This window comes from Streptomyces sp. NPDC050423 (assembly GCF_040655445.1).
GTDB lineage: Bacteria > Actinomycetota > Actinomycetes > Streptomycetales > Streptomycetaceae > Streptomyces.
Genome location: NZ_JBFAJY010000001.1, coordinates 230,687 through 286,694, shown reverse-complemented (window position 1 = coordinate 286,694; position 56,008 = coordinate 230,687). Strand labels below are relative to the sequence as shown.

Sequence of the window (56,008 nt, the reverse complement as noted above, 5' to 3'; positions counted from 1 at the left end):
GGGCGGGCTTCGTGCACGTGCCCCGGGCGGGGCATTCGAGGACGCGCCCCTGGCGGCTACTTCATGCGGTCGTGGATCCGCGCCCGCATGGAGGCCATCGTGAAGCCGCGCGGGTCCACCTTGCCCGGTTGCCACTCCAGGTGTCCGATGACCGACTTGGAGGTCCAGCCGTGATGGCGGCAGACCGCGGCCGCGGCCTTCTCGATGGCTTCGAGCTGGACGTCGGGCCACGGGTCCTTGCCGTCGCCGAGGTTCTCGCACTCGAAGCCGTAGAAGTGCCGGTTTCCGTCGGTGTTGGCCTCGTTGACCGCCGGCAGGCCCTTCTCCGCGATGACGGCGCGCAGGACGTCGTCGTCGCCGAGACCGGCGTGATTGGCCCGGCCGTAGCCGACCAGGTGGACGCGGCCGTCCTTGGCGATGACGCCGTGGCACAGCGGCCCCGGGAGGTCGCTGTGGCCGTCACGGCAGAGCCGGACGGTGGCGTCGGTGCCCTTGGTGACGGTGTGGTGGATCATCACGCCGTTGACCGGGCCCCAGGAGCCCTTGTGGTTGCGGTTGTGGGTACGCCAGTCGTCCAGCTGGACGACGGTGAGGCCCTCGTTCTTCAGGGCGGCGAGGAAGGTGCTCGCGGACATGGGTGAGGACATGGCCGACTCCTTTTGCGCGTGGGGAGTATGTCCGTACAGCGCTTGTACCCGGCAAACAGGGCCGCGAGCCAGTTATGGGCTGTTCGTGGGGATCTGTTCGGGCGGTGTACGAGCCGATCCGGCCAATTCCGCGAGCACCGGGCCCGATTCAGCCCTTGGCGAGCCACAGGTCGGGGCCGAACACCTCGTAGTGGATGTCGGTCGCGGCGACGCCCTTGGCGAGCAGCTGGGTGCGTACGGACCGCATGAAGGGCAGCGGGCCGCAGAGGTAGGCGTGGGTGCCGGACGGGATGATCAGACCCGTCAGGTCGACCAGGCCCGTGCGGTTCGCGGGGTGTCCCGGCTCGGGGATCTCGTACCAGAAGTGCGCCGCGGCGTCGGGGAGTTTGCCGGTGAGGGCCGCGTGGTCGGTGCGCATGGCGTGGTCGTCGGGGGAGCGGTCGCCGTGCACGACGGTGACCGGGGTGCGGTGGCCGTCGTCCGCGAGGTGCTCGAGCATCGAGAGTATCGGCGTGCATCCGATGCCCGCGGAGGCGAGCAGGAGCGGGGCGTCGGCGGACTTCAGTACGAGGTCGCCGTACGGGGCCGACACCCGGAGCCGGTCGCCCGCCCGGACCCGGTCGTGCAGTTGCCGCGAGACCTCGCCGTCGGGGGCGCCGCCGCCGTGCACCCGCTTGACGGTGATGGAGCGGAGCGGGGAGCCGGGGGCCGAGGAGAGGCTGTACTGGCGTATCTGGTGTGCCCCGTCCGGGAGTTCGCACTGAACCGAGACGTACTGGCCGGGGTGGAAGCCGGGGGTGGGCGAACCGTCGGCGGGGCGGAGCCGGAAGGTGGCGACGTCCACGGTCTCCTCGGTACGGGAAACCACCTCCCAGTCGCGCCAGACGTCACCGGCGAGCACGCCCTGCTGCGCGTACAGCCGCTCCTCGATGGCTATGAGGGCGTTGGCCATCAGCCAGTAGACCTCGTCCCAGGCGGCGGCGACCTCCGGGGTCACGGCGTCGCCGAGCACCTCGGCGATGGCGGCGAACAGGTGGGTGTGCACGACGTCGTACTGGGCGGCGGTGATGCCGAGCGAGGCGTGCTTGTGCGCGATGCGGCCGAGCATGACGTCGGGGCGGGTGTCCGGGTGCTCGACCAGCTGGGTCGCGAACGCGGCTATGGAGCCGGCGAGTGCCTGGCGCTGGGCGCCGGAGGCCTGGTTGCCGCGGTTGAAGAGGTCGCGCAACAGCTCCGGGTGGGCGTCGAACAGCTTGCGGTAGAAGAGATCCGCGATGTCCCCGATGGCCGCGCCGACGGCGGGGAGGGTGGCGCGGACAGTGGCGGTCGACGGCTCGGAGAGCATCGTGACTCCTCAGGTTTGAATTGGTATTTGAGATGCGTATTTACGGCCGGGGCGGGCGACCGGCGTGAAGGGCCGGCGCGGAAACCGGGCCGGGCCCCTGTGGTGCTGGTGTGAGTGCGCTTCAGCTGCCGGGCGGCCGTCCGCTGCTGATGCTGATCAGGAGCGGTCCCGTGGGAGAGGCGACGAGGTCGTTGACGGTGAGTGGGTCGAGCGTGGCGTAGAAGGCCTCTGTCGCCTCGCGCAGGGCGCCGCGCAGCCGGCACGCCGACCGCAGCGGGCACGGGGTGGTGCCCTCGCACTCGACGACGTCGCCGGCGCCCTCCAGCTCGCGGACGAGCCGGCCGACCGAGGCGGACCGGGCGCCCGCGGCGAGGGTGAGCCCGCCGCCTCGGCCCCGCCGCGCCTCGACCAGGCCGAGGTGCTGGAGCCGGGCGACGACCTTCGCGACGTGGGAGTAGGGCACTTCCATGGTCGCCGCCACCGCGCGGGTGGTCGGCGGATCCTCGTTCTCCGCGACGGCGAGGCGCATCAGTACGCGCAGCGCCACGTCGGTGAATCTCGTCAGCCGCATGAACCTCACCGTAGATAATTGGTATTCAAGATGCAAGTTAACCGTTCCGTGGACATAGCGCAGCGTTGTGCCCAACCCAAAGCCCGACTAGTCACACTCTTTTGTGTAATGGCGCGCCGAGTCATGTGCTGAAAGGCTTCTTCCGCAGGTCCGCCGTTGATCGAGAGGACGTCAGATGTCCGTTGGTGAAGAGGTTCAGAACGCGCAGGTGCCGCCGCAGCAGAGTCTTGGCACGGCAGCCGCGCGGAACCTCGCGACGACCACCAAGTCCGCTCCGCAGATGCAGGAGATCACCTCACGGTGGCTGCTGAAGATGCTCCCTTGGGTCCAGGTGCAGGGCGGCACATACCGGGTGAACCGCAGGCTGAGCTACTCGGTCGGCGACGGCCGGGTGACCTTCGTACAGACCGGGGACCGGGTGGCGGTCATCCCCGCCGAGCTCGGCGAACTCCCGGCGCTGAGGGACTTCGGGGACGAGGAGGCGCTCGCCGAGCTGGCCCGGAGGTGTGAGCAGCGTGACATCCCCGCCGGACAGCTCCTGGCCACGGCCGGTGACGCGGCGGACCGGGTCTTCCTGCTGGCGCACGGAAGGGTCGAGAAGATCGGCACCGGTCCCTACGGGGACGAGACGGTGCTCGGAGTGCACGCCGACGGCGCCTACTTCGGCGACCACTCGCTCATCGAGGGCGGCGCCCTCTGGGAGTACACGGCCCGCGCCGTCACCGACTGCACCGTCCTCACGCTGCAGCGGGCGGATGTGCTCAACCTCGCCGAGCGGTCCGAATCGCTGCGCGAGCATCTCGCGGGGCTGCTGGCCATCCCGCAGCAGCGCACGAACAAGTACGGCGAGGCGGAGATCGACCTGTCCGCGGGGCATGTCGGCGAGGCCGTCGTCCCGCACACGTACGTCGACTACGACTCCGCGCCGCGCGAGTACGAACTGAGCGTCGCGCAGACCGTGCTGAAGGTCCACAGCCGCGTCGCCGACCTCTACAACCAGCCGATGAACCAGACCGAGCAGCAGTTGCGGCTCACGGTCGAGGCGCTGCGCGAGCGCCAGGAGCACGAGCTGATCAACAACCGCGAGTTCGGCCTGCTCAACAACTGCGACTACGGCCAGCGGATCCAGCCCCACGACGGGGTGCCCGGCCCCGACGACATGGACGAGCTGCTCTCGCGCCGCCGCGGATCGAAGCTCTTCCTGGCCCACCCTCGGGCCATCGCCGCCTTCGGCCGGGAGTGCAGCAAGCGCGGTCTGGTCCCGGAGAGCGTGGATGTCGGCGGGCACCGCATGGCGTCCTGGCGCGGGGTGCCGATCTTCCCGTGCAACAAGATCCCGGTCACCGACGCCCGCACCACATCGATCATCTGCATGAGGACCGGCGAGGCCGAACAGGGCGTCATCGGACTCCAGCAGACGGGCATCCCCGACGAGATCGAGCCCAGCCTCTCGGTCCGCTTCATGGGGATCGACGAGCAGGCGATCATCTCCTACCTCGTGACGGCCTACTACTCGGCGGCTGTACTGGTACCGGACGCCCTCGGCGTCCTGGAGAACGTCGAGGTCAGCCGCTGGCGTTAGGCCGGGCGGTCCAGGCGCCACGGGACCAGGCGGGATTCGGAGAGGCACGCCCCAGGCCCGTGGGCCCGGACCGGGGCCCGCCCACGGCCCACGGGCCGCGGTCCGCAGTACCCACAGCAACCACCCACGTCCCCGGCCCGGGGCGACAGCGACCGGGCCGGGGACGGCAACGACCGGGGTGACCGATTGACCATGACCCATGCAGCTGCCGCGACCGAGGGCAACGAGGCCGCAGCTCTTCTGGAGCACACCCGATCCCTCGTCGACCCCCACCTGCGGGCGGCGGTCGCCTCGCTGCCCGGATCGATCCGGCGCGTCGCCATGTACCACTTCGGCTGGCAGCACGCCGACGGGAGCCCGGCCGCGGGCGGTGCGGGCAAGGCGATCAGACCCGCGCTCGTGCTGGCCGCCACCAGGGCGCTCGGAGGCGATCCCCGGGACGCCGTGCGGGCGGCCGTCGCCGTCGAGCTGGCCCACAACTTCACCCTGCTGCACGACGACGTCATCGACGAGGACCGGACCCGTCGCCACCGCGCCACGGCCTGGACGGTCTTCGGGATCCCGGACGCCGTCATCGCGGGTGACGCCATGCTGGCCCTCGCGCAGCGGCTGCTCGCCGAGGACGCGCGAGCGGTGTCGTCGAGGGCCTCGGCCCGGCTCTCGACCTGTGTCATCGAGCTGTGCGCGGGTCAGCAGGCCGACTGCGCCTTCGAGGAACGCGGCCCGGACGAGGTCTCGTTGGACGAGTGCCTCGCCATGGCCACGGCCAAGACGGGCGCGCTGCTGGGCTGCGCCTGCGCGCTGGGCGCGCTCTACGGGGGCGCGGACGAGCGTGGCGTCGGGGCGATGGACGGATTCGGCCGGGAGGCGGGGCTCGCCTTCCAGCTCATCGACGACCTCATCGGTATCTGGGGTGACCCGGCCCAGACCGGGAAGCCGGTCGGGGCCGATCTCACCGCCCACAAGAAGTCGTTGCCCGTGGTCGCCGCACTCACCTCCGGCACCCCGGCGGCCAAGGAGCTCGCCGCGCTCTACCGCGGTCCCATGAACACGGCCGGCGAGGTGAGCCGTGCGTCCGACGCCGTCGACCGGGCCGGAGGCCGCGACTGGGCGCAGATCTGCGCAGCCGACCGGATGGCCCGCGCCGTGCACCATCTGTCCCGCGCCGTGCCCGATCTGGCCGCGGCGGGCGATCTCCTGGCCCTGGCGGAGTTCGTCACCCGCCGGACGCACTGAACGACTGAACGAGGGGGCACGGCGGAGGGACTTGGCGCGAAGGGGGTGCGGAGCGAAGTGGCGTGGAGCGAAAGGAGGTGGAGCGAAAGGACGTGATGCGGTGCGGTGAGTCGAGTGGGCGGGTGAGCGGGGCCGGCGGGCGGGTCGATGATCGGCCGAGGTCACAGGGCCCGCGCGGGGAAGTGGAGGGCGGCAGGGGGAGTGTCGGAGGCACGGGCTACAGTCCGTGCCCATGACAGATGAGTCGTGGGCAGGGTGGTACCGGGACCGGCAGGGATCCGATGCCGTCATCCTCACCACCGACGGACAGCAACTCCGCCTCCGTACCCGGGGAGTCGACTTCGAGGGCGAAAGCTTCGACGGTCTGCGCCCCGCGGCGGGCACGCCGGACCAGGGTGAGACGTTCACCCTGGCGGACGGCGTGCTCAACGATTGCGTCCTGGAATGGGACCTGCCGTTCCCGGTCACCGCGGACGGGGTGGCCCAACAGGCGAGGCTGAGCTGCCTGCTGTCCCTGCGCAGGCCGGACCCGTACCTCTACCTGGAGCTGCAGTTCGGCGGTGCGGGCTTCCGGTCCCATCGGGCCGAGAGCGACTTCGGCTCCGCGCTCGCCACCATCCAGCGGGTTCTGCCGCCCGGGGTCCGGCTCCAGACGTGTATCGCCTGCGCCTTCTCGGACTACTTCCCGGCGCCCGGCCGCGGCCTCTCCGGCGGTCTCGCCTGCTTCCGGGGTGCCAAGGAGGCCTACCGCGGCGCGGACGGCCAGGGCGACGTCCTCGATCTCTGGGACCGGCGCAGCGGCTTCGTCCAGGAGACCTGGAGCTGCCCGGAGTTCGAGCCCAGGCCGGCGGCGGGCGCGGGCACCGGCCACCGCGGCGCATTCCCCCTCGAACTGGCCTGACCGCCTGACCACTCCTGTCGGCCCGCCACTTACGCCGATCCGCCCCTCACACCGATCCGCCCCTCACACCGATCCGCCCCTCACACCGACCCGCCACCGAGCCCGCCTGACAGCGCGTCATCGTCAGGCGGGCTCCGCATTGCCTCACCTTCATTGTTCTACTAGCATGCAAACAATGGAGGTTTCGATGAATCGTAGGAATGCCGGCCGTGTGGCCCTTGCCGCGCTGCCGTTCGTGCTCGCTCCCGCCGCCGACCTCATCCTTTTCGCCACCCGCCGCGACCGGCTTCCCGCGCAGCTGGCCAGCCACTTCGTGGGTGACGGACAAGTGGACGACCATGCGAGCCAGGGTTCGTACATCGCGATCGTCGCCGTCCTGTTCCTCGGGATCGGCGCCCTGTGGACGCTGATGGCGGTCGCGGGGAAGTTCACCGGACGCGCGTACCAGAGGCTCGTCGCCAGTGGCTATGCCCTCGCCGGAGGCCTCGGCTACCTGATGGCGGTCGTCATGCTCATCAACGTGGATGCCGCCGAGGACGCGCAGGGCCGCGCGCAGGGTGTCTCGTTCCCGCTGTGGCACATGGCCGTGGCCCTGGGGGTCGCCGCGGTCGCCTTCGGGCTCGGTCTGCTGCTCGCCGCCCTCCTCCCCGTGGAGGAGGCGCCGGCCGGTGACGGGCCGGCCGGTGGCGGTGAACGGATCGCGCTGGCGCACGGGGAGGTCGCGGGGTGGGCGCGCAGCGCCGGGACCTGGTGGCTGCCTCCGGTCGCGCTCGTCGCGCTCGGAGGCGGGATCGCCCTGCTGTTCACCGCCGGCTGGGCGCCGGCGCTTCCGGCTCTCCTCGTGGGTGTGCTCCTCGTGTGCTTCGCCCGTCCGTACGTCACAGTGGACCGGCGCGGCATCACGGTCTCCGGGCTGCTGCCGTGGCCGCGCATACGAGTCCCGCTCGACAGGATCGAGGAGGCGAGCAGCCGTGACATCCAGGCCCTGGCCGAGTACGGGGGCTGGGGCTACCGGCTCACCCCCGGCCGTACCGGAGTCATGATCCGTTCCGGTGAGGGAATCGTGGTACGGCTCTCCGGCGGACGGGACTTCGCGGTGACCGTCGACGACTCGGCGACCGCTGCCGCGCTTCTCAACACGCTGATCGATCAGCGTCGAACGGAAGGATGACCGTGCTCTTCCGGGTCGACCCCACCTCCACCGTGCCGCTCGGTGACCAGATCGCGGCCTGCGTACGCCGTGCTGTCGCGGACGGGGCGGTGGAGCCGGGCGAGCGGCTGCCCGCCGCCCGGGTCCTCGCCGAATCGCTGGGCGTCAATGTGCACACGGCGCTGCGCGGCTACCAGCGGCTGCGCGAGGAAGGGCTGATCGAACTGCGCCGGGGGCGCGGTGCGATGGTCGCCGCGGGCGCCTCACCGCACCGCGCCAGGCTGCTGGAGCGGGTACGCGAGATGGTCGGCGACGCCCGTGAACTCGGGATGACGGAGGACGAGTTGCTGGCTCTCGTTCGTACGGAACTGAACAGCTGACAGGGCTGAGTAAACGCGAGAAGGACTGAGCAACCCGAGAAGGACTGAGTAGAGGCGAGTAACGCTGACCGGACGCGCGAAGGGCTGACCAAAGCGCGAGTACGGCTGACCGGACGCGCGAAGGGCTGACCGGACGTGCGAAGGGCCACCTCGTCCTGCGAGGTGGCCCCGGTCGGCAGGGAGGTCAGGAACCGCTGCGGGCGAGCGCGGCCGCGAAGCCGTTCTGCCAGAGCGAGTTCACCCGGCTGCGCTCGTTGGCGTCCGGATACGGGTTGGTGCACGACGGGCCGGGGCCGCCGCCCGACATCAGCTCGCTGCACGGTCCCGAGTAGTGGTCCGGCAGACCGAGCACGTGCCCGGTCTCGTGGGTCGTGACACGGGTCGAGTCGTACTGCTGGTTCTGCGCGTAGTCGAGGAAGATGTAGCCGTTGCCGTGCATGTCGGTGCTGGCGTACGAGCCGCTCGGGTCGTTGCCCTCGTAGTAGGTGAAGTCCGCGTTGGACCCCTCCTGCAGCCGGACGTTGGAGACCGAGCTGTTCCAGATCTGCGCGCTGTTGGATATCTGCGTGCGGAAGCTGGGGGCGTTGGTGGTGCTGTAGACGATGGTGACCGACTTGATGCCCGGGTGCGCGGCACGCTTCTCGGCCACCGACTTGGTGACCGCGTCGAAGAACGCCTGGTTGGCGGCGGCGCTCTCGTGCGATCCGGAGTGGGCGGCGTAAGCGACGTGGGGGGCCGGGGCGGAAGAGGCAGGTGCCGGGGCGGCGGTGGCGAGCGCGGGTGCGGTTCCCAGCGCGGCGGCGAGGCCGAAGCCGAGGCCGACCACGGCCGACATGACGGTCCTGGGGTGTCTCATGGGGGGTCTCCTACCAGTTACCTGTCCGAGGAACCCGTCCGATGATCGGACTCGGACGGGGGCGGTACGGAGAGAGTGTCGGTGAAGCGGAGCCCCGGCGGATGATGCCAACCGGCGATAGCACTGCCCTATCACCCCGCTGTCGCTCAGGGGCGGGTACGGGACGAGACGTGAGGGCACAAGCGGTGGCCGGCATTCCGACGAACGCTGAATTGCAGGCGTTTGATGGGGTTGGGGCGTCTGGTGCGGCACGGTCCGCCGCCCTACTCTCAGCGGTATGGAGCTTGAGGTGAGGCACCTGAGGGCGCTGTGCGCCATCGCCGACACCGGCAGCCTGCACCGGGCGGCCCGCAGGCTGGGCGTGAGTCAGCCCTCGCTCACCACGCAGCTGCGCCGCATCGAGAACTCCCTGGGCGCCGAGCTGTTCAGCCGGGGGCGCACCGGCTGCCGCCCCACCCTCGTCGGTCACGCCGTACTGAGCCGGGCCCGCCCGCTCGTGGACGGTATGCGGGCCCTCGTCACCGACGCGAAGGCGGAGGCGGAGGCGTCCCGGGCCGGCGGCCCCCGGCTGCGGATCGGCTGCACCGCCAGCCGGGTCATAGGCGGCTGGCTGCGCAGGCTGCGCATCCGGCTGCCCGGCACGGACATCTCGCTGCGGGTCGACGTGTCGGCCCACGCGCTGCTGCGCGCGGTCGAGGCGGGCCGGCTCGACGTCGCCTTCGTGCACGAGGTGGAGGGCTGTCCGCTGTACGTGCCGGACGGCCTGGTGCAGCGGGTGCTCCTGGACCGCGAACCGCAGTTCGTCTCGATGGCCCGCGACCACCCGGCCGCCGCCCTGCCCGTCGTCGACCTGAGCGACCTGGCCGCCGACCGGTGGATGGTCGACCCCACGGTGGACGGCGAATGGGACGGCCTGCGCCGCGTGTTCGGCGCGGCCGGTGTCGCGCCGACCGTGCTGCACGGCGACTATCTCACCGCCGCCTCCCTCGTCGTCCTGGGTGAGGCGGTCGCCCCCTGCCAGCCGACCTCGGGCCCGCGCGACGACATGGCGATCCGCCCGCTGCGCGACGACCCGCTCGCCGTACGTCTGCTGCTGGTCTCCCGTCCGGGCGCCGACATGGTGGCGGTGTACGGGGCGCTGGAGGACGCGTACCGGGAGGCGGCCCGGCAGGCAGACGGCTACCACCAGTGGCTGCTGCGCAACCGGAGTCCGCTCGCCCGTTCCTCCTGAGCGCGGACCGGGCCGGGCTCGATTCTGCCCGGAACGACGGCAGTCCGGCCCGGGACGTGGCCGGTTCGCCCCGGAACGAGGCCGGTTCAGCTCACAGCGAGGCGGGTTCAGCCCAGAGCGAGGCGGGTTCAGCCCGGAGCGAGGTCGGTTCCGGTTCGGGGCGCGGGGAGGCAGAGTCGACGTCATGAGGCTTCTGATGCTGGGTGGTACCGAATTCGTCGGCCGGGCGGTCACCGAGGACGCCCTGGCGCGCGGCTGGGAGGTCACGGTGTTCCACCGCGGCCACCACGCTCCGCCGCCCGGCGCGGCCGAACTGCTGGGCGACCGCACCGCCGAGGGCGGTCTGGCCGCCCTGGAAGCCGCCGGGGAGCCGGGGGACGGCACGTACACCTGGGACCTGGTCGTCGACACCTGGAGCGGCGCCCCCTCGGCCGTACGGGACGCGGCCCGGCTGCTGTCGGGCCGCGCCCGGCGGTACGCGTACGTCTCCAGCCGTTCCGTCTACGCGTACCCGGCCCCGGCCGGTCTGTCCGAGGACGGCCCGCTGGTGGACGGTGCCTCGCCGGACGCCGGTGGCGACGTCTCGTACGCCCTGGCCAAACGCGGTGGTGAGCTGGCCGCGCTGGAGGCCTTCGGTGACCGGGCGCTGCTCGTCCGCGCGGGACTGATCATCGGACCCTGGGAGAACATCGGCCGGCTGCCCTGGTGGCTGACGCGGATCGCCCGCGGCGGGCCCGTGCTGGCCCCCGGGACACCCGGTCTGCCCCTTCAGTACATCGATGCCCGCGACCTCGCCGGATGGCTGCTCGACGCCGCCGGGAGCGGACTGCACGGACCGTACAACCTGGTCAGCCGACCGGGGCACGCCACGATGGGGGAACTGCTCGACGCCTGCGTGCGTGCCACCGGTTCCGATGCCGAGCTGCGCTGGACCGACACCGGGACGATTCTCGCGGCGGGTGTGGAGCCCTGGACCGATCTGCCGGTCTGGCTGCCGCCGGGGGAGCTGTACGACAGCCTGCACCAGGGCGATGTGAGCCGGGCGTACGCCACGGGGCTGCGCTGCCGCCCGGTCCGGGAGACGGTCGCCGACACCTGGGCGTGGCTGTGCGAACTGGGCGGCGGCGCACCGCAGCGGCCCGACCGGCCCGCGGTCGGCCTCGATCCGCAGACCGAGGCGAAGCTGCTGGCGGGCTGACGGGGGCCGCTGTACGAGCATTCCCCGGCCCGCCACCCGATACGCACTGCCTTCCAGGGACTGGCTCGAACGGCCGACCGGTCGGCGGAAGCGGGCCGTCCGCCCGGCGTGGCACAACTGATGAGTACTCAATAAACCTGCATATTGCGCTGTATGGGAACAAAAGCGCGTAGAAGCGGTAAATATCACCGCGTGGCGGTGACGGTGGCCGCAGCGGCGGCCATGGTGGGGGCCATCGCGCCCGCCGCGGCCGCCGACCCGCTGCCCGGCGGTCTCGGTCCGTGCCTCGGGGACGACTGCCCTGCGGTCTGGCAGGACCCGAACAACATGCCCGTCACCCATCACGACAGCAACATCAACATCTATGTCGGTGGCGACTACCTGGTCAGGGAGGCCGCCGCGGAGGCGGAGGGGAAGATCGTCACCCTCGGCCGGTTCGACATGAGCAAGCGGGCGGGCGCCTCGCGGATCTACAACGTCGGCGTTGCCGGAGTGGGGTCACGGGTGCCGCCCCCCGACGGCTCCGACTACCTGACGGTGGGCGGCGATCTGAGCATCGCCGCCGGGGAGCGGCTGCTCGCCGAGGAAGGGCTCAACCACGGCGTGGTGCGCCACGCCCGGAGCCTCACCGGGACCGTGATCCCGTCCGCGGTCCACGAGGCCGGTGCGACCGCCCCGTACACCGCCCTGCGCGACCAGCTGACGGCGGCCAGCCACTGCTACGCGTACGACGACGAGGACCACCGCCGCCCGGCGACCGGCACGGTGGAGAGGGACGGCTCCGAGACCTTCTTCACCGGCGACGGCACCTCCGCCCTCCAGGTCTTCGCGCTGGACGCCGATCTGGCCACGGACGCGGGAGGCCAGCAGGGCATCGTCTTCCGCGGTGTCCCGGACGGTGCGACCGTGCTGGTCAACGTCTACGGAAGCACCCGCGACATCAATACGTACATGGGCTCGCTGCCCCAGTCCGGGCTCCGCGAGCGGCTGATGTGGAACTTCCCGGACGCCACCGCGATCGGGCTGAAGGGCACCGGCCAGTTCCAGGGCAGTGTGCTCATCGGGCAGCGGTCCAGCGTGGCGAACCTGACGATGAGCGGCACCAACGGCCGTTTCTACACCGCCGGTTCGCTGACCCACTCGTCGGAGGGCGAATCGGGCGGCCAGGAGATGCACGCCTACCCGTTCGACGGCCGTCTGCCGGGCTGCGGCGAGGAGCCGTCCCCGACCCCGACGCCCACGGACTCACCCACCCCGACTCCCACGGACACCGCCACTCCCACTCCCACCCCGACGGACACGCCGGGACCGTCACCGTCGGAGACGACCCCCGGCCCCGAGCCCACCCCCACCCACTCCCGGCCGCACCGGCCCCACCCGGGAGGCGAGCTCCCGAACACGGGTTCGCGCGGCGGTGAATGGGTGATCGGCGGGATCGCGGCAGCGCTCCTGGTCGCCGGATCGGCGGCCACGCTGATGGCCCGGAGGACGCGTCGGCGCGGCTAGTTTTGGCTCATGGCCGAACTGCTGCACCTCACCGAAGGCCCGCTGTGGGAGGCGGCCCGCGGGATCGGGACATACGAGATGTCCACCCGCGGCCGCACCCTGCACGAAGAGGGCTTCATCCACTGCTCGCTGTCCCACCAGCTCCCCGGTGTGGCCGAGATGCTGTACGGCGCCGGGAGCCGGGCCGGAGCCGGTGACCAGGACCTGGTGGTGCTCGTCATCGACACCGAGCGGCTCCCCGCGCCCGTGCGGTACGAGTCGGTCACACCCGGCGGCGAGGAATTCCCGCACATCTACGGACCGGTTCCGGTCGAAGCGGTCGTGGAGGTGCGCCCCTGGCAGCACAAGGAAGGCGACTCCGTATGACCCCCTCGGACGACACGCACGGACCCGAAGACCTCACGAGCGGCCCCCTCACCGCGGTCACCGGCGCGAGCGGCGCGCTCGGCGGCCGCGTCGCGAAGCGGCTGACCCGGGCCGGTGTTCCCGTCCGGCTGCTGGGCCGCGACCCGTCCCGGCTGCCCGAACTGCCCGGCGCCGACACCGCGCCCGCCGCGCCCTACGGCGACGGGGAGGCGATGCGCCGTGCGCTGGCCGGGGCGCACACCCTGTTCCTCGTCTCGGCGCACGAGAGCCCGGACCGGGTGCGTGAGCACATGACCGCGGTGGACGCGGCGACGGCGGCGGGCGTCGAACGGATCGTGTACGTCTCCTTCCTCGGCGCGGCACCCGACGCGACGTTCACCTTCGCCCGGGACCACTGGGAGACCGAGGCGCACATCCGCGTCTCCGGCGTCCGCCACACCTTCCTGCGCGACAGCTGGTACCTCGCCGGCATCCCGGCGATGACCGGCACCGATGGCGTGCTGCGCGGCCCGGCCGGGGACGGCCGGGTGGCGGCGGTGGCCCACGAGGACATCGCCGACGCCGCGACCGCGGTCCTGCTGCCCGCCGGCGGCCCCGAGGGCGACACCGCGCACGACGGCCAGACGTACGACCTGACCGGCCCCGAGGCGTTCACCCTCGCCGAAGCGGCCGGCGAACTGAGCCGGGCCACCGGGCGGACCATCACCTACGTGCCGGAGACGCGGGAGGAGGCCTACGCCTCAAGGTCCCGGTACGGCGCGCAGGACTGGGAGGTGGCCGGCTGGGTGACGTCGTACGAGGCCATCGCGGCGGGCGAGATGGCCGCCGTCTCGGACGCCGTGCCGCGGCTCACCGGCCGGCCCGCCAAGGACCTGGCCACCTACCTCATGGAGCACCCGGACAGCTACCGGCACCTCCTCGGAAGCTGATGCGTACGGAAACCCCCTGGGGCCCCTGGGACCCCATGTCCCTCGCCGAAGCCGTCCGCCTGCTCGCCCCGCTGCGCAGCCCGTGGTGGATCGCGGGCGGGTACGCGGTCGAACTGGCCGTCGGCCGCGCCTACCGCGAGCACGGTGACATCGATGTGCTCCTGCTGCGCCGCGACCAGCTCGCCGTCCAGCGGATGCTGCCGGGCTGGGAGTGGTGGGCCGCCGATCCGCCCGGCACGCTGCGGCCCTGGAACCCCGGCGAGATCCTGCCGGCGCAGGTCCACGACATCTGGTGCCGGCCGGGCCCGGCCGAGCCGTGGCGCGTCCAGTTCATGCTCGACGACGTGGCGGGCGACGACTGGGTGTTCCGGCGCGACCCCAGGATCAGGCTCGCGCTGGACCGGCTGGGCACGGTCTCCGCGGACGGCGTCCCCCATCTCGTGCCGCAGGTGCAGCTGCTGTACAAGTCCCGGTCCCGACGCCCCAAGGACGAGCAGGACTTCGGGGCCGTACTGCCCGTCCTCGGCGACGACCAGCGCGCCTGGCTGACCGAGACGATCACCCTGGCCGAGGGCGCGGACCACCCCTGGGCGGCCCGGCTGCGGACGGGCTGAGCTCAGCTCACGTACGTACCCGCCCTCGCGGCCGCCGCGGCGGCGTCGGCCGCGCGGTCGGCGGCCGCCGTGTCGAGCGGGTCGCCGCTGGCCAGCAGGCGGTAGTAGAGCGGCGCCGACACGGCACGGATCACCTCGTCCGGATCCGTGCCCGCGGGGAGCTCCCCGCGCTCGACGGCCTCGGTGACGCAGCCGGACCACTCCTTGATCCGGATCGCGTAGAAGCGGTGCAGGGCCCGAGCCGTGCGCTCGTCGCAGGCCGCCGCCGCGATCACGGAGCGGAACAGGGCGCCCTGGCGCGGGTCGGTGAGGGTCTTGAGCACGAGCCGGGCGTTGGCCCTGAGGTCCTCGGCCAGTGAGCCGGCCGCCGTGCGCGGGGACGACTGCTCGGCCATGTCGTCGAGCAGATCCGCGATCAGCCCGGTCGGGCTGGACCAGCGGCGGTAGACGGTCGTCTTGCCGACCTCCGCGCGGCGCGCGACATCGGCGAGATCGAGGCGGTCGAAGCCGTGCTCGGCCAGCGCGTCGCCTGCCGCGCGCAGGACGGCCTCCCGGACGCGGGCGGTGCGGCCGCCGGGCCGGACCGTTCCGGGTTCCACACCCTCAGCACCCTCAGACGTCATAACGGGTCTCCAGTTCCATTACTGCGCTCTCCTCTGCTACCGTCGCTCCATCTTAACGGAACTACAGAACCGTTAAAGCCTCCGTCCGAGGAAGGGCGACCATGTCCGCACCCAACCAGACCCCGTCACGCGCCACCGGAAGCGACCCGGCCGCCGGAAGCGACGGCCCGGCCACCCGCCGTGCCCCGGCCATCCGCAGTGCCCAGGTCACCACCGCTCCGCCGGTGACCGCACCCCGTATGACCGGCCGGCAGAAGGTCGTCCTCGCGCTCCTCCTCGGCGCCCAGTTCATGATCGCGGTGGACTTCTCGATCCTGAACGTCGCGCTGCCAGTCGTCGGCGAGGGGCTCGGCTTCGCCCTCCCGGACCTCCAGTGGATCGCCACCGCGTTCGCCCTGGCGGCGGCCGGGTTCACGCTCCTCTTCGGCCGCGTCGCGGACCTCGTGGGGCGCAAGCGCGTCTTCGTGGGCGGCATGGTCGTCCTCGGCCTCTCCTCGGCGCTGGGCGGCCTGGCGACCTCCCCCGAGGTGCTGCTCACCGCCCGCGTCCTCCAGGGCCTCGCCACCGCGGCCGTCACCCCGGCCGGACTCGCCCTGCTGACCACGGCGTTCAAGGAGGGCCCGCTGCGCGAACGCGCCCTGGGCCTCAACGGGGCCCTGATGTCCGCCGGGTTCACGGCGGGCGCGATCCTCGGCGGGATGCTCACCGATCTGCTCTCCTGGCGCTGGGCCTTCTTCGTCAACGTGCCCGTCGCCGCCCTCGTCGTCGCCCTGGCCCCGTCCGTCATCACCGACTCACGCCCGGCCGTACGGCCCCGGCTCGACGTGCCCGGAGCCGCGACCGTCACCGGTGGACTGCTGCTCCTGGTCTACGGACTCACGCAGGCCGGCGCGAGCGGCTGGACCACGCCCACCACCCTGGCCGCACTGCTCGCCGGTGCCGCGCTGCTCATCGGCTTCTGGTTCGTCGAGAAGCGGACCGCCGCGCCGCTCGTCCCCGTACACATCCTCAAGCGCCGCAGCGTCATCTGGGGCAACGCCACCGGCCTGATCGCCTTCGTCACCGAGACCTCGCTGGTCTTCCTGCTGACGCTCTACCTCCAGGAAGTGCTCGGCTACTCGCCCCTCGCCACCGGCCTCGCGTTCGGCGTCCTCGGCATCGGCACGGTCATCGGCGGCACCCTCGGAGGCCGTACGGTCGGCCGCTTCGGCAACCGGACGGCCATCGTCGCCGGCGGCATCGTCCAGGCCGCCGCCACCCTCTCCCTGGTCGCGCTCGGCACCTCCGGGGCGTGGATCTGGCTGCTGCTGGCGGCCACGTTCATCGGTGGCATCGGCAACATGCTGATGATCGTCGGCTTCATGGTCACCGCGACCTCCGGACTCCCCGACGAGGAACAGGGCCTGGCCACCGGCCTCGCCACCATGACGCAGCAGGTCGGCATCACGCTGGGCATCCCGGTGATGAGCGCCGTCGTCACCGCCCGGATGTCCGGCCTGGGCGCCAACGGCCCGCAGGCCGTGCTGTCGGGCGTCTCGCTCGCGATCCTGGTCAACTCCGCACTGGTCCTGGCCGGGACCCTGCTGGCGGGTGCCTTCCTGGGGCCCCGGCGCAAGGGGGCGGCGCGTGAGGCGTGAGGTGCAGCGTGCGCCGGGGCGGGGCACCGGTCCGGCGCACGCCGGAGGACGGCTCAGGCGTGCGTGTCGGTCGGGTACGTGGCCTCGTACGCCGCCCGGAAGAGGGCGGTGACGTCCTGGCCGCTGAGACCTTCGGCGTGCGCCTGGCGCATCCACTCCGACAGCGCGTTGCGCAAGGGGGACTCGGGTCCTGCCAGCGGCTGAACGAGGGAGCGGGTGATGAAGGTGCCGGCTCCCTGGCGGACCTCGGCCAGGCCCGCGCGCTCCAGCTCGCGGTAGGCCTTGAGCGTCGTGTTCGGGTTGACCTTGGTCGTCGCGGCGACCTGCGCGGCCGTGGGCAGCCGGTCGCCCTCCTCCAGCGCGCCCATCCGCAGCGCCTGTTCGACCTGGTGGACGATCTGAAGATACGTCGCGACTCCGCTGCGCCGGTCGATGCGGAAAACGACCACGGACTTCATCCCTTCCGCTCGATGCCGACACTTTACGTAGGACGGGGCCCCGTTCCCTAAAGGGGGCGCCGGGAGACCCGCCACAGGGTGAACGCCGTCAGCAGGGCCGTACCGGCGAGCAGGATGCCCGCGCCGGTCCACTGCATGGCCGCCATCTGGTCGTAGCCGAGGTACTCCATCACGTTGTTGACGATGCCCTTCTCCTTGAGGCACGCGGCCGTGGCCTTCTCGGTGGCCTCTGCGCAGGAGCCCCAGCCGTAGAGGTGTCCGTCGGCGCTGCCGACCCAGCGGTCCAGCTCGTACGACTCGGAGAGCCGGGCCGGGATGTCCTGGTCGAGGGGGTAGGAGACCATTCGGGACGCGGCCAGGTGCTCGCGGAGCTCGCCCCAGGCGACCTGTACGACGACGGAGAAGACGAAGGTCACCACCATGGAGGCCAGCAGGCGGCGCACCAGGACGCCGATGGTGATGCCCGCGGCGGTGAGGAAGACACAGAGCGCCGGCAGCATGGGGCCGGTGTTGTCGAAGACGCTGCCTTCCAGCCAGGGCGCATCGAACACCGAGCGGTAGGGCTTCCACCAGATGGTGAAGCACAGTGAGAGCACCGCCCCGGCCAGCAGAGCGACCGAGAGGCCCCAGGCGCACTTCGCGGCGAGCCAGCGCCCGCGCGTCACGGACTGGGTGGTGGCCAGCTGGGCGGTGCCGTTCTCCTGGTCGGCAGCGATCAGCGGGGCGCCCAGGAAGACGGCGAGGACGACCGGAATCGCGTTCAGCAGGGTGGAGAGATAGTCGTACTGCCGCCCCAGGGGCTGTTGTGGTGCTTCCTTCTCCGGCCAGCCCACCGCGTCGAGCGTCCGGGCCAGGTCGGCGCGCTGGTACAGGATCCAGGCGGAGGCGAGCACCACCAGGGCGAGGACGCCGAGCAGCGTGGCGCGGTGCTGGCGCACGAAGAGCCAGTTCAGCCCGCGCAGTATCCGGGGCCTGGACGATCGTCCGGTGCGGGGTTCGGTCAGCGTGGTGCTCATGCGGTCCTGGTCCCTTCGGCCTCTGTACGGGCGCCGGGTGTGTACAGCGCGGGTGCGTCCGGCGAGCGGAGATGGGCGAGCAGCACTTCTTCCAGGCTGGGTTCGGTGACCTGCCAGTCACCGCCCAGCGGGCCGTTCGGCCGCACCATCGCGTGGAACTGACGGCCCTGGATCCGGGCCTCGATCAGCGTGTGCGGAGCGAGCGCCGCGGGCAGTGCCCCCTCCTCGGTCACACCCGTGACCAGGGTGTGGGCCGGAACGAGCGCGTCGGCGTCACCTGCCATCCTGATCCGCCCTTCGGCGACGACCAGGAGGTAGTCGCACATGTCCTCCAGCTCGGTGAGCATGTGTGAGGACATCACCACGGTGGTGCCGCGCTCGACGGCCTCCGCCATCAGCAGCGTGCTCATCTCGTGGCGGGCCAGCGGGTCGAGATCCGACATCGGCTCGTCGAGCAGCAGCAGATCGGGCCGCTTGCCGAAGGCGAGCGCGAAGGCCACGCGGGTGCGCTGACCGCCGGAGAGCGTGCCGACCCGGGCGTGCATGGGCACGTTGCCCGAGCGGACGATCCGCTCGGCGGCCGCCATGTCCCAGCCGGGGTTGAGCTCGCTGCCCATGCGCAGCGTCTCCGCCACGGTGAACCGCTTGAACAGGGGCTTGTCCTGTCCGAGGAAGGCGAACCTGGGCATCACCGCGGGGTCGTTCACGGGTACGCCGAAGACGTGGAGTTCCCCCTCGGTCGGCTCCACCTGCCTGGTGGCCATGCCGAGCAGGGTGCTCTTGCCCGCACCGTTGGGTCCGACGAGACCGCAGATCCTTCCGGCCGGCAGCCGGAAGGAGCAGTCCCGCAGGGCCCAGCCGCGCCGGTACCGCTTGCTCAGGCCGCGGGCTTCCAGCGCCCACGCGCCCGAAGTCCCGCTCGGGGTGCTCGTGTGTGCCACGCGCCTCGCCTCGATTCCATTAGTCAACTAATGGAATCATGGTATCCTGGTCGAGTGAGTGTCAAGCGGAGCGGCCTGAACGGCCTGTGAGCGAACGACAGAGAGGCCCGACCGCTCGAAGCGGTCGGGCCTCTCTGGTTCCTGCTCTGACCTGCTGTCCAGCCCGGGGCTGAACGGCGGGCCGATCAAGCCTTCTTGGTCTCCCAGAAGATCTTGTCGATCTCGGCGATCAGGTCGAGCGCCTTCTGGCCCGTCGCCGGGTCCGTGGAGCCCTTCGCGGCCGACAGCGCCTTGAGGGCGTCGTTGACCAGCTGGTGCAGCTCCGGGTACTTCTCGAAGTGCGGGGGCTTGAAGTAATCGCTCCACAGCACCGAGACGTGGTGCTTGGCGAGCTCGGCGCGCTGCTCCTTGATGACCACCGCGCGGGCCCGGAAGTGCGGGTCCTCGTTGGCCTGGTACTTCTCCTGGACGGCCTTGACGGACTCCGCCTCGATGCGGGCCTGGGCCGGGTCGTATACGCCGCAGGGGAGGTCGCAGTGGGCGCTGACCTTCACCTTGGGGGCAAACAGGCGGGAAAGCATGGGGCTGTCCTTCCTCGTGATCGTCTTCTCAGGTGGGACATTACTCCGTGAGAGGCGCGAAATAGTGGGTGCCCCCATGGGCTTAGGCCAAAAGTCCGGGGTGAGGATGGGCCCAGTGGCCGAATGTACGGAACGCTGCTGTGGACGGTGTACTGGACGGACGGGGAGGTGCCGGAGAGATGCGGGAGGTGCCGGAGATGCCGGAGCTGACCGATGAACAGCCCGGACGCGGGCTGGCGGCGCGGGTGCCGTTCCAGGTGGTGGAGGTGACGGGGCCCTCGATGGTGCCCACGCTCCACCACGGGGACTGGCTGCTCGTGCAGTACGGGGCGCCGGTGCGCGCCGGTGACGTGGTGATTCTGAGACATCCGTTCCAGCAGGATCTGCTGGTGGTCAAACGGGCCGTGGAGCGGCGGACCGGCGGCTGGTGGGTGCTCGGTGACAACCGGTTCGCGGGCGGCGACAGCACGGACTACGGGACCGTGCCCGAGGAGCTCGTGCTGGCCAGGGTCCGGGCGCGCTACCGGCCGCTGACGAAGGATCAGCGTTCGCTGCGAGGCGTGGCGGGCTGGGCGGTCTCCGCGCTGCGGCCGGTCTCGGCGGCGCGCTCGGTCTCCAGGCGCTTGCGGGCCCGGTAGGCGGCGACGTTGGCGCGGGTCGCGCAGCGGTCCGAGCAGTAGCGGCGGGAACGGTTGGTCGAGGTGTCGAGGTAGGCGTTGCGGCACGGCGCCGCCTCGCACAGGCCGAGCCGGTCCACGCCGTACGAGGTGAGGTGGAAGGCGAGGCCCATCGCCGCGGTCGCGGCGTAGCCCGCCGTGGCGTTGGACGGGTGGTCGGCCAGGTGCATGTGCCAGTCCGGCTTTCCGTCCGCGTCCCGGATGTCGTGGCCGGAGATCTGCGGGCTGACCGGGAACTCCAGCAGCAGCGAGTTGAGCAGGTCCACGGCCAGCGTCTCGTCCCCGCCGTCGGCCGCCTCGAAGACCGAGCGCAGCCGGGCCCGGACGGACCGGAAGCGGGTCACGTCGGCATCGGTCGCCCGGCGGGCGGCCTGCCCGTTGACGCCGAAGAGCTCGCGCACCGCGTCGACCGAGGTGAGGGCGTCCTTGTTGCGGGCCGGCTCCTCGGTGTTGACCAGGCGCACGGCGTAGTCCGAGTAATAGGCCAGTTCCACTTGTAGTCCTTACGGCGTCGGTCTAAAGTCGGTGCGACGATGATGTAATGGGCTTCCCTGGGTCCAGGGTATTACATAGGAGGCTTTCGAGTGACGGACGCAGCACGGGGTACCGACTGGCGGGCCTGGCAGGAGAGCTGGGACTGGCAGCAGGAGTGGTACATGCCCGACCGCGAGGAACGCTTCCGCGTGATGCTCGACATGGTCGAGGCCCTGGTGGGCCCCGAACCGCGGGTGCTCGACCTCGCGTGCGGTACGGGAAGTATTACGGACCGGCTGCTCCGGCGGTTCCCGAAGGCCACCAGCACCGGGGTCGACCTCGATCCCGCACTGCTCGCCATCGCCCGCGGCTCCTTCGCGGATGACGCGCGCGTCACCTTCGTGACCGCGGACCTCAAGGACCCCCGGTGGGCGGAGCGGCTGCCCCACGACTCGTACGACGCGGTCCTCACCGCCACGGCCCTGCACTGGCTGCACAGCGAGCCGCTCGCCGTTCTCTACGGGCAGCTCGGCGGCCTCGTCCGCGACGGCGGGGTCTTCATGAACGCCGACCACATGACCGACCCGGACACTCCCCGGATCAACGCGGCCGAACGCGCCCATCGGCACGCCGTCATGGACGGGGCCAAGGCCGACGGCGCCCTGGACTGGGCGGACTGGTGGGCGCTGGCCGCGAAGGACCCGGTACTCGCCGGGCCGACCGCCGAGCGGTTCAGGATCTACGGCGAGCACGCCGACGGCGACACGCCGTCCGTCCGGTGGCACGCGGACACCCTGCGCGCGGCCGGCTTCGGTGAGGCGCGCGCCGTGTGGGCCTCGCCCTCGGACAGCCTGGTGCTCGCGGTGAAGTAACGGCGGACGCGGCGGGAGGGCGGTACCGGCTCACCGAGCCGGTACCGCCCTCCCGCGGACACGGCCTACAGGACCTTGGAAAGGAACGACTTCGTCCGGTCGTGCTGCGGGTTGGTCAGCACGTCACGCGGGTGGCCCGACTCGACCACCACGCCGTCGTCCATGAAGACCAGCGCGTCCCCGACCTCACGGGCGAAGCCCATCTCGTGGGTCACGACGATCATCGTCATGCCGTCCTCGGCGAGACCGCGCATGACGTCCAGGACGTCGCCCACCAGCTCCGGGTCGAGCGCCGATGTGGGCTCGTCGAAGAGCATCAGCTTCGGCTCCATGGCCAGTGCGCGGGCGATGGCCACCCGCTGCTGCTGTCCGCCGGAGAGCTGCGAGGGGTAGCTGTCCGCCTTGTCGGACAGGCCGACCCGGTCCAGCAACCGGCTCGCCCGTGCGCGGGCGACGGTCTTGGACTCGCGCTTGACCTGGACCGGAGCCTCCATGACGTTCTCGATCGCCGTCATGTGGGGGAACAGGTTGAAGCGCTGGAAGACCATGCCGATGTCCCGGCGCTTCAGGGCGACTTCGCTGTCCTTGAGCTCGTAGAGCTTGTCGCCCTTCTGGCGGTAGCCCACCAGCTCGCCGTCGACGGACAGCCGGCCGGCGCTGATTTGCTCCAGGTGGTTGATGCACCGCAGGAAGGTCGACTTGCCGGAACCGGACGGGCCGATCAGACAGAAGACCTCACGCGGGGCGACCTCCAGGTCGATGCCCTTGAGGATGTGCGCGGCGCCGAAGGACTTGTGGACGCCCTCGGCCTTCACCATGGCGGTCATGCCATGCCTCCCTTCGGGCGGCCGAGTGACAGCAGGTTGGTCCGGATCTTCTGCAGCGGGGTGGGCGGCAGGCTGCGGCTGGAGCCCCGCGCGTAGTACCGCTCCAGGTAGTACTGCCCGACGCTCAGCACCGAGGTCATGATCAGGTACCAGGCCGCGGCGAGGAAGTACATCTCCACCGGGGCGCCGGACGCCTGCCCGATGTCCTGGGCGTACTTGAAGAGTTCGTAGAACTGCACCGCGGCCACCAGCGAGGTCGTCTTGAGCATGTTGATGACCTCGTTGCCCGTCGGCGGCACGATCACCCGCATGGCCTGCGGGATCACGACGCGTCGCAGGGTCTTGCCGTGGCTCATGCCCAGCGCGTGGGACGCCTCCGTCTGGCCCTCGTCGACCGAGAGCAGACCGGCCCGGCAGATCTCCGCCATGTACGCGGCCTCGTTGAGGCCGAGCCCGAGCAACGCCGTCAGCAGCGGCGTCATGAAGCTCGACCAGTAGTCCTTGTAGATCGGACCGAGGTTGATGTACTGGAAGACCAGGCCCAGGTTGAACCAGACGAACAGCTGGACCAGGACCGGCGTACCGCGGAAGAACCAGATGTAGGACCACGCGATCGACGAGGTCACCGGGTTCTTCGACAGGCGCATGACGGCCAGCAGGATGCCGCCGACCACGCCGATCACCATCGACAGGGAAGTCAGCAGCAGGGTCTGGCCGACCCCTTTGACGATGCGGTCGTCGAAGAAGTAGTCCGGGACCGCACCCCAGTTGATCCTGCCCTGGCTGAAGGCGTAGATGATCGCGACGAGTGCGGCGATGGCGACGACCGCCGAGACGTACCGGCCGTAGTGCCGGACCGGGATGGCCTTGATCGCCTCGGGTCCGGCCGCCGGGACGGGCGGTGCGGGCGGCTGGTCGGCCGGGCCCGGCTTGTCGGTGTCAATCACGGCTGATGCCTCTCAGTGCCGGGGTCCGGTCACGATCCGCCGTTCAGCTTGGCCTCGGTGACCGCTCCGGCCTCCACGCCCCACTTGGCGATGATCTTCTCGTACTCGCCGCTCTTGATGATCGCGTCCATGGCCGCCTTGACGGCCTTGGTGAGCTGGTCGTTGCCCTTGGCGACGGCGATGCCGTACGGGGCCGCCTCGACCTGGTCGCCGACGATCTGGAAGTCCTTGCCGCCGCCCGAGGTCTTCACCGCGTACGCGGCCACCGGGAAGTCGGAGGAGCCGGCGTCGGCCCCGCCGGAGCGCAGCCGGGTCTGTGCCTCCAGGTCGTTGTCGTACGGCTCGATGGCGATCTTCTTGCCGCCGGCGCACTTCTTGGACTCGGCCTTGGCCAGGTCGTGCGAGACCGTGTTGCGCTGGAGGGCGATCTTCTTGCCGCAGAGGTCGGACCAGGTCTTGATCCCCTGGTCGTCCCCCTTCTTGGTGTAGATCGAGACACCGGCGGTGAAGTAGTCGATGAAGTCGACGCCCTCGCCGACCTTCTTCTTGGTCTCGGGGTCGATGCCCTCCTGGCGGTCCTTCGTGTCGGTCATCGCCGACATGGCCAGGTCGTAGCGCTTGGAGCGCAGCCCCGTGACCAGCGTGTCGAAGGTGCCGTTCTCGAACTGGAACTCCACGCCCAGCACCTTGCCCAGCGCGGCGGCGAGGTCCGGGTCGATGCCGACCGTCTTGCCGGACTTGTCCTTGAACTCGACCGGCGGGTACGCGATGTCCGAGCCGACCTTGATGATGCCCTTGGACTTGATCTCCGCGGGGAGGAGATCGGCGGGGGAGTTGCCGGCCGTGGTCTTCGCCGTGTCCGAGCCGCTCTTGGTCTGGTCGCCACAGGCGGTCAGCAGCATGGTGCCGGCGACCGCGATGGCGCAGACCGCTGCAATCCGGGACTTCGCGGTCGTACGACGGTTCGTGCGTGCGGTCATGATCGGGTTCCTCCGGCAGATGAGGGTGGTGTTGCCAGGCGGTTTGGCACACGACGTCGGGTGTCGCCGCCATGTGCGATTACGGCATCTTGCCATTCGGACCAGCGCATTCAGGGGGCCGGTCATGTCAAAATCGGGTAACGGGCGATCCCCGATCCTCATGTGGCCGGTACACCGGGGCCGGACCATCTATGGGGTTTCTTTCCCACGACCGCAGAATCTGCGGCGCGTCTCGACCGGTGGACACCCATCTGCGCGTGGCTGACTTGTCCAGATATTCGGCTATGAGTCACGTCACCGAGTGGGTATGGACTCGTCCATGACCCGGTCCGTCCGGTATGAAAGACGTTTACACCCCTCATCCGGGGCTCAGGGCGCGTGTGCGGCGCGCCCGCGCGTACGTACCTCACCCCCTGCCGGGGCGGGCCAACCGCCCGGCGCAGGGCATGTACGCGGTGCCCGCCCACCCCTCCTCAACCAGGAGTGGCCACCCTCAAACGATGAAGACTTAAGGGGTCAACACCATGGCAGCGGAGATCGTCAATCCTCGCAGCGACAGCAGCACAGACAGCACGGGCAGCACGACGGACGAGCCGTTCGATCCGGCCTTCGCGCTCCACCGCGGCGGGAAGATGGCCGTGCAGGCCACCGTCCCGATCCGGGACAGGGACGACCTGTCCCTCGCGTACACGCCCGGGGTGGCGAAGGTGTGCAGCGCGATCGCCGAGAATCCGGAACTCGTCCACGACTACACCTGGAAGTCGCAGGTCGTCGCCGTCGTGACGGACGGCACCGCGGTGCTGGGGCTCGGCGACATCGGACCCGAGGCCTCCCTCCCCGTGATGGAGGGCAAGGCGATCCTGTTCAAGCAGTTCGGCGGCGTCGACGCGGTGCCGATCGCATTGGCGACCACCGACGCGGACGAGATCGTGGAAACCGTCGTCAGGCTCGCACCGTCCTTCGGCGGCGTGAACCTGGAGGACATCTCGGCCCCGCGCTGCTTCGAGATCGAGCGCAAGCTCCAGGAGCGGCTCGACATCCCGGTCTTCCACGACGACCAGCACGGCACCGCCGTGGTCACCCTCGCGGCTCTGCGCAACGCCGCGAAGCTGTCCGGGCGCAGCCTCGGCGAGCTGCGCGCCGTCATCTCGGGCGCCGGCGCGGCCGGGGTGGCCATCGCCAAGTTCCTGCTGGCGGCGGGGCTGGGCGATGTCGCGGTCGCCGACCGCAAGGGCATCGTCAGCCGGGACCGCGAGGACCTGACGGACGTCAAGCGGGAGCTGGCCGAGCTCACGAACAAGGCGGGCATCTCCGGGCCGCTGGACACCGCGCTGGCCGGCGCCGACGTCTTCATCGGCGTCTCGGGCGGTACGGTCCCGGAGCCGGCCGTCGCCTCGATGGCGCCCGGTGCGTTCGTCTTCGCCATGGCGAACCCGAACCCCGAGGTGCACCCCGACGTCGCGCACAAGTACGCGGCCGTCGTGGCGACCGGGCGGTCGGACTACCCGAACCAGATCAACAACGTGCTGGCGTTCCCCGGAATCTTCGCGGGCGCGCTCCAGGTGCGGGCGTCCCGGATCACCGAGGGCATGAAGCTCGCCGCGGCGAACGCGCTGGCGGACGTGGTGGGCGACGAGCTGGCCGCGGACTACGTGATCCCGTCGCCGTTCGACGAGCGGGTGGCCCCGGCGGTCACCGCGGCCGTCGCGGCGGCGGCGCGGGCGGAGGGCGTGGCCCGGCGCTGAGTGCGGTGAGGCGGGGGTTCGGGGCGGCGTCTCTTCGGGGGCGCCGCCCCGAACCCCCGCTCCTCGATCGCCGGAGGGGCTGGATTTCGCGCGGTGCGCGTCACACGCGTGGCCGGTTACGCCGGACCGCCGCCCCGCCTATCGTCGGCCCCATGTTCGCCGCCTACGCATCCCGCCTCGACCGCGACCACCCCCTCAACGGCCTTGAGCTGGGCGAACGCCCGGCTCCCGGCACACGTCCCGGATGGACCACCGTCAACGTCCGGGCCGCCTCCCTCAACCACCACGACCTCTGGTCGCTCCGCGGTGTCGGCCTCGCCGAGGACAAGCTGCCGATGATCCTCGGCTGCGACGCCGCCGGGACCGACCAGGACGGCAACGAGGTCGTCCTGCACTCCGTCATCGGCCAGACCGGACACGGGGTCGGCCCGGACGAGCCCCGCTCCATCCTCACCGAGCGCCATCAGGGCACCTTCGCCGAACAGGTCACCGTCCCCAGCTGGAACGTACTGCCCAAACCGAAGGAGCTCACCTTCGAGCAGGCGGCCTGCCTGCCCACCGCCTGGCTGACCGCCTACCGCATGCTCTTCACCAACGCCGGGGTGCGGCCCGGCGACTCCGTGCTCGTCCAGGGCGCCGGCGGCGGGGTCGCGACCGCCGCGATCGTCCTCGGCCGGGCCGCCGGACTGCGGGTCTACGCCACCAGCCGGGATGAGGCGAGGCGCGAGCGGGCCGTCGGACTCGGAGCCGTCGAGGCGTACGAGCCCGGCGCACGGCTGCCCCACCGGGTCGACGCCGTCATCGAGACGGTCGGCGCCGCCACCTGGTCGCACTCCGTCAAGTCCCTGCGCCCCGGCGGCACGCTGGTCATCTCGGGTGCCACGAGCGGGGACCGCCCCTCGCACGCCGAGCTGACCCGGATCTTCTTCCTGGAGCTGAGGATCATCGGCTCCACCATGGGGTCCAAGGACGAGCTGGAGGATCTGCTGGCGTTCTGCGCGACCACCGGGGTGCGCCCCGTCATCGACGAGGTGCTGCCGCTGGACCGGGCTCGTGAGGGCTTCGAACGGCTGGCTTCGGGCGACCAGTTCGGGAAGATCGTGCTGACTGTCAACCAGGGTTGACGCTTGATGGGTGTCAACGTAAGTTGACATCCATGACCGAAGCAACGGATCTCGCCGCTCGCGCCGGCGACCACGACCCCCGAGTGGGGCTGCGGTCGGTTGCCGCGCTGCGAAAGCTGCTGGAACAGCTCGAAGCCGTACAAGTCAGAAGCGCCCGGGTTCAGGGCTGGTCGTGGCAGGAGATCGCGGCCGAACTGGGCGTCAGCCGGCAGGCCGTGCACAAGAAGTACGGGAGGCATTGATGTTCGAGCGATTCACCAAGGGCGCCCGCGCCACCGTGACCGGAGCGGCGGGCCATGCCGAACGGGCCGACGCCGGTGCGGTCAGCGAGGAGCACCTGCTGCTCGCACTGCTGGACCAGGAGGGCAGCCGGGCGTCGTTCGCCACGGCGGCGCTCGGTCTCGCGGACCGCAAGGCGTCGCTCGCGGCCGCGCTGGCCGACGCCCGCAGGCGCGGCGGCATGACCAGGGCCGACGCCGACGCGCTCGCCGGCATCGGCATCGACCTCACCGCGATCGTCGACCGCATCGAGGATGCGCACGGCGAGGGTGCGCTGGACGGCGGGCGCAGGGCCCGGCGCCGGTGGTCGGGCCACCGCATGTTCACCCGGGAGGCCGAGGGGATCCTGGCGAAGTCCCTGCGGATCGCGCTGGGCCGGGGTGACCGGTTCATCGGCGAGGAACACCTTCTGCTGGCTCTCACCGCCAACCCCGGCGTCGTCGCCGACGTCCTGGCCGAGCACGGCGCGACGTACGAGACGGTCAGCCGCGCGCTGTACGGGGACGGCGGCGCGCAGCAGGACCGGAAGGCGGGCTGAACGCCGGGCGGCCCGGGGGTTCCCCGGGCCGCCCGGCGCCACGTCCGGAACGCCCCCTACGTCGCGCTGCCGTCGGTGTCCTGTCGCAGCAGCGCCCCGATGTGGGCCGCCGCCGTCGACAGGTGCCGGCGGGCCTCCGACAGCTGGTCCTCCGTGACGCCCCGGTCCCGGGCCGCGTCGCGGATGTCGTCGCGGAAGCGGTCCAGCAGGCGGTCCAGATCGCGGGCCGGGTCACCCGTGCCGCCCGCGTCCTTGCCCCACTCGGGGTCGGCGGCGGGTTGCGGCTTGACGTACGGGGGCCGGCCGCCGGTACGGGCGAAGCCGCCCAGCTGGCCGGTGATCTCCGCCAGCCCTTCCCGTACGCCCGCGGGCCAGTCGCCGCGGGCGAAGTGCTCCTGGACCTGGCGGGCGGCGTTCTGCATCTGCTCGCGCGCGCGGTCCTGGGCCTCCTTGGCCTGGCGGCGGGCCTGCTGGGCGTCCTCGCGGGCGCGGCGGGACTCGTCCTTCGCGCGGCGGGCCTGCTCCTTCCACTCCTGCTTGGCCTTGCGCAGCTCCTCCTTCGCGGTGCGCCACGTCTCCTTGTCCCCGAAGTCGCCGAGGTCCCCGAAGCCGCCGAAGGGCGACTCCTTGCCTCCCTTGGCGCTCTCCTCGGCGCCGGAGCGGGTGGTGCCGTGGCGGGACTCGTCCGCCGCGGCGCGCATCTCGCTGCGCAGCTTGCCCGCGGCCCCGCGGACGTCGTCGCGGATCTCGGCGGCCAGTTCGGAGACCGAATCGCGGATCTCCAGCTCCAGATCGGCCAGCTCGCCGGTGCGGCCCGCGAGTTCGGCGCGGCCGGCGTCGGTGATGGAGTAGACCTTGCGGCCGCCCTCGGTGGCGTGGGTGACCAGGCCCTCGGCCTCCAGCTTGGCCAGCCGCGGATAGACCGTGCCGGCCGAGGGCGCGTACAGCCCCTGGAATCGCTCCTCCAGCAGCCGGATCACCTCGTAGCCGTGGCGGGGCGCCTCGTCGAGCAGCTTCAGCAGGTAGAGGCGCAGGCGGCCATGGGCGAATACGGGGGGCATGTCAGAGCACCTTTCCGGTCGGCTCGGCTTCGTGCGCGTCGTCCTCGGCCGGTGGGCGGCGGAGCAGGGCGATCGACCCCGAGACCGTTGTCGCCTTCAGTGTCCCGGTCCCGGAGCCGAGCGTGCCGGTGATCCGCTTCGCCCCCCACTGGCCGTTGACCCGCAGGTCCTCGAAGCCGTTGGAGACGGAGCCGCTCGCGGTGTTCGCCTCCACCTTCGCGTCCGCCGGGTGCGGCAGCCGGATGGCGACCTCGCCGGAGACGGTGGTGAGCCGGATGTCGGTGGGCTTCCCGGTCGGGTCCAGGTCGAGCACCATGTTGCCGCTGACCGATTCGGCCCGTACGGACACACCGGCGCCCTCGATGACCGTCAGATCGCCCGAGACCGAGTGGAAGTGCAGGTCGCCGGTGACCGCCTGGGCCTCCAGGTTGCCGGACACGGTCTCCGCGCCGACCGGCCCGGCGAGTCCGACGAGGGTGGTGTCGCCGGTGACGCCGCGCACGTCCGTACGGCCGCGGATTCCGGAGACGAAGGCCCCGGCGCCGACCACGCCCACCTCCACGGCCGATCCGGCCGGAACCGCGAGGGAGACGGCCGCGTGGCGGTGCCAGCCCTTGCGGTCGAACCACTTGAGGAGACCCTGCCAGGACAGGTCCTCGTAGGTGACGGTGAGGACGCCGTCCTGCTGGGTCACGATCAGCGGCGGTCCCTCGATGCCGGTGACCTCCAGCCTGGCGGTCGGTTCCTCGGTGCCGACGACGTTGACCGTGCCGTTGACGATGCGCACGCTGAGCGCCGTCACGGGTTCGTCGAAGGTGAGCTTCTGAGGCTCGGCGATGGCCCACGTCGACACAGGCATGGATCTGACCTCCTGGGGAGCGCGGATGACGCAACATATCGCGTCTCTTGCAGAACACGATATATCGCGGTTGAGGGAAGTCAAGGCGGGTTGCGGTGGACGGTGGGGTGAGGTTGATGGGGCAAATCGCCTTAAGCGGTGATGAATGGTGCGAAATTGTCTTACGGTGTGAGACATGGACGCGACATCACCTGTGGGCGCACTGCTGCTGTGCCGGGCCGAACCCGAGACCGTGCGGCCGGTCGCCCACCTGCTGCGCGAACGGATGCTGCTCGCACCCGCCGGAGACGGGTGGAGCGTCCTCGTACCCGAGGGAACGCCCTGGCAGGGCGGACGCCCGCAGGACCGGCGGGAACCGGAGGCGGGGGAGGCGGCCGAGCCCGTCGACCGGGTGCTGGGCGGCTGGGCCACCGCACTCGCGGTCGGCTCCACCTGGCCGGTCCTCGCGCTCTGGTGGGACGGCGACCGGGCCGGGTACACCCTGGCCGCGGGCTTCCGCCGGCCGGTCGGCTACGTCTGGCTCGCCGACGGGACCCCGGCGGGTGAGGACGAGGCGATGCGTACGTTCGCCGAGCGGCTCGGCCTCGATCCCGTACTGGACGTCCAGGCGCTCGAAGCCCTGACCCGCCCCGATCCGGAGGCGGACGCCCGCGCCCGGCTGCGCGGGCTGCTCGCCGTCCTCACCCGTATCGGGCTGACGCTCCCGGCCGGCCTCGACCCCGGCGCGTCCTCAGCCGCGCTGACCGCCGGAGCCGGTGCGGGCCCCGCGGTCGAACGGATCGCGTGGACCGGCTGGCGCGACGCGGTCAGGGTGGAACTCGAAGCAGTCGAGAACAGCCGTGTCGGGCCCTGGATGCGCGGGCCCAGGGCCCGCGCCCTGGCAGGCGCCCAGCTGGCCGCGGGACTCCCGCTCGCCCTCTGGGGAGCCGGCCGGCGCAGCGGCGGGTGGGTCTTCGCCGGGGCGCTGCTGATGGTGCACGGCGCGCTCGGTCTCGCGTACGACCGGATCCGGGACGACGGGCCGGACGAGGCGGGCGGCGGGCCCGCCTGACAGGCCGGCGGGGGCGGAGGCGGCCGGGTGGTGACTACTCGTCCTCGTCCTCGTCCAGCCGGGCCAGCCAGGTGGCGAGGCGCTCGACCGGCACCTCGAAGTCGGGATTCAGATCGACGAACGTACGCAGCTGCTCGGCGAGCCACTCGAAGGTGACCTCCTCCTCGCCCCGTCGCTTCTCCAGCTCCTCGATACCGCGGTCGGTGAAGTACATGCCGGGAAGTTTAATGCCTGGTGACGACCCGCGAAGGCCGCGGGACCCGGTCCTCGGACGCCGTGGGATCCGGTCCGCACCGGCCGTGCGGGGGGCCGGCGAACCGATCCGCCACGCCCCCGCGTCCTGGTCCATGTGCCTCGCATCGGCCGACTACGGCCGTTAACCTGCGGGTAGTTGGGGAACGGGGGGTGTCATGGGTGACAGCGCGGCGCGTATCACGCGCATTGAGATGCCGGACGGCACGCCGGTCTGGGCCCGGATCTCGGGAGCCGAGGAGCTGGACCTTCCGGCGCCCGGTGCCGGTCCGACGTACACGGACACCGGGTTCGGTGACATCGCCGACCAGGTGCAGGCCCGGGTCGAGAGCCTGCAGGGCGTGGTGACCAGTGTCGCGCGCTCGCTCGCCGTGCCGCTGCGCGCCGTGCGGCCGGACGAGGTCAGCGTCGAGTTCGGGATCGAGCTCACCGCCAAGTCCGGCAGGATCGTCGGGCTTCTCGCGGACGGCGAGGCCAAGGGAGCCATCAAGGTCACACTCACCTGGAACGGCGGCGGACCACCCGTCGATCCACCCCCGCCGGCCCCCGCACCCGTGCCCGCGCAGGCCCCCGGGCCTCCGGTGCCGCCCGCGTTCGTGCCACCCGTTCCGTTCGCGCCCCCCGGAGCCCAGCCCACCGCACCGGAGCCCGCGCCCCCCGGCCCGCCCGCCGGTGCACCCCCCGGCGCCCCGGCGCATCCCGGCGGGGCGGACGACACCGACGGCGGCGGGACATGAGCCCGGAGGGCGACGGGGGCGCAGAGGGGGGCCCGGGACAGCCGCAGGCTGCACTCATGGGCCTCGTCCACGACGCCACCGTGCGCATCCATCGTCCGGGGTCCGGGTATGCCCATGACGGACCCGGCGGGGACTTCCTGGGGAGCGGCTTCTTCATCGCCCCGAGCTGGATCCTCACGTGTGCGCATGTGGCGATGCGGGGGGAGGGGGGCGGGGTGAACGTGTGGTTCAAGGAGGACCGCTACAGCACCGAGCTGACCGAGGTGCCGGGCAAGGTCGTCGCCGCGATGCCCGGCGCCCGTCCGCGGGGAGCCGCCGGCTGGCCGGCCCCCGACCTCGCGCTCATCAAGCTCCAGCGGCCCGTCGAGCACACCTGTGTGTACGTCACCGAGCGCTCGGAGGCCATGCTCCGCAGCCGGGAGATCCACTGCGTGGGCTGGGCGCCCTCGCAGGGCGGGGGGCTGCTGAAGCGCAGCGGCGTCTGTGTGGTGAAAGGGGCCTACGGCGCGTCGGACGACGCCGAACAGGTCGTCCGGCTCGACGGGGACTGGCTGGAGCCCGGCATGTCCGGCGGTCCCGTGGTGGACCTCGCCCGGGGGGAGGTGGTCGGGGTGATCAAGTCGCGGCTCGACAACCACCAGGGCGGCACGGCTGTGGGGATCGAGCGGCTGCGCACCCTGAAGGTGCCGTCCGAGCCCGTCGAGACCGAGGGCGACGACACCTACCAGTCCGTCTTCCACGCCCACGACCGCTACCACGCGGACCGGCACAACAGCCCGGCCAGCACCGAGCGGACCTGGGCCGACGTACAGAGCGAGCTGGCGGCCCCGCCCGGTGGCGTCCTCGGCCCCAAGCGGCGGGCGGATTTGCTGGGGCGGCTCGCCGAGTTCCCGCCCCCGGTCAGCACCCGCGGCCTGCTCCTCCTCCTCGACGCCCTGCCCGGCGTCCACTCCCGTGACCACCGCCCGGCCCCGCGCGGCTGGCGGGACGGTCTGGGGGCGCTGTACGACACCCGCGCCCGCGACCACGACGCCCCGCTCGAACTGGTCCTGCGCTACTGCATGGGCGTGCTCGCCGCCGACCGGCCCTTCGACGTGCCGTCCACCGGGACCGCGGCCAAGTCGCTGTGGGAGTGGGTGAAGCGGATCGCGGAGGAGGAGCTGTCCCGGGACTTCCGCCGGCAGCTCGCCATGGAGTGGGCGGCCGTCCGGCTGCGCCTGGAGGAGAACCGCCGCCGGGCCGTCGCACCGCTGAGCGAACCCGTCCGCTACGGCGAGCGCGCCTGCGTCCTGCTGGAACTCGAACCCCAGGGCTGGGCCCGGGACCGCTACGACTGGCGGATCGGGGTCGCCCGCCACACCGGCGAGATGCTGCCCGTCGACGAGGACAGCCAGGGCACCGCGCTCGACACCCTGCCGGACCGGCTCGCCGCCGCACTGACCGAGGCGTTCCGGCAGTGCGACGAGCCGGGCAGCCCCGCCCTGCTCCAGGTCTCCGTCACCCCCGCGCTGTTCGGCCTCGAGGTCGACCGCTGGGAGCTCCCCTCGGACGGGCTGCCGCTCGGCGTCGTACGGCCGGTGGTCCTGCGCAGCTCCTACCGCGGGCCCGACGACGAGCGGCTGGCACGCTGGAACGCCACGCAGGACGGGATGCGGGCCGAAGTCGTCGACTGCGAGAACGAATTGCGGGTACGAGTACCCGAGGTCGCCCAGCTGCGCACCCTGGCCCGTGAGAGCGTGCCGGTGCTCTGCCGTTACGGCAACCCGGACTCCGGGATCACGGCCGGGGCGGTGCGGGTGCTCGACACCGGCTTCGCAGTGGCCCTGCTGCAACGGCGGCCGACGGAGACCGACACGGTCTGCCGGGAATTCCACCGGCGGGTGGCCGAGGCCGTCTTTGACGCCCGCACCCGTGACGGACTTCCGCTGAAGCTGCACGAGCTGAGAAAAGGAGTGAGCGCGGAACGTACGGAGACGTACTGGTCCGACGGGGTCGCCCTGTTCTACGACGATCCACACCACCCGCTGCCCGGCTCGGGCGAGTTCCTGGAGGCGCCGTGACGAGCCGCGCCCGTCATCATCCGGAGGACCGTGCCGGCCCGCCCCTTACGGGGGGTACGCCGGATCGCTACGGTAAGGCACGTTCGACAGCTGCTGTCCCTGGCGGACGAGTGACAACGAGGACCACGCTATGAGTGAACCCAGCGAGTGGCTCATCTACCGCGGCATCGGCGAACCGCACGACGGCGTCCCGCAGTTGCCGCCCCCGCCGCCCTGGCGTGACTTCTCGGGCGGTCGCGGCTCCCCGGCGGACGGCGACGACTCCGCCGACCGCCGGCTCGGCATCCCGGGGCGCATCGCCGAGGAGCACCGGCCGGGCGCCGAGGAACTCGAAATGATCAACGCCGCGCTGTACCTGCGGCGTCCGCTGCTGGTCACCGGCGACCCGGGGGCCGGAAAGAGCACCCTGGCCCACTCCGTCGCCCGCGAACTCGAGTTCGGCAAGGTGCTGCGCTGGCCCATCGTCAGCCGCTCCTCGCTGCTGGACGGCCTCTACCACTACGACGCGATCGCCCGGCTCCAGGACGTACAGATCGCCTCGCACGCCGCCGCGGACGGCGGTGGCGGCGCCGACTCGGCCCAGAACGTGGGGAGTTACATCAGGCTGGGCCCGCTGGGCACCGCGCTGCTGCCCTCGGACCGGCCCCGGGTGCTGCTCATCGACGAGCTCGACAAGAGCGATATCGACCTGCCGAACGATCTGCTCAACGTGCTGGAGGAGGGCGAGTTCGCCATTCCCGAGCTGGAACGGATCGTGGACCGGCTGCCCGACGGCGAGGCGGACGTGCTGGACCACGACGGCAACAAGGTGCGGATCAAGGGCGGCCGGGTGCAGTGCCGGGCGTTCCCGTTCGTCGTCCTCACCAGTAACGGGGAGCGGGACTTCCCGGCCCCCCTGATGCGCCGCTGCATCCACCTGGAACTCGACCGCCCCGACCACAAGCGGCTGGCCGCCTTCGTCAAGGCGCACCTGGGCGAGGAAGCGGCCCGCTCCAGCGAGGACCTCATCACCCGCTTCCTGGAGCGATCGCGCAGCGAACTGCTGGCCACCGACCAGCTGTTGAACGCCATCTACCTCACCCACGCCGCTGCGCCGGCCGGCCGCGACCGGCTGGCCGAACTGCTCATCCAGCGGCTCGACCGGCCGAGGTGAGGTACTGATGCCCGGGGCGGACGACGCCTCTGTGCCGCCCGGTGGGCCCGATGCCCCGGAGCCGTACGACGGAGAGCCGCTGCAGACGCTCGTCGCACGGCTGCGCGGGGCCGGGCTCGACCCCGATGTCGAGCAGCTCTGCGACGCCCTCTGGCTGGCCGGGTGGACCGGCGCGTCCGGCGCCCCGGAGGAGGACGAGTCCGGGGTGACGCCCCCGGATGGCCGGCTGCCCGGGGAGCAAGCGGGTCCGGGCCCCGTGGACCGGGCGGGCGGGGACGGCGGCCGCGTCGCGGACACCGGCCGCCCCGGTGCGGACCGCGAGCCGGGCGACGGGTCGATCGGCGACGGGCTGATCGCCCTCCACCCCGTCCCGAGCCCCGCGCGGGCCGGCGGCGAGCGGGACGAGGGCGACCTCCGGACCCGCCGGCGGTCCGGCACGGAGCCCCGCACCACCGAACTCGCGCTCGGGGTGCCGGCCGCCCCCGTCCTGCCCGCACCCCTCGAACTCACCCGCGCCCTGCGCCCGTTGCAGCGGTATCGCCCGGTCTCCGCCCCGCTGCGCCGCGTCCTGGACGAGGCGGCGACCGCGGACCTCAGCGCCCGCGCGGGCGGCATGATCATGCCGGTGTTCCGTGGAGTCGGCCGGGGCGACGCGATCCTCCAGTGCGTCATGGACGCCTCGTCCTCCATGCTGGTGTGGGACCGGATGTTCGGGGAACTCCAGCAGATCTTCAGCCAGTTGGGCGCCTTCCGGGATGTGCAGGTGCGCTATCTGCACCAGGGACCGGACGGCGACTGCACCGTCAGCCGCAGCTCCGACCCCGCTGCCGCCCCGCTGCACTCGGCGGACCGGCTCAGCGATCCGACCGGGCGCCGGGTCACCGTGGTGATCAGCGACTGCGCCGGGCCGCTCTGGCACAGCGGGCGCGCCCACCGGCTGCTGCACCAGCTCGCCCGGCAGGCCCCGGTCGCCGTGTTGCAGCCGCTGCCGCAGCGCATGTGGAACCGCACCCGGCTGCCGGTCACCTTCGGTTCGCTGTCCCGGGGCGACGGCCTCGCCGGCGCCACCCTGCTGAAGGTCACCGAGGACGCCGGCACCGGCCCCGCGGTGCACCCCGGCGCCCTGGCGGTCCCGGTCCTCCCGCCGGTGCCGGACGCGCTGGCGGCCTGGGCCAGGCTGCTCTCCGGTACCGGGGCGGCACGGATCTCCGGAGCGGTCGGCTGGGTGCGGGCCGACCAGCCCGCGGCCGCCGCCCAGCGCTCCGGCGCCGCCCTGTCCTCGCTCCAGCTGGTCAGCCGCTTCCGTTCGGCCGGCTCACCGGCCGCCGGACAGCTGGCCGTCTATCTCGCGGCAGCGCCCCTCTACCTGCCGGTGATGCAGCTGGTGCAGCGCACCATGCTGCCCCAGTCGGGCCCGTCCGAACTCGCCGAGGTGCTCCTGAGCGGCCTGCTCTCGCGCGCGGACGGCGCGGGCGGCGGCCGCGGACAGTGGTACCGCTTCGAGCCCGGCGTCCAGGAGGCGCTGCTCGGTCCGCTGGGCCGGGACGAGGCTCTGCTCGTACTCAAGCACTGCTCGCAGTACATAGAGACGCGGTTCGGCAAGGGCGGGCCCAACTTCCCCGCTCTGGCCTTCGCCCAGCTCGGCGACGGAGAAGCGGTCGATTCCCCGTATGCCACCGGGCACGTCACCGCGGGCGCCGGGTACGAGGAGGGCGACGACGGCGAGGAGAACGAGGACAGCGAGGAGAACGAGGCGGACGGGGGGAGCGAGAGGCCCGGCGGCCCCCGCGTTCCCCATGCCTTCGCCGAGGTCGCGGCCCGCGTACTGGAGCGATTCATGCCCGTACCCTCCAGATTCGTGATCCCGCCCAGGGCTCCCGCCCCCGGGCCGCCGGCCCCCGGTACCACCTCCGCCGTGGAACGCGCCCGCGAGCTGGTGCGGCAGTTCGAGGCGGACAAGATGGTGCAGCGCCTGATCGACGCTGTACAGCTCCTGCGGGGAGCCGCCGAGAACGGCCCCCGGCAGGCCGTGGACCCCGGACTCTGGGCGGAGTACGCGCGCTGCGTCCTGCGGCTCTGGGAGGTGCAGGGCGGCGCCGAACTGCTCCGCGAGGCCGAGCACGCCGCCGAGCGGGCAGCCGCGGTTCCCGGTGCGGTACGCGAACGCGCCGTGCTGGCCAAGGTGCTGCACGCGGCGGCCGACGACCGGCGGCGGCGTGGCGACCGGCGCGGCGCCCTGGAGCTGCTGCGGCGCGCCGACCGCGAGTACACCGCCGCCTGCGCGGCCCCCGGCCTCGCGCCGGCCGAGGCACTGCGGCTCACCCTGGAGCGGGTGCGGGCCCTGGAGGCGCAGTGGCGGCTCGACGGTGACAGCGCCCTGTTGCAGAGCGCCTGCGGGATGCTGGAGGCGTTCGCCGACTCCTGGCCCGACCAGGAGAACCGGCCCGCCGCCCTCCCGCTCCAGCACGGCCGGACCCTGCTGAAACTGTCCGGCGCCACCGAGGACACCGAACGGTCCAGGGAGTTCGCCCGCCAGGCGGCCCGCTCGCTGCGCACGGCCTTCGCCCAGGGCGGCCGGCACACCATGGGCACCGAGGTCCGCATCGTGCTGGACCTGGTGGACGCGCTGCTGGCCTCCGGCGAGGAGCCGGACGAGGCCGCGGCCCTGACCGGCCAGGCGCTGGAGACCGTACGGGAGCAGCGGCAGCGCGCCCAACTGCAGACCAGGGCCGGGCGGGTCCGGGCCGCCCGCTACGAGCACACCGGCGATCCGGACGAACTCGTGGCGGCCGCCGACTGGTTCGCCCGAGCGGCCCGCGGAATCCCCCGGGACTCCCGGGCCCACACCGACCTGCTCGCCGAATGGGGCGGCACGCTGCTGCGCCGCGCCGAACTGCCGGACGGCGGCCCGCACATCGGTGCGGCGGTGCGCGTGCTGCGCGACTGCCGGACCGAGACGCCGTCCGGCGGGGCGCAGCAGTCCGAGCGGCTGCTGATGCTCGGCCGGGCCCTGATGCTGCGGCACCGGGCGGCCGCGGACCGGGTCGATCTCCGGGAGGCCGAGTACCTCTTCGGGCTGGCGGCACAGGAGGCCGTGGCCCCGCTGACCGCGGCGCGCTGCTGGCTGGAGCTGGGCAGGGCCCAGCTGGAGGCCGCCGACGTACTGCTCCGGCCGGCCCGGCGCGACGAGGCGGCGGAGGCCTTCCGCTCGGCCGCCGCCTCCGCCGCGACGGCGGAAGCGGAGCTGGAGAGTCCGCAACAGATCCGGGAGGCCGTGGAGTTGGGTGCTACAGCCAACCACTGGCGGGGTATGACGTATGAGAGAGCGGGGCGCCCCCGGGCCGCGCGAGAGGCGTACCGGGCGGCCCGCCTGGAGTGGCGCAAGCTGCCGGACGGCGGCGGGGCGGCGGGCGAGTGGAGCGCCGAACGGCTGGCCGGTCTTGAGCGCTGAGTGCTCGACGACGAGCACCCGGAGCGGCGGCGCGTCCGGACCGGGCAGGGGCACGACCGGCGCGTGACCGGCGCCGGCCGACGGCGCGGGCAGCAGGACGGAGCGAGTCAGGGACGCGGGACCGGCGGTGTGCGCTCAATGGCGAGCGCGGCGCGGCGGGCCCGGTGCTGAGTACGGGGAGGCGTGATGAACGAGTCGACACGTAACAACGGGGCGGGCGTGCCCGGCGGCACGGGCGGTGGTGCGTCCGGAGCCGCGGACGCGCTGCCGGATCTGCTGGGTCTCGATCTGGAGACCCTGCGGACCCTGCACCACCCGGTCCTCGCGGAGGTGGTCGCGGATCTGCGTGGCCGGGCCGAACAGCCGCAGGAGATGCTCTGGGGATTCACCAGCGCCTTCTGAGGCGGACGGTCCCGCAGTACCGCCGCCCGGACCGGGACCCGGCGGACGGTTTCGGCCCGGGGCGAGTCCGATCAGGAAATCATCGTCCGGGACGTGTCTGCCCGCGCCGGGTGCCGGGGATACTCACCCCGGGCCGGTACCGGTAACCGTCCCGGCAGACGTACAGCACGGGGGTGCCGGAGTGGTCCGACGGGCGACGCCGCAGGGGGAGCGGCCCACGGAGCGGTGTGCGGAAGGGAGCGGCGAGCCGCCGCGCGCGGACGGAGTCCCGCGCCCGGCCGCCTCGCCGGACCGCGGCGGCGCGGGCTCGCCCGCACCCGTACCGTTCGGGCAGTTCATAGTGAAGGTGCACGGCCGCTGCAACCTGGCCTGCCGGTACTGCTACCTGTACGAGGGCCCCGACCGCACCTGGCGGGACCGGCCTGCCGCTGCCGCGCCCGCCGTCCTGGAGCGCACCGCGGACCGGATCGCGGAGCACGCCGCCGCCCACCGGCTGCGGCACGTCGCCCTGGTGCTGCACGGCGGCGAACCCCTGCTCGCGGGCCCGGACCGGCTGGCCGCCCTGGCCGACCGGGTACGGGAGCGGGTGAACGGCGGCTGCACCGTCCACGCGACCGTGCAGACCAACGCCACCCTGCTCACCGACGCGGGCGTCACTGTGCTCGCCCGGCACGGCATCAGCATCGGCATCAGCCTGGACGGCGGCCTGGCCGCCCACAACAGTCGGCGCACCGACCACGCGGGCCGCCCCTCCTGGCCCGCCGCATCACGTGGCGCCCGGCTCCTCGCCGACCACCACCCCGACGCGTACGCGGGCATCCTCACCGTTGTGGACCCGCGCACCGACCCCGTGGAGATGTACGAGTCGCTGCTCGCCCTGCGCCCGCCGGCCCTGGACCTGCTCCTGCCGCACGGCAACTGGACCAGCCCGCCGCCCGGACTGCCGGAGGCGGCACTCACCCGCATGGGCCCGGGTTCGGGCCGCGCCACCCCTTACGGCGACTGGCTGTGCGCCGTCTTCGACCGCTGGTGGCCGGCGGCCGGGCGGGAGACCCGGATCCGGCTCTTCGAGGAGTGCGTCGCCCTGCTCCTCGGCCTGCCCGCCGCCACCGAATCCCTCGGCCTCGACCCCGTCAACGCGGTCGTCGTCGAGACCGACGGATCGATCGAACAGGTCGACTCCCTCAAGTCCGCCTACGACACGGCCGCCGCCACCGGACTCGACGTCTTCCGGCACACCTTCGACGACGCCCTGCGCCACCCCGGCGTCGCCGCCCGCCAGGCGGGAGCCGCCGCGCTCGCCGCCGCCTGCCGCGCCTGCCCGCTGCTGACCGTCTGCGGCGGCGGCCACTATGCCCACCGCTACCGCGCAGAGAACGGTTTCATCAACCCCTCCGTCTACTGCGCGGACCTCGAACGGCTGATCCGCCACGTGGCGGACCGGCTCGCCGACGCAACCGCAGGAGACCCCCCATGAGCCCCGCCATCCCTGATCGCGTCCTGCGCGAACTCGGCCGCACCGAGGGCGACACCGACTCCCTCGGCCTGCTCGTACGCGATCAGGACACCCGCCGCCTCGTTCTCCTGAGGGCCGTGCTCGACGCGGCGGCCGCCGCCCCCACGACCGTGTGCCCACCCCGTCTGCTCGACCGGCTGCGCGAGGACTGGGCGCTGCTCGAAGCGGCCGAACGCGCAGACCGGGCCGCGGTACGCACCGTGCTGTTCCACCCCATGACCGGCCCCTGGGCGCAGCGGCTCCTGGGCGGCCTCACCGGCACCACCGCCATGACCCCGGAACTCCACGCCGACCTGGCCCACCTGAGCGCACTCGCGACGGCGGCCGCGATCCGGGCCGCACTGCCTTGCACCGCCCGGCTCGCTCCTCGCGAAGGTCTGCTCTCCCTGCCCACCCTGGGCGCGGTGCGGGCGGACGACGGACCGGTCGAACTCACCCACATGGACGGTGACATGACGATCTGTCCGTTCGATGCGCCGCCTCTGTCGGTACGGACCCTGCCGGACGGCACCATGACCTCGGCCGACCCCCGCTGGCTGCCGGTGCTCACGCTGCCCGCCGTGCTGCCGGGCGCCGGCCCCGTACCCCTGGACGACCTCGACCCGTACCGCACCCGCGGCACCGGACTCGAATGCCACGGGCTGAGCGCCGCCACTCACATCGACGACAGCGAACGCAAGGCCTGGAACGAGTCCTGGTCCGGGGTCGAACCGCTGCTGCGGGTGGGCGGCGAGCACCGGCTCACCGAAGCGGCCGTCCTGCTTCGCTGCCTCGTTCCGCTCGGACCGCCGCCCGGCTCCGGGCCGGCCGGCCAGAGCGCGGCCCACTGCAGCGGCACCCGGCGCGAGGCGTTCGGCGCGGTCCTCAGCAGCAAGCCGGCCACCCCCGCCTACTTCGCCTCGACCCTCGTGCACGAACTCCAGCACACCAAGCTCGCCGCGCTCGGCGCACTCGTCCGGCTGCACCACGAGGACGCGACCCCCCGTCACTTCGCCCCGTGGCGCTCGGACCCCAGGCCCTTCGATGGACTGCTCCAGGGCGCCTACTCACACCTGGCGCTGGCCGACTACTGGCAGCGGTTCGCCCTCGGCGCGCGCCGGGTCACCCACCGCGATCTGGCATGGGCGGAACACGCGCGCTCCCACCGGCAGGTCGGCGCCGTACTGCCGGTACTCGCCGGCTCGGCCGCGTTGACCACCGAGGGGCGGGTGCTGGTCAACGAAATGATCACGGTCTACCACCGTCTGGAGGATTCACCGCCCCCCACGGGGCACCTGGCACGCGCTGAGGCGTACGTGAGTACCGCCAAGGTGATATGGCAGCAGAGGAACGGATCACCCAGGAGCTGAGCGGCCAGGTGATTCCGGCCGGAGCGACCATGCTCGGTGTATCTTGAAAAAGCTCGCAACGAGGTCAGGGAGACGGTTGAATGCCCGGAACGCGTAAGCAAGTTGGAGCAACCGGGGCGCAGACAGTCACCCTCAGTTTCGCCGGTTTCAACCGGGCTTGGGCGGCGTGGATCGCGGACCGGCTGGAGCGGCGCGGGGTGGCGGTCGTCCAGCAGCGCTGGGACCCTCGGGTGGAGGTTCCGCTGGAGGACGCCCTGCGGGACCTGATGCTCTCCCGCGGCCGGATCCTGGTCCTGCTCAGCGACTGGTACTTCCAGGTCGGGCCCCGCGGCCACGAGGAGTGGAACCGTGCCCTGCGCGAGGTCGTCGCCCCCGACCCGGACCGCTTCGCCGCGGCCTCCGTCACCACCTCGGCCCTGCCGGGCGCCACCTCCGTATTCGGCGCCGCGGACCTGACGAACGTCGGCGCGGACGAGGCCGAGCGCCGGCTGCTCGTACGCCTGGGGCTGCCGACCGACCCGCTGCCCGAGTCCGCCGCGGCGCGGCCGGGCCCGCGCTACCCGGCCGACACCCCCGAGGTGTGGGGCGGGGTACCGCGTCGCAACACCCGCTTCACCGGCCGCGAGGAACTGCTCAGCAAGGCCTACACGGCCCTCCAGGACGCCGGGGCCGGTGCGGGCGTCGTCACCCTGCACGGCATGTCGGGGGTGGGCAAGACACAGCTGGCCGCCGAGTACGTCTACCGGTTCGGCTCCGAGTACGACGTGGTGTGGTGGGTGCCCGCCGAACGGCGCGCCCTCTACCGCCAGAAACTCGCCGAACTCGCCCCGGAACTGGGCCTGTCCACCGGCGCCGAGTACGGCGAACGGCTGCGCGCGGTACGCGACTCGCTGCGCCGCGGCGACCCGCACTCCCACTGGCTGCTGGTCCTGGACGGCGCGGACGAGCCGGAACAGATCTGGGACCTGGTGCCGACCGGCCCCGGCCACGTCCTGATCACCTCCCGCAACCCCGAATGGAGCGAGCACAACAGCAACCTGGTCGAGGTGCCGATCTACGACCGTGACGAATCGGTCGCCTTCATCCTCCGCCGGGCCCCGCGCCTCACCCGGACCGAGGCCGGCCGGCTCGCCGAGGCGCTGGAGGACCTCCCGCTGCTGCTCGACCAGACCGCCGGCTGGCTCAACGACTCCGACATGTCGGTCGAGGAGTACATCGAGCTCCTCGGCGGCGGCATCGACCAGGACGTCGTCAAGCTCTCCGCCGACTTCCCACTGGCCTTCCAGACCGCCTGGTCGATACTGCTGAACAAACTCCGGGACACCGTCCCCGAGTCCGTCGACCTGCTGCGCCTGTGCAGCTTCTTCGCGCCCGGCTCCATCCCCGTACGGTTGCTGAAGGAGATGCCGCCGGGAGAGCTGCCCGAGCAGCTCTCCGGTCTGATGAACGACCCACTGCTGTGGAACAAGGCGATCGGTCAGCTGCGTCAGTACTCGGTGGTCCGCCTCGAGTCGCACGAGGCCGTCATCGACGAGTCGTCCTCCGGCGAGTCGATCTATCTGCACCGCATGGTCCACCAGATCGTCCGCAAGGACATGCCGGAACACGCCCGCCAGGAATTCAGGGACGTGGTCCGCCGCGCACTCGCCGCCGCGGACCCGGGCCGCCCCACCGACACCCGGCTGTGGCCCCGATATGCGGAGATCACCCCGCACCTGAAGTGGGCCGATGTCCTGCGCAGCACCGACCCGGCGGTCCAGGCCCTGGTGCTCAACTGCCTTCGCTACATGTACCTTTCCGGGGAATACCGGGCCGGAATCAAGCTGGGCTCCCGCGCGATGACGGCATGGGGTGAGCTGATGGGGGAGATTCACCCCCGGGTCTGGGACCTCAGCTACAACTACGCCAACCTGTTGCGCGCGGTCGGCGATTACGCCGGAACCGAGGCGATCGAACGGGCCGCTGTCGACCACTTGCGGACCGAGCGGGGCACCCACGACCTGGAGCACCTGCGCGCCGCCAGCGGCCTCGCGGCGGACCTGCGCGGCCTCGGGCGGTACGACGAGGCGTGCGAGATGTCCAGCTGGGTCCTGAGCGCGTACCGCGAACTGCTGGGGGACCAGGACTCGCTCACGCTCAGCGCGCAGAACAACCTGGCAGCGTCCCTGCGCCTGCTCGGACGGTACGAGGAGGCGCTGGATCTCAACCGGCGCACTCTGGAATCGCGGCGGCAACTGCTCCGGCAGCGCCACAGCTGGACCCTGTACTCAGAGATCAACTACGCCACCGATCTGCGCCTGCTCGGCCGGTACAGCGAGGCCGAGTCGCTCCAGACCCAGAGCGTCCGGGTGCACCGGCTCGTGATGGGCAACGAGAACCCCCAGACGCTGCGCGCCGAGCACAACCTCGCTCTCTGCTACTACCGTTCGGGGCAGCGCGGTCAGGCTGCTGAGCTCTTCACCCGGGTGCTCGAACGCGGTGAGCGCGTGCTCGGCGAGAGCGACCCGCTGACCACGATGTTCGCCGCGAGCCAGAGCTGTTTCGCCCGGGAGCACGCCGACATCGACCAGGCCCGGGCCATAAGCGAGAAGGTCATGGAGGACTACGCGGACATGCTGGGTGAGCAGCATCCCTACGTGGCGGGTACCCGTGGCAATCACGCCCTGATCCTGCGCAACGTCGGGGAGCGTGATCACGCGCACCACCTTGCGGAGGAGACGCTCGTGGCCATGGGCCGGGCGGTGGGTGAGAACCACCCCTGGACACTGGGCTGCGCGATCAACGCCGCGGCGCTGCGCAATCTCGTGGGCGACCCCGAGTCCGCCGCTGCGCTGACGGAATCGGTCACCACCCGGGCCACTGAGACCCTCGGCAGAACCCACCCGCTGACCCTCTCCGCCCGCATCGCCCACGCGGCCGATCTGCGCGGACTTCGCGACCGGCAACGGGCGGAGAAGGTCGAGACGGAGGCGCTCGGCGATCTGGCGGCCACCCTGGGAGCGCAGCACGTGCACACGGTCTCGGCACGCTCCCGCAATCGGCCGTACTGGGACTTCGAGCCGCAGATGATCTGAGTACCTGCCCGGAGTCCAAGCGGGTTGTGAGGGGCTCGAATGAGCCTGGTGACGCAGACTCCGAGGACCCGCGGCAACGCCGAGGGCCCGGCACCCGCGATCGTCTCGCGGGGCCGGGCCCTCGGTTCGTGATGTGCCGGTCAGGCCTCGAAGACCTCGTCGAGCAGCTGTGCCTGCTCGGCCTGGTGACGCTTGGCCGAGCCGACCGCGGGGGACGAGCCGCGCGGCCGCGAGATGCGGCGCAGGCGCTCACCGTGCGGGACGTCGGCGCCGACGGCCAGGTCCAGGTGGTCGATGAGGTTCAGGGCGATGAACGGCCAGGCACCCTGGTTGGCCGGCTCCTCCTGGGCCCACAGGTACTTCTCGGCGTTCGGGTACTTGGCGATCTCCGCCTGGAGCTCGGCACCCGGCAGCGGGTACAGGCGCTCGAGCCGGATGATCGCGGTGTCCGTGACGCCGCGCTTCTCGCGCTCGGCCTCCAGGTCGTAGTAGACCTTGCCGGTGCAGAAGACGACCTTGCGGACCGCGTTCGGGTCGACCGACGCGTCGCCGATCACCGGACGGAAGCCGCCGGTGGTGAACTCCTCCACCGTCGACGCGGCAGCCTTCAGCCGGAGCATCGACTTCGGGGTGAAGACGATCAGCGGCTTGTGGTGCGGGTTGTGCACCTGCCACCGCAGGAGGTGGAAGTAGTTCGACGGCAGCGTCGGCATGGCGACCGTCATGTTGTCCTGCGCGCACATCTGGAGGAAGCGCTCCGGGCGGGCGGACGAGTGGTCCGGGCCCTGGCCCTCGTAGCCGTGCGGCAGCAGCAGCGTGACGCCGGAGGTCTGGCCCCACTTCTGCTCGGCCGAGGAGATGAACTCGTCCACGACGGTCTGCGCGCCGTTGACGAAGTCACCGAACTGGGCCTCCCAGATGACCAGCGACTCCGGGCGGGCCAGCGAGTAGCCGTACTCGAAGCCCATCGCCGCGTACTCGCTGAGCAGCGAGTCGTAGACGTTGTAGCGGGCCTGGTCATCGGAGAGGTAGAGCAGCGGGGTGTAGTCCTCGCCGGTCTTCTGGTCGACGAGGACCGCGTGGCGCTGGCCGAACGTGCCGCGGCGGGTGTCCTGGCCGGCGAGCCGGACCGGGGTGCCCTCCATCAGCAGCGATCCGATGGCCAGCGTCTCGCCCATGCCCCAGTCGATGGTGCCGTTGTCCACCGAGGCGGCACGGCGCTGCATCTGCGGCATCAGACGCGGGTGGACGGTGATTCCGTCGGGGATGTTCACCTGCGACTCGGCGATCAGCTTGACGACCTCCGAGGACACCGCTGTGGTCACGGCCACCGGGAACTCGGCCTGGACGTCCGGGACATGCGGCTGGGACGGTGCCGAGGTGGCCTCGCGGACCTCCGCGAACACCTTCTCCAGCTGGCCCTGGAAGTCCTGGAGCGCCTGCTCGGCCTCCTCCAGCGTGATGTCGCCGCGACCGATGAGGGACTCGGTGTAGAGCTTGCGCACCGAGCGCTTCTTGTCGATCAGCGTGTACATCTGCGGGTTGGTGAACTCCGGGTTGTCGCCCTCGTTGTGACCGCGGCGGCGGTAGCAGATGAGGTCGATGACGACGTCCTTGTTGAACGTCTGCCGGTACTCGAAGGCGAGCCGCGCGACGCGGACCACGGCCTCCGGGTCGTCACCGTTGACGTGGATGATCGGCGCCTCGATCATGCGCGCGACGTCCGTCGCGTACATCGAGGAGCGCGACGCCTCCGGGGCGGCGGTGAAGCCGACCTGGTTGTTGATGACGACGTGCACCGTGCCGCCGGTGCGGTAGCCGCGCAGCTGCGACATGTTGAGCGTCTCGGCGACGACGCCCTGGCCCGCGAAGGCCGCGTCGCCGTGGAGCGCGACCGGCAGGACCGTGAAGTCCGTGCCCGCCTTGTTGATGATGTCCTGCTTGGCGCGGGCGATGCCCTCAAGGACCGGGTCGACCGCCTCGAGGTGCGAGGGGTTGGCGGCCAGCGAGACCTTGATCTGCTCGCCGTCCAGTCCGGTGAAGGTGCCCTCGGCGCCCAGGTGGTACTTGACGTCGCCGGAGCCGTGCATCGACCGGGGGTCGAGATTGCCCTCGAACTCCCGGAAGATCTGCGCGTACGACTTGCCGACGATGTTCGCCAGCACGTTCAGCCGGCCGCGGTGGGCCATGCCGATGACGACCTCGTCGAGGCGCGCCTCGGCCGCGGAGTCGATGACCGCGTCGAGCAGCGGGATGACGGACTCGCCGCCCTCCAGCGAGAACCGCTTCTGGCCGACGTACTTGGTCTGCAGGAACGTCTCGAACGCCTCGGCGGCGTTGAGCCGGCGCAGGATCCGCAGCTGCTCCTCGCGCTCCGGAGCGGGGCGCGGACGCTCCACCCGGTCCTGGAGCCACTTGCGCTCCTTCGGGTCCTGGATGTGCATGAACTCGATGCCGGTGGTGCGGCAGTACGACTCGCGCAGCACACCGAGGATGTCGCGGAGCTTCATCAGGGTCTGCCCGGCGAAGCCGCCGACGGCGAAGTCCCGCTCCAGGTCCCACAGGGTGAGGCCGTGCTCGGTGATGTCCAGGTCGGGGTGCTTGCGCTGGCGGTACTCCAGCGGGTCGGTGTCGGCCATGACGTGGCCGCGGACCCGGTAGGAGTGGATCAGCTCGAAGACCCGCGCGGCCTTGGTGACGTCGTCGTCGTGCGAGGCGTCGATGTCCTTGAGCCAGCGGACCGGCTCGTAGGGGATGCGCAGCGCCTTGAAGATCTCGTCGTAGAAGTCGTTCGAGCCGAGCAGCAGCTGGCTGAGGACCCGCAGGAACTCGCCGGAGGCCGCGCCCTGGATGACCCGGTGGTCGTACGTCGAGGTCAGGGTCATGACCTTCGAGATACCGAGCTTGTTGAGGGTGTCCTGCGACGTGCCCTGGAACTCCGCCGGGTAGTCCATGGCGCCGACACCCATGATGAGGCCCTGTCCGGGCATCAGGCGGGGCACCGAGTGAACGGTGCCGATGCCGCCGGGGTTGGTCAGCGAGGCGGTGACGCCGGTGAAGTCGTCCATGCCGAGCTTGCCGTTGCGGGCCCGGCGGACGATGTCCTCGTAGGCCTGCCAGAACTCGAAGAAGTTGAGCGTCTCGGCCTTCTTGATGGCCGCGACGACCAGCTGGCGGTCGCCGTTCGGCTTCACCAGGTCGATGGCCAGGCCGAGGTTGACGTGCTCAGGCTTGACCAGGGTCGGCTTGCCGTCCTTCTGGGCGAAGGAGTAGTTCATCGCCGGCATGGCCTTGAGGGCCTGCACCATCGCGTACCCGATGAGGTGCGTGAAGGAGATCTTCCCGCCCCGGGCCCGCTTGAGGTGGTTGTTGATGACGATGCGGTTGTCGAAGAGCAGCTTCACCGGGACGGCGCGGACGGACGTGGCCGTCGGCAGCTCCAGCGAGGCGTTCATGTTCTTCGCGACCGCGGCCGAGGGGCCGCGCAGCGTCACGTACTCGGGCCCGGCGGGCGCCTCGGTGGCCGGAGCGGCGGCGGCCTTCGCGGCCGGAGCCGGTGCTGCCGGTGCCGCCGGGGCGGGGGCGGCCTTCGCCGGAGCCGCCGGAGCCGCCGGGGCGGCGGGTGCCGGAGCGGCCGGAGCGGGTGCCGGTGCGGCGGGTGCGGCCTGGGCCACGGGCTGCGCGGGTGCGGCCGGAGCGGTGGCGGTCGGTGCGGTCACGGCCGGAGCCGCTGGCACCGCAGCCCCCGCGGCTGCGGCGCCGGGAACGGGCTTGTCCGCCGTGCCGGACGTACCCGGCTTGTAGTCGGCGAAGAAATCCCACCAGGCGCGATCGACCGAATTGGGATCTTGGAGGTACTGCTGGTAGATCTCGTCGACGAGCCACTCATTGGGGCCGAAAGCAGCAGCCGGGTTCGAACCCGGGCTGGCTTGGTCGGTCGAGATGCTCGAGTTACTGGGGGACTGAGACGACACGGCGGCAACCGCCCTCTTCCGCTTCACAAGGTGGTGGACAGCGGAAATCAAGGCTACGCCTCCCGGGCCGTTCCATGCGGACCGGGCCGGTCTTCGTCGTGCAAGTCACATCGAAAGTCGGGTTTCGGCGCAGGAAATGGCGGGAAACAACCTTGGTTCCGCATTGCTCCGGGTACGCGAGACCGCAGTTGCGGCCCCTTGGACCGTACCCCTTGAACAGAACACGCAGAACGTGCCCTTCCGGTTCGAACCCTATGTCAACCGCGCGGTTGATGGATCCCCGGAAGAGTGACGCGGATGCGGCATCCGCGAACTGATTCGGCCACACCGATCCGTCCGCCGTGCAGATCCACCGCCCAGCGGGCGATCGCCAGGCCGAGACCCGTGCCGCCGTCGCTGCCCGGACCGTGCGGCGATGTCACCTCGCCCCGGTTGAAACGCTCGAAGACCCGGTGCCGCTCGGACTCCGGAATGCCGGGGCCCTCGTCCAGGACCTCCAGATCCAGTGACTCCGGCAGCGCCCCGCGCCGCGCGAGCACGGTGACCCGGCCGTGCGGCGGGCTGTGCTTCACCGCGTTGTCGATCAGGTTCGCCACCACCTGGTGCAGCCGCTCGGCGTCCGCGTGCGCGGTCAGCTCCGGCGGGGACACGTCCAGATGCAGATGGACGTCCTTGCGGGTGGAGTTGCCGGAGCCGGAGGACAGCCGGCGGTGGCCGGCGGCGAGGTTCGCCTCCTTCAGCACCCCCGACAGATACGGCCAGACCTCGAAACGGCCGGCCCGCAGGGTCACCACGCCGTTGTCCAGCCGGGACAGGTCCAGCAGCGTCTCCACCAGCCTGCCGAGCCGCTCGGTCTGCTTGAGCGCCGTGCGCATCGTCTCGGGGTCGGCCGAGGACACCCCGTCCACGACGTTCTCCAGCACGGCTCTCAGCGCCGCGATGGGGGTGCGCAGCTCGTGTGAGACATTGGCCACCAGCTCCTTGCGGTGCCGGTCCACGGCCTCCAGATCGTCGGCCATCAGGTTGATCGTCTGCGCCAGGTCGCCCAGCTCGTCACGCCGGTCGGCACCGCTCACCCGTCTGGTGTAGTCGCCGTGCGAGATCGACCGGGCCACGGCCCTCATCTCGTCCAGCGGCGCGGTCAGACCGTGCGCCACGAACTGGGTGATCAACAGGGTCGCGATGACCGAGAACACCGTGATGAACCGGAGCTCGGTACGGGTGCGCAGGGCCACCATCAGCAGCCCGGTCGTGATGAACACCGAGACCACGACGAGCGTGCCCAGCTTGGCCTTGATCGAGAACGGCCGCAGCCCCGGTCCGGGCGCGGTCATGGCGCCGGAGTCTCCAGGGCGTAACCGACGCCGTGCACGGTTCGGATCCGCTCCGCGCCGATCTTCCGGCGCAGCGCCTTGATGTGGCTGTCCACGGTCCGGGTGCCCGAGGCGTCCGCCCAGTCCCAGACCTCGGCCAGCAGTTGCTCCCGGGAGAGCACCGCGCGCGGCGTGTTGGCCAGGCAGACCAGCAGGTCGAACTCGGTCGGCGTCAGATGGACGTCGTCCGCCCGCACCCGCACCCGGCGCTGTGCGTGGTCGATCTCCAGCTCGCCGAGGCGCAGTATGCCGCTGCGCGGCGTCACGGCGGCCAGCGCGGCCCGCTCGACCCGGCGCAGCAGGACGTGCACCCGGGCCGCCAGCTCACGCATGGAGAACGGCTTGGTCATGTAGTCGTCGGCGCCGACCCCGAGGCCGACGAGCATGTCGGTCTCGTCGTCCCTGGCGGTCAGCATCAGCACCGGCACCGGGCGCTGGGCCTGCACCCGGCGGCAGACCTCCAGCCCGTCGAAACCGGGAAGCATGATGTCGAGCACCATCAGATCCGGCTGCCAGGCCTCGGCCGCGTCCACGGCCGCGGGGCCGTCGAGCGCGGTCTGCACCAGGAAGCCCTCGGCCCGCAGCCGGGCGGAAATGGCATCGACGATCGTCGCGTCGTCCTCGACCACCAATACCCGGCGCTGTGCGCCCGGGGTGGCCGCGACACCGTTGTGGGTGGTGTGTGTCTGTTCCATCGCCCCGCCCCTGCCCGTTCTCACGGGGGCCATTCCCCCGGACGCACGGTTATCGCTTGTGAATTTCGCGGGAGATCCCGTCATCGGTCAGCAGCGTAAAGGCAGCGGGCGGCTCCCGGCTACGCAGGGTGCAAGGGCGCGGGAGCCCGTCGGCCGCGCGGAGGAGGCGGAGTGTCGCTCTTGTGGCGCTTGGCCCCCGGGCGTCCCAGGGGCTCGCATACCCGGCGGGGGGATATCAGGCCGCGCGAATTGCGAGATGGACCACGTCGGGCACACCTCGGGCAACGCCTACTTCTTCGGTTCGAACCCCATGGAATCCGGCATCGCGCAAGGCTTCTTCGAACTTCTCGGACGGCTGTGCGGACCACACCGCGAGCACTCCGCCGGGCGTGAGCCGCTGGTGGCAGTCGGCGAGACCGGCGGGGGAGTAGAGGTTCGCGTTGTCCTCGGTGACCGTCCAGTCCGGCCCGTTGTCGATGTCCAGACACAGCGCGTCGTAACGTTCCGTAGTCGTACGGAGGTGGGCGACGAGATCCGTCGTCAGGACCGCGGTCCGCGGATCGGCGAGCGCCACCGCCGAGATCCCGGCCAGCGGTCCGCCCAGGTGCCAGTCCACGATGGCCCGCTCCCGCTCGACCACCGCGATCCGCCCCCAGCGCGGCTCGGCGGCGGCCCGCGCGAGCGAGAACCCGACCCCGAGCCCGCCGATCAGCACCGCCGGGGCCGGCCGCCCGGCGGGCAGCGCGGCGAGGGCGGCGTCGATCAGCAGCCGCTCGGAGCGCCCGTCCGAGGTGTCCATCAGGAAGCACCCGTTGGCGATGATCTCGAAGTCGTCGCCCCGCAGGCGCAGGACGACCTCTCCGTACGGTCCCTCCCGGCGGTCGAGGGTGACGGGGGCGAGGGCGTCGGGGCCGTGGGTGTGGTGCATGGCGCGGGTCTCCGGTGGCTGGTCGACGGCTGGGTCACCGCCGGTCGGTGTCCCGGCCATCCTGGCCCGCCCGGCCGCGTCCGGGCCAGCGGATTGCCCGATCGGGCACCGGGCGGGCAATCCGGGCGCCCCTGGCCGGGCGCGGGCCCGGTCAGGGGCGCGGCGCCTTCTCGCCGTGCAGCGCGACGTGCTCGGCCGCCGGCCACGGGGCGAGGTCGTCGACGAGCATCGACAGGCCGCCTCGACGGCGTTGGCGTCGGCCCGGTCCGTCCCGGTGGGCTCGGCGCGCAGAGCGAGCGGCAGATCCAGGTCGGAGACCCCGGGAACGGCCGTGCCGCGCGGAATGCCGCCGTAGATGTACGCACTGTCCAGCCGGGCGGCGCCGAAGACCTCGGCGATCCGGGAACGGGCCGCCGCCACGACCGGCGCGAACCGCGTCGGCACCCGGCTCAGCGAGCCCTCCCGCGCGATCGTGCCGTCCGGTTCCAGCCCTCGGTCATCGCTCATGCGGGCACTCTGCTCTGCCCGCGGGCCCGCGCCGAACGCATTTCGGGCCTCAGCGCGCCGGAGCCTCCTGTCCGCCGCCCCCGCGGCCTTCCGCCGGATTTCGCCGGGAGCACAAGGAGGAAGGAGGGGGGACTACCCGAAACCCGTACGGCGTTGGCGTTGGACACGAGGCAGACAGAGGCAGACAGAGGCAGACGCGGCGGCAGCCGCCACCTGATCGCTCACAGCGAACACACCCCGGGGAACATTGAGCGGTTCAGAAGCATTGAGTCTTCATAGCTCAACTTGACTGCCGAAGGGGAGATCATGGCTACTGAGTCCAATGCGGTCACACCGCTCACCCTGCCTGTGCTGCCGCTCGACGACGAGGTCGTGCTGCCCGGGATGGTGGTACCTCTGGACCTGTCCGACAACGACGTGCGCGCCGCGGTGGAGTCCGCCCAGGCCGCGGCCGGCGAGGGCGGCGGCAAGCCCGAGGTGCTGCTCGTTCCGCGCATCGACGGCACCTACACCGGGATCGGTGTCATCGGCACCGTGGAGCAGGTCGGACGGCTCTCCGACGGAGACCCCGGCGCGCTCATCCGCGGCCGGGGGCGGGTGCGCGTGGGCGCCGGGACCAGTGGGCCCGGCGCGGCGCTCTGGGTGGAAGGGACCCGGGTCGACTCCGCCGTCCCCGATCCCCTTCCCGGCGCCGCCGCCGAGCTGGCCAAGGAGTACAAGGCGCTCGCCACCAGCTGGCTGAAGCAGCGCGGCGCCTGGCAGGTCGTGGACCGGGTCCAGCAGATCGAGGACATCTCCACGCTCGCCGACAACTCCGGATACTCACCCTTCCTCACCGTCGCCCAGAAGGTGCGGCTGCTGGAGACCGTCGACGCGGTCGCCCGGCTGAAGCTCGCCATCCAGTGGCTCGGTGAACACCTCGCCGAACAGGACGTCGCCGAGTCCATCGCCAAGGACGTCCAGGAGGGCGTCGACAAGCAGCAGCGCGAGTTCCTGCTGCGGCGCCAGCTCGACGCCGTACGCAAGGAGCTCTCCGAACTCAACGGTGACTCCGGTTCCGGCGACGAGTCCGACGACTACCGGGCCCGCGTCGAGGCCGCCGACCTTCCCGGGAACGTGCGCGAGGCCGCGCTCAAGGAGGTCGACAAGCTGGAGCGCTCCTCCGACCAGAGCCCCGAGGGCTCCTGGATCAGGACCTGGCTCGACACCGTCCTCGAACTGCCGTGGACCGAGCGGACCGAGGACGCCTACGACATCCGCGGCGCCCAGGCGATCCTGGACGCCGAGCACTCGGGCCTCCAGGACGTGAAGGAGCGCATCACCGAGTACCTCGCGGTGCGCAAGCGGCGCGCGGACCGCGGTCTGGGCGTCGTCGGCGGGCGGCGCGGCGGCGCGGTGCTGGCCCTGGTCGGACCGCCCGGCGTGGGCAAAACCTCGCTCGGGGAATCCGTCGCGCACGCCATGGGCCGCAAGTTCGTCCGCGTCGCGCTCGGCGGTGTCCGGGACGAGGCCGAGATCCGCGGCCACCGGCGCACGTACGTCGGCGCGCTTCCCGGGCGCATCGTCCGCGCCATCAAGGAGGCCGGTTCGATGAACCCGGTCGTCCTGCTCGACGAGATCGACAAGGTCGGCTCCGACTTCCGGGGCGACCCGGCCGCGGCGCTCCTCGAAGTGCTCGACCCGGCCCAGAACCACACCTTCCGCGACCACTACCTGGAGGTCGAACTCGACCTCAGCGACGTCGTCTTCCTGGCCACCGCCAACGTCCTGGAGGCGATCCCGGAGGCCCTCCTCGACCGGATGGAGCTGGTCAGGCTCGACGGCTACACCGAGGACGAGAAGGTCGTCATCGCCCGCGACCACCTGCTCCCGCGCCAGCTGGAGCGGGCCGGCCTGGAGAAGGACGAGGTCACCCTCGACGAGTCCGCGCTGCGGAAGCTGGCCGGCGAGTACACCCGCGAGGCCGGCGTGCGGAACCTGGAGCGGGCCGTGGCCCGGCTGCTGCGCAAGGTCGCGGCCCAGCACGAACTGGGTGACCGGGAGCTGCCGTTCACGGTGACCGACGAGGACCTCCGCGGCCTCATCGGGCGGCCGCACCACGTCCCCGAGGCAGCCCAGGACCCGGCGGAGCGCCGCACCGCGGTGCCGGGAGTGGCCACCGGGCTCGCGGTGACCGGAGCCGGCGGAGACGTGCTCTTCGTGGAGGCGTCGCTCGCCGACCCGGAGACCGGGGCGTCCGGACTGACCCTCACCGGCCAGCTCGGCGACGTCATGAAGGAGTCCGCGCAGATCGCGCTGAGCTTCCTGCGGTCGCACGGCGCGGAGCTGGAACTGCCGGTCGCGGACCTGAAGGACCGGGGCGTGCACATTCACTTCCCGGCGGGCGCGGTCCCCAAGGACGGTCCGAGCGCGGGCATCACCCTGACGACCGCGCTGGCCTCGCTGCTCTCCGGACGGCAGGTCCGTACGGATGTGGCGATGACCGGTGAGGTGTCACTGACCGGACGGGTGCTGCCGATCGGCGGCCTGAAGCAGAAGCTGCTGGCCGCCCACCGCGCGGGCATCACCACCGTGGTGATCCCCCAGCGCAACGAGGCCGACCTGGACGACGTCCCGGCCGAGGTGCTGGAGAAGCTGGACGTCCACCCGGTCACCGACGTCCGCCAGGTGCTGGAGATCGCCCTCGCCCCGGCCCTGGCCAGGGCGGAGCGGAGGATCCCGGCCGCCGCGTAGGCGTCACGGAGTGACGGGCGTGGCATCACGGGCGCGGCCGGTACGGACGGTCCGCCTCCCCGGCGACGGGGAGGCGGACCGTTTCGCGTACCTGGACGTGCCGGCGGCTCAAGGGCGGCGGATCACCCCCGGGACCGGCTCAGGGGCGGCGGATTCATCCCCGGGACCCGCTCAGGGGCGGTAGATCGTGCCCGGGACCGGCTCGGCGGGCGCCATCAGCTGGGGCACCGTCACGAAGGTGTAGCCGCGCTTCTTCAGCTCGTCGATGATGCCGGGCACCGCGGGCACCGAGCCCTTGTAGATGTCGTGCAGCAGGATGATGCCGTCCTTGCTCGCCTGGTCCAGAATCCGCTTCTCGATCAGCGCGGAGTCCGTCGTCGAGTAGTCCTTGGCGGTGGCACTCCACAGGATCTGGGAGAGCCCCAGATCCTTGCTGATCCCGGAGACGGTGTCGTCGGTGCGGCCTTGCGGCGGGCGCATCAGCCGCGGCTTCTTGCCGGTGATCGCCGCTATCGCGTCCTGCGTCTTCTCCAGCTCGGCGCGTATCTGTGCGGGCTTCTTGTCCGTCAGGATCTCGTGAGACCAGGTGTGGTTGGCCACCT

Annotated in this window: 49 protein-coding genes (1 of these 49 only partly in view); 28 read left to right on the top strand and 21 right to left on the bottom strand. The window is 71.7% G+C overall.

Going from position 1 to position 56,008, the window contains the following annotated elements:
- Window positions 1-56 precede the first annotated feature (56 nt).
- The 3 genes from AB0I52_RS01160 to AB0I52_RS01150 form a co-directional block, all read right to left on the bottom strand.
- Complete coding sequence (locus tag AB0I52_RS01160; RefSeq protein ID WP_363067700.1) at window positions 57-647, bottom strand: N-acetylmuramoyl-L-alanine amidase; 591 nt, start codon at window positions 645-647, stop codon at window positions 57-59.
- 148 nt (window positions 648-795) lie between these two features.
- On the bottom strand, window positions 796-1,992 hold the full coding sequence (locus AB0I52_RS01155; protein ID WP_363067698.1) for a globin domain-containing protein: 1,197 nt from the start codon (window positions 1,990-1,992) through the stop codon (window positions 796-798).
- 121 nt (window positions 1,993-2,113) lie between these two features.
- Entirely contained in the window at window positions 2,114-2,563 is a 450-nt protein-coding gene (locus AB0I52_RS01150; protein ID WP_363067696.1) for an Rrf2 family transcriptional regulator, read from the bottom strand.
- A 175-nt stretch (window positions 2,564-2,738) separates the two neighbouring features.
- Here AB0I52_RS01150 and AB0I52_RS01145 point away from each other — a divergent pair, with 175 nt between their 5' ends.
- From AB0I52_RS01145 to AB0I52_RS01125, 5 genes are all read left to right on the top strand, one after another.
- Window positions 2,739-4,145 carry a family 2B encapsulin nanocompartment shell protein gene (locus tag AB0I52_RS01145; RefSeq protein ID WP_363067694.1) on the top strand — a complete coding sequence of 469 codons (1,407 nt, stop codon included), beginning with the start codon at window positions 2,739-2,741 and terminating at the stop codon, window positions 4,143-4,145.
- A gap of 192 nt (window positions 4,146-4,337) precedes the next feature.
- Window positions 4,338-5,381, top strand: a complete 1,044-nt coding sequence (locus AB0I52_RS01140) for a family 2 encapsulin nanocompartment cargo protein polyprenyl transferase (protein WP_363067692.1) — start codon at window positions 4,338-4,340, stop codon at window positions 5,379-5,381.
- Between the two features lie 232 nt (window positions 5,382-5,613).
- Window positions 5,614-6,282 (top strand): DUF6304 family protein, encoded by a 669-nt coding sequence (locus AB0I52_RS01135; RefSeq protein WP_363067690.1) that lies wholly within the window; start codon window positions 5,614-5,616, stop codon window positions 6,280-6,282.
- Between the two features lie 187 nt (window positions 6,283-6,469).
- Window positions 6,470-7,453: a DUF1648 domain-containing protein gene (locus AB0I52_RS01130; RefSeq protein ID WP_363067688.1), complete on the top strand. Its 984-nt coding sequence runs from the start codon at window positions 6,470-6,472 to the stop codon at window positions 7,451-7,453.
- A gap of 2 nt (window positions 7,454-7,455) precedes the next feature.
- A complete protein-coding gene (locus tag AB0I52_RS01125; RefSeq protein ID WP_363067829.1) occupies window positions 7,456-7,812 on the top strand; it encodes a GntR family transcriptional regulator in 357 nt (118 codons plus the stop codon).
- Between the two features lie 184 nt (window positions 7,813-7,996).
- On the opposite strand, the gene snpA is transcribed toward AB0I52_RS01125, so the two are convergent.
- Complete coding sequence (gene snpA, locus AB0I52_RS01120; RefSeq protein WP_363067686.1) at window positions 7,997-8,668, bottom strand: snapalysin; 672 nt, start codon at window positions 8,666-8,668, stop codon at window positions 7,997-7,999.
- Window positions 8,669-8,945: 277 nt separating this feature from the next.
- Here snpA and AB0I52_RS01115 point away from each other — a divergent pair, with 277 nt between their 5' ends.
- The 6 genes from AB0I52_RS01115 (at window position 8,946) to AB0I52_RS01090 (ending at window position 14,512) form a co-directional block, all read left to right on the top strand.
- Window positions 8,946-9,899 (top strand): LysR family transcriptional regulator, encoded by a 954-nt coding sequence (locus AB0I52_RS01115; protein WP_363067684.1) that lies wholly within the window; start codon window positions 8,946-8,948, stop codon window positions 9,897-9,899.
- 196 nt (window positions 9,900-10,095) lie between these two features.
- The gene (locus AB0I52_RS01110) at window positions 10,096-11,097 is read left to right on the top strand and encodes an NAD-dependent epimerase/dehydratase family protein (RefSeq protein ID WP_363067827.1); all 1,002 of its coding nucleotides are present in this window, start codon (window positions 10,096-10,098) and stop codon (window positions 11,095-11,097) included.
- Between the two features lie 192 nt (window positions 11,098-11,289).
- The gene (locus AB0I52_RS01105) at window positions 11,290-12,603 is read left to right on the top strand and encodes a choice-of-anchor A family protein (protein ID WP_363067682.1); all 1,314 of its coding nucleotides are present in this window, start codon (window positions 11,290-11,292) and stop codon (window positions 12,601-12,603) included.
- A 9-nt stretch (window positions 12,604-12,612) separates the two neighbouring features.
- A complete protein-coding gene (locus AB0I52_RS01100) occupies window positions 12,613-12,969 on the top strand; it encodes a DUF952 domain-containing protein (protein ID WP_363067680.1) in 357 nt (118 codons plus the stop codon).
- Window positions 12,966-13,898, top strand: a complete 933-nt coding sequence (locus tag AB0I52_RS01095; protein WP_363067678.1) for an SDR family oxidoreductase — start codon at window positions 12,966-12,968, stop codon at window positions 13,896-13,898. Before AB0I52_RS01100 ends, AB0I52_RS01095 begins: the two co-directional genes overlap by 4 nt.
- A complete protein-coding gene (locus AB0I52_RS01090; protein WP_363067676.1) occupies window positions 13,898-14,512 on the top strand; it encodes an amino acid transporter in 615 nt (204 codons plus the stop codon). The genes AB0I52_RS01095 and AB0I52_RS01090 overlap by 1 nt, the downstream gene beginning before the upstream one ends.
- A gap of 2 nt (window positions 14,513-14,514) precedes the next feature.
- Here AB0I52_RS01090 and AB0I52_RS01085 read toward each other — a convergent pair whose 3' ends face one another.
- Entirely contained in the window at window positions 14,515-15,135 is a 621-nt protein-coding gene (locus AB0I52_RS01085) for a TetR/AcrR family transcriptional regulator (protein ID WP_363067674.1), read from the bottom strand.
- A gap of 239 nt (window positions 15,136-15,374) precedes the next feature.
- Between AB0I52_RS01085 and AB0I52_RS01080 the strand changes: the two genes are divergently transcribed.
- Window positions 15,375-16,772 carry an MFS transporter gene (locus AB0I52_RS01080; protein ID WP_363067825.1) on the top strand — a complete coding sequence of 466 codons (1,398 nt, stop codon included), beginning with the start codon at window positions 15,375-15,377 and terminating at the stop codon, window positions 16,770-16,772.
- A 53-nt stretch (window positions 16,773-16,825) separates the two neighbouring features.
- Here the strand turns inward: AB0I52_RS01080 and AB0I52_RS01075 are convergent, their stop codons facing one another.
- The 4 genes from AB0I52_RS01075 to sodN form a co-directional block, all read right to left on the bottom strand.
- Entirely contained in the window at window positions 16,826-17,230 is a 405-nt protein-coding gene (locus AB0I52_RS01075) for a GntR family transcriptional regulator (protein WP_363067672.1), read from the bottom strand.
- Window positions 17,231-17,277: 47 nt separating this feature from the next.
- Window positions 17,278-18,246 (bottom strand): ABC transporter permease, encoded by a 969-nt coding sequence (locus tag AB0I52_RS01070; RefSeq protein WP_363067671.1) that lies wholly within the window; start codon window positions 18,244-18,246, stop codon window positions 17,278-17,280.
- On the bottom strand, window positions 18,243-19,187 hold the full coding sequence (locus tag AB0I52_RS01065; RefSeq protein WP_363067669.1) for an ABC transporter ATP-binding protein: 945 nt from the start codon (window positions 19,185-19,187) through the stop codon (window positions 18,243-18,245). The genes AB0I52_RS01070 and AB0I52_RS01065 overlap by 4 nt, the downstream gene beginning before the upstream one ends.
- A gap of 185 nt (window positions 19,188-19,372) precedes the next feature.
- Window positions 19,373-19,768 carry a superoxide dismutase, Ni gene (gene sodN, locus AB0I52_RS01060; RefSeq protein WP_219567071.1) on the bottom strand — a complete coding sequence of 132 codons (396 nt, stop codon included), beginning with the start codon at window positions 19,766-19,768 and terminating at the stop codon, window positions 19,373-19,375.
- A gap of 197 nt (window positions 19,769-19,965) precedes the next feature.
- Between sodN and sodX the strand changes: the two genes are divergently transcribed.
- On the top strand, window positions 19,966-20,406 hold the full coding sequence (gene sodX, locus AB0I52_RS01055; protein ID WP_363067823.1) for a nickel-type superoxide dismutase maturation protease: 441 nt from the start codon (window positions 19,966-19,968) through the stop codon (window positions 20,404-20,406).
- On the opposite strand, the gene AB0I52_RS01050 is transcribed toward sodX, so the two are convergent.
- Complete coding sequence (locus AB0I52_RS01050) at window positions 20,310-20,939, bottom strand: CGNR zinc finger domain-containing protein (protein ID WP_123461604.1); 630 nt, start codon at window positions 20,937-20,939, stop codon at window positions 20,310-20,312. The genes sodX and AB0I52_RS01050 overlap by 97 nt on opposite strands.
- A gap of 162 nt (window positions 20,940-21,101) precedes the next feature.
- On the opposite strand from AB0I52_RS01050, the gene AB0I52_RS01045 reads away from it, so the two are divergent.
- On the top strand, window positions 21,102-21,791 hold the full coding sequence (locus AB0I52_RS01045; protein ID WP_363067821.1) for a class I SAM-dependent methyltransferase: 690 nt from the start codon (window positions 21,102-21,104) through the stop codon (window positions 21,789-21,791).
- A gap of 65 nt (window positions 21,792-21,856) precedes the next feature.
- On the opposite strand, the gene AB0I52_RS01040 is transcribed toward AB0I52_RS01045, so the two are convergent.
- Genes AB0I52_RS01040 through AB0I52_RS01030 form a run of 3 tightly spaced genes read right to left on the bottom strand, consistent with a single transcriptional unit; the run spans window position 21,857 to window position 24,545 of the window.
- On the bottom strand, window positions 21,857-22,609 hold the full coding sequence (locus tag AB0I52_RS01040; RefSeq protein WP_363067819.1) for an amino acid ABC transporter ATP-binding protein: 753 nt from the start codon (window positions 22,607-22,609) through the stop codon (window positions 21,857-21,859).
- 5 nt (window positions 22,610-22,614) lie between these two features.
- Window positions 22,615-23,565 (bottom strand): amino acid ABC transporter permease, encoded by a 951-nt coding sequence (locus AB0I52_RS01035; RefSeq protein WP_363067667.1) that lies wholly within the window; start codon window positions 23,563-23,565, stop codon window positions 22,615-22,617.
- 29 nt (window positions 23,566-23,594) lie between these two features.
- The gene (locus AB0I52_RS01030) at window positions 23,595-24,545 is read right to left on the bottom strand and encodes an ABC transporter substrate-binding protein (RefSeq protein ID WP_363067665.1); all 951 of its coding nucleotides are present in this window, start codon (window positions 24,543-24,545) and stop codon (window positions 23,595-23,597) included.
- A 524-nt stretch (window positions 24,546-25,069) separates the two neighbouring features.
- On the opposite strand from AB0I52_RS01030, the gene AB0I52_RS01025 reads away from it, so the two are divergent.
- From AB0I52_RS01025 to AB0I52_RS01010, 4 genes are all read left to right on the top strand, one after another.
- Window positions 25,070-26,290: an NADP-dependent malic enzyme gene (locus tag AB0I52_RS01025; RefSeq protein ID WP_363067663.1), complete on the top strand. Its 1,221-nt coding sequence runs from the start codon at window positions 25,070-25,072 to the stop codon at window positions 26,288-26,290.
- Between the two features lie 152 nt (window positions 26,291-26,442).
- Window positions 26,443-27,414 carry a zinc-binding dehydrogenase gene (locus tag AB0I52_RS01020; protein WP_363067661.1) on the top strand — a complete coding sequence of 324 codons (972 nt, stop codon included), beginning with the start codon at window positions 26,443-26,445 and terminating at the stop codon, window positions 27,412-27,414.
- 32 nt (window positions 27,415-27,446) lie between these two features.
- Window positions 27,447-27,656, top strand: coding sequence for a sigma factor-like helix-turn-helix DNA-binding protein (locus AB0I52_RS01015; RefSeq protein WP_363067660.1), 210 nt, complete (start codon window positions 27,447-27,449; stop codon window positions 27,654-27,656).
- On the top strand, window positions 27,656-28,231 hold the full coding sequence (locus AB0I52_RS01010) for a Clp protease N-terminal domain-containing protein (RefSeq protein WP_363067659.1): 576 nt from the start codon (window positions 27,656-27,658) through the stop codon (window positions 28,229-28,231). Before AB0I52_RS01015 ends, AB0I52_RS01010 begins: the two co-directional genes overlap by 1 nt.
- A 56-nt stretch (window positions 28,232-28,287) precedes the next feature.
- Here AB0I52_RS01010 and AB0I52_RS01005 read toward each other — a convergent pair whose 3' ends face one another.
- Window positions 28,288-29,292 (bottom strand): helix-turn-helix transcriptional regulator, encoded by a 1,005-nt coding sequence (locus AB0I52_RS01005; protein WP_363067657.1) that lies wholly within the window; start codon window positions 29,290-29,292, stop codon window positions 28,288-28,290.
- Between the two features lies 1 nt (window position 29,293).
- Window positions 29,294-30,151 (bottom strand): DUF4097 family beta strand repeat-containing protein, encoded by an 858-nt coding sequence (locus AB0I52_RS01000; protein ID WP_363067655.1) that lies wholly within the window; start codon window positions 30,149-30,151, stop codon window positions 29,294-29,296.
- A gap of 175 nt (window positions 30,152-30,326) precedes the next feature.
- Between AB0I52_RS01000 and AB0I52_RS00995 the strand changes: the two genes are divergently transcribed.
- Window positions 30,327-31,202 carry a hypothetical protein gene (locus tag AB0I52_RS00995; RefSeq protein ID WP_363067653.1) on the top strand — a complete coding sequence of 292 codons (876 nt, stop codon included), beginning with the start codon at window positions 30,327-30,329 and terminating at the stop codon, window positions 31,200-31,202.
- Window positions 31,203-31,236: 34 nt separating this feature from the next.
- Here AB0I52_RS00995 and AB0I52_RS00990 read toward each other — a convergent pair whose 3' ends face one another.
- Window positions 31,237-31,416: a DUF6104 family protein gene (locus tag AB0I52_RS00990; RefSeq protein WP_363067651.1), complete on the bottom strand. Its 180-nt coding sequence runs from the start codon at window positions 31,414-31,416 to the stop codon at window positions 31,237-31,239.
- Window positions 31,417-31,612: 196 nt separating this feature from the next.
- Between AB0I52_RS00990 and AB0I52_RS00985 the strand changes: the two genes are divergently transcribed.
- The 8 genes from AB0I52_RS00985 to fxsT all read left to right on the top strand — a co-directional run bounded on the left by AB0I52_RS00985 (window position 31,613) and on the right by fxsT (window position 45,196).
- On the top strand, window positions 31,613-32,191 hold the full coding sequence (locus AB0I52_RS00985; RefSeq protein ID WP_363067649.1) for a CU044_2847 family protein: 579 nt from the start codon (window positions 31,613-31,615) through the stop codon (window positions 32,189-32,191).
- A 56-nt stretch (window positions 32,192-32,247) separates the two neighbouring features.
- Window positions 32,248-34,251: a trypsin-like peptidase domain-containing protein gene (locus AB0I52_RS00980; protein WP_363067647.1), complete on the top strand. Its 2,004-nt coding sequence runs from the start codon at window positions 32,248-32,250 to the stop codon at window positions 34,249-34,251.
- 130 nt (window positions 34,252-34,381) lie between these two features.
- Window positions 34,382-35,404 carry a MoxR family ATPase gene (locus AB0I52_RS00975; protein WP_363067645.1) on the top strand — a complete coding sequence of 341 codons (1,023 nt, stop codon included), beginning with the start codon at window positions 34,382-34,384 and terminating at the stop codon, window positions 35,402-35,404.
- Window positions 35,405-35,411: 7 nt separating this feature from the next.
- The gene (locus tag AB0I52_RS00970) at window positions 35,412-38,855 is read left to right on the top strand and encodes an SAV_2336 N-terminal domain-related protein (protein ID WP_363067643.1); all 3,444 of its coding nucleotides are present in this window, start codon (window positions 35,412-35,414) and stop codon (window positions 38,853-38,855) included.
- 186 nt (window positions 38,856-39,041) lie between these two features.
- Window positions 39,042-39,257 (top strand): FxSxx-COOH cyclophane-containing RiPP peptide, encoded by a 216-nt coding sequence (gene fxsA / locus AB0I52_RS00965; RefSeq protein ID WP_363067641.1) that lies wholly within the window; start codon window positions 39,042-39,044, stop codon window positions 39,255-39,257.
- 337 nt (window positions 39,258-39,594) lie between these two features.
- Window positions 39,595-40,734 (top strand): FxsB family cyclophane-forming radical SAM/SPASM peptide maturase, encoded by a 1,140-nt coding sequence (locus AB0I52_RS00960; RefSeq protein WP_363067817.1) that lies wholly within the window; start codon window positions 39,595-39,597, stop codon window positions 40,732-40,734.
- Complete coding sequence (locus tag AB0I52_RS00955) at window positions 40,731-42,122, top strand: HEXXH motif-containing putative peptide modification protein (protein ID WP_363067639.1); 1,392 nt, start codon at window positions 40,731-40,733, stop codon at window positions 42,120-42,122. The genes AB0I52_RS00960 and AB0I52_RS00955 overlap by 4 nt, the downstream gene beginning before the upstream one ends.
- 80 nt (window positions 42,123-42,202) lie before the next feature.
- The gene (gene fxsT, locus AB0I52_RS00950) at window positions 42,203-45,196 is read left to right on the top strand and encodes an FxSxx-COOH system tetratricopeptide repeat protein (RefSeq protein WP_363067637.1); all 2,994 of its coding nucleotides are present in this window, start codon (window positions 42,203-42,205) and stop codon (window positions 45,194-45,196) included.
- Window positions 45,197-45,336: 140 nt separating this feature from the next.
- Here the strand turns inward: fxsT and AB0I52_RS00945 are convergent, their stop codons facing one another.
- The 4 genes from AB0I52_RS00945 to AB0I52_RS00930 form a co-directional block, all read right to left on the bottom strand.
- Entirely contained in the window at window positions 45,337-49,170 is a 3,834-nt protein-coding gene (locus AB0I52_RS00945) for a multifunctional oxoglutarate decarboxylase/oxoglutarate dehydrogenase thiamine pyrophosphate-binding subunit/dihydrolipoyllysine-residue succinyltransferase subunit (RefSeq protein ID WP_363067635.1), read from the bottom strand.
- A gap of 257 nt (window positions 49,171-49,427) precedes the next feature.
- Complete coding sequence (locus AB0I52_RS00940) at window positions 49,428-50,504, bottom strand: HAMP domain-containing sensor histidine kinase (protein ID WP_362960882.1); 1,077 nt, start codon at window positions 50,502-50,504, stop codon at window positions 49,428-49,430.
- Window positions 50,501-51,238: a response regulator transcription factor gene (locus AB0I52_RS00935; RefSeq protein WP_014154105.1), complete on the bottom strand. Its 738-nt coding sequence runs from the start codon at window positions 51,236-51,238 to the stop codon at window positions 50,501-50,503. The genes AB0I52_RS00940 and AB0I52_RS00935 overlap by 4 nt, the downstream gene beginning before the upstream one ends.
- A gap of 235 nt (window positions 51,239-51,473) precedes the next feature.
- On the bottom strand, window positions 51,474-52,166 hold the full coding sequence (locus AB0I52_RS00930; RefSeq protein ID WP_363067815.1) for a spermidine synthase: 693 nt from the start codon (window positions 52,164-52,166) through the stop codon (window positions 51,474-51,476).
- Window positions 52,167-52,979: 813 nt separating this feature from the next.
- On the opposite strand from AB0I52_RS00930, the gene lon reads away from it, so the two are divergent.
- Window positions 52,980-55,406, top strand: a complete 2,427-nt coding sequence (gene lon / locus AB0I52_RS00925) for an endopeptidase La (RefSeq protein ID WP_363067633.1) — start codon at window positions 52,980-52,982, stop codon at window positions 55,404-55,406.
- 171 nt (window positions 55,407-55,577) lie between these two features.
- Here the strand turns inward: lon and AB0I52_RS00920 are convergent, their stop codons facing one another.
- Window positions 55,578-56,008, bottom strand: the 3' portion of a protein-coding gene (locus AB0I52_RS00920; RefSeq protein WP_363067813.1) for a polysaccharide deacetylase family protein. It continues 250 nt past the right edge of the window; only the last 431 of its 681 coding nucleotides appear in the window; its start codon lies beyond the right edge, outside the window; the stop codon is at window positions 55,578-55,580.

What these genes read in the sequence shown, in the direction of transcription:
- AB0I52_RS01045 (WP_363067821.1), top strand. Translation starts at nt 21,102, where the DNA reads ATGCCCGACCGCGAGGAACGCTTCCGCGTGATGCTCGACATGGTCGAG.
- AB0I52_RS01130 (WP_363067688.1), top strand. Translation starts at nt 6,470, where the DNA reads ATGAATCGTAGGAATGCCGGCCGTGTGGCCCTTGCCGCGCTGCCGTTC.
- AB0I52_RS01150 (WP_363067696.1), bottom strand. Translation starts at nt 2,563, where the DNA reads ATGCGGCTGACGAGATTCACCGACGTGGCGCTGCGCGTACTGATGCGC.
- AB0I52_RS00930 (WP_363067815.1), bottom strand. Translation starts at nt 52,166, where the DNA reads ATGCACCACACCCACGGCCCCGACGCCCTCGCCCCCGTCACCCTCGAC.
- AB0I52_RS01030 (WP_363067665.1), bottom strand. Translation starts at nt 24,545, where the DNA reads ATGACCGCACGCACGAACCGTCGTACGACCGCGAAGTCCCGGATTGCA.
- snpA (WP_363067686.1), bottom strand. Translation starts at nt 8,668, where the DNA reads ATGAGACACCCCAGGACCGTCATGTCGGCCGTGGTCGGCCTCGGCTTC.
- AB0I52_RS01000 (WP_363067655.1), bottom strand. Translation starts at nt 30,151, where the DNA reads ATGCCTGTGTCGACGTGGGCCATCGCCGAGCCTCAGAAGCTCACCTTC.
- AB0I52_RS00985 (WP_363067649.1), top strand. Translation starts at nt 31,613, where the DNA reads ATGGGTGACAGCGCGGCGCGTATCACGCGCATTGAGATGCCGGACGGC.
- AB0I52_RS01080 (WP_363067825.1), top strand. Translation starts at nt 15,375, where the DNA reads ATGACCGGCCGGCAGAAGGTCGTCCTCGCGCTCCTCCTCGGCGCCCAG.
- AB0I52_RS01160 (WP_363067700.1), bottom strand. Translation starts at nt 647, where the DNA reads ATGTCCTCACCCATGTCCGCGAGCACCTTCCTCGCCGCCCTGAAGAAC.
- AB0I52_RS01010 (WP_363067659.1), top strand. Translation starts at nt 27,656, where the DNA reads ATGTTCGAGCGATTCACCAAGGGCGCCCGCGCCACCGTGACCGGAGCG.
- AB0I52_RS00975 (WP_363067645.1), top strand. Translation starts at nt 34,382, where the DNA reads ATGAGTGAACCCAGCGAGTGGCTCATCTACCGCGGCATCGGCGAACCG.
- AB0I52_RS01100 (WP_363067680.1), top strand. Translation starts at nt 12,613, where the DNA reads ATGGCCGAACTGCTGCACCTCACCGAAGGCCCGCTGTGGGAGGCGGCC.
- AB0I52_RS01075 (WP_363067672.1), bottom strand. Translation starts at nt 17,230, where the DNA reads ATGAAGTCCGTGGTCGTTTTCCGCATCGACCGGCGCAGCGGAGTCGCG.
- AB0I52_RS01025 (WP_363067663.1), top strand. Translation starts at nt 25,070, where the DNA reads ATGGCAGCGGAGATCGTCAATCCTCGCAGCGACAGCAGCACAGACAGC.
- AB0I52_RS01090 (WP_363067676.1), top strand. Translation starts at nt 13,898, where the DNA reads ATGCGTACGGAAACCCCCTGGGGCCCCTGGGACCCCATGTCCCTCGCC.
- AB0I52_RS00980 (WP_363067647.1), top strand. Translation starts at nt 32,248, where the DNA reads ATGGGCCTCGTCCACGACGCCACCGTGCGCATCCATCGTCCGGGGTCC.
- AB0I52_RS00990 (WP_363067651.1), bottom strand. Translation starts at nt 31,416, where the DNA reads ATGTACTTCACCGACCGCGGTATCGAGGAGCTGGAGAAGCGACGGGGC.
- AB0I52_RS01145 (WP_363067694.1), top strand. Translation starts at nt 2,739, where the DNA reads ATGTCCGTTGGTGAAGAGGTTCAGAACGCGCAGGTGCCGCCGCAGCAG.
- AB0I52_RS01110 (WP_363067827.1), top strand. Translation starts at nt 10,096, where the DNA reads ATGCTGGGTGGTACCGAATTCGTCGGCCGGGCGGTCACCGAGGACGCC.
- AB0I52_RS00955 (WP_363067639.1), top strand. Translation starts at nt 40,731, where the DNA reads ATGAGCCCCGCCATCCCTGATCGCGTCCTGCGCGAACTCGGCCGCACC.
- AB0I52_RS01085 (WP_363067674.1), bottom strand. Translation starts at nt 15,135, where the DNA reads ATGACGTCTGAGGGTGCTGAGGGTGTGGAACCCGGAACGGTCCGGCCC.
- fxsT (WP_363067637.1), top strand. Translation starts at nt 42,203, where the DNA reads ATGCCCGGAACGCGTAAGCAAGTTGGAGCAACCGGGGCGCAGACAGTC.
- AB0I52_RS01040 (WP_363067819.1), bottom strand. Translation starts at nt 22,609, where the DNA reads ATGGTGAAGGCCGAGGGCGTCCACAAGTCCTTCGGCGCCGCGCACATC.
- fxsA (WP_363067641.1), top strand. Translation starts at nt 39,042, where the DNA reads ATGAACGAGTCGACACGTAACAACGGGGCGGGCGTGCCCGGCGGCACG.
- lon (WP_363067633.1), top strand. Translation starts at nt 52,980, where the DNA reads ATGGCTACTGAGTCCAATGCGGTCACACCGCTCACCCTGCCTGTGCTG.
- AB0I52_RS01140 (WP_363067692.1), top strand. Translation starts at nt 4,338, where the DNA reads ATGACCCATGCAGCTGCCGCGACCGAGGGCAACGAGGCCGCAGCTCTT.
- AB0I52_RS01070 (WP_363067671.1), bottom strand. Translation starts at nt 18,246, where the DNA reads ATGAGCACCACGCTGACCGAACCCCGCACCGGACGATCGTCCAGGCCC.
- sodX (WP_363067823.1), top strand. Translation starts at nt 19,966, where the DNA reads ATGCCGGAGCTGACCGATGAACAGCCCGGACGCGGGCTGGCGGCGCGG.
- sodN (WP_219567071.1), bottom strand. Translation starts at nt 19,768, where the DNA reads ATGCTTTCCCGCCTGTTTGCCCCCAAGGTGAAGGTCAGCGCCCACTGC.
- AB0I52_RS01155 (WP_363067698.1), bottom strand. Translation starts at nt 1,992, where the DNA reads ATGCTCTCCGAGCCGTCGACCGCCACTGTCCGCGCCACCCTCCCCGCC.
- AB0I52_RS00995 (WP_363067653.1), top strand. Translation starts at nt 30,327, where the DNA reads ATGGACGCGACATCACCTGTGGGCGCACTGCTGCTGTGCCGGGCCGAA.
- AB0I52_RS01115 (WP_363067684.1), top strand. Translation starts at nt 8,946, where the DNA reads ATGGAGCTTGAGGTGAGGCACCTGAGGGCGCTGTGCGCCATCGCCGAC.
- AB0I52_RS01020 (WP_363067661.1), top strand. Translation starts at nt 26,443, where the DNA reads ATGTTCGCCGCCTACGCATCCCGCCTCGACCGCGACCACCCCCTCAAC.
- AB0I52_RS01135 (WP_363067690.1), top strand. Translation starts at nt 5,614, where the DNA reads ATGACAGATGAGTCGTGGGCAGGGTGGTACCGGGACCGGCAGGGATCC.
- AB0I52_RS00940 (WP_362960882.1), bottom strand. Translation starts at nt 50,504, where the DNA reads ATGACCGCGCCCGGACCGGGGCTGCGGCCGTTCTCGATCAAGGCCAAG.
- AB0I52_RS01095 (WP_363067678.1), top strand. Translation starts at nt 12,966, where the DNA reads ATGACCCCCTCGGACGACACGCACGGACCCGAAGACCTCACGAGCGGC.
- AB0I52_RS00935 (WP_014154105.1), bottom strand. Translation starts at nt 51,238, where the DNA reads ATGGAACAGACACACACCACCCACAACGGTGTCGCGGCCACCCCGGGC.
- AB0I52_RS01005 (WP_363067657.1), bottom strand. Translation starts at nt 29,292, where the DNA reads ATGCCCCCCGTATTCGCCCATGGCCGCCTGCGCCTCTACCTGCTGAAG.
- AB0I52_RS00970 (WP_363067643.1), top strand. Translation starts at nt 35,412, where the DNA reads ATGCCCGGGGCGGACGACGCCTCTGTGCCGCCCGGTGGGCCCGATGCC.
- AB0I52_RS01015 (WP_363067660.1), top strand. Translation starts at nt 27,447, where the DNA reads ATGACCGAAGCAACGGATCTCGCCGCTCGCGCCGGCGACCACGACCCC.